We start from the raw sequence: 55,901 nt of genomic DNA on the forward strand, positions 1-55,901 counted from the left end.
GATCGGGATGATCCCGGGGACGATCCTGTTCGCGTTTCTGGGCGACGCACTGTGGCATCCGCTGTCGGCGAAGTTCGTGCTGGCGGTGCTGCTGATCGGAACGTCGGTGGGATGCGGCGAACTTTATCGGCGCTGGTCGAACCTCCGGTTCGACGACTAGCGGCTAACCCGCCGGTGCCCAGAGACCGCAGATTATTGTTCGATCCGTCGCCGCGTATTACATTTAAGGCATGAAACGCGACGTCGTAACTGTTCGTCTCGACAGCGACCTGAAGCCGTTGCTTGAAAAAGCGGTTCGACGATCGGGCAGAACGCGCAGCGAGATCGTCCGCGAAGCGCTCCGGCGTCATCTGCTGATTCTTCAGTTCGAACAAATCCGGAATCGTGTGATGCCGTTGGCTGAGGCGCGCGGCTACCTGATCGACGAGGACATCTTCAAAGACGTTTCGTGAGAGTCTTCTTCGACACGAACGTGCTGGTCAGCGCGTTCGCAACGCGAGGGCTTTGTCGCGATTTGGTCGCACGCGTCATCCGAGAACACGAGTTGCTGACGTCGGAGGTAGTGATCAAGGAAGTTCGGCGCCTACTCAAACGAAAGCTGAAGGTCAATGACGTCACAATCGAAGAGACCGAGGCGTTTCTGCGCAACTTTCACGTCGAGACGCGGACTGAGGATCTTCCCGCCATTTCATCAACGACAAAAGCGATCTCGAGGTGTTGGGCTCAGCCGTGGCCGCCCGCGCGGAAGTCTTCATAACAGGAGACCGCGAACTGCTTGAACTTGGCAAGTCAATTCGCGGTCTCGACATTCTCGAACCGCGCGGCTTCTGGGAGCGAAGCCGCGGTCGCAAGCGGTAACTTTCGATTTCCTTAAGTGCCGGATTCCCAGCTCGCGAGATACTTCTTCTGCTCGGCGGTGAGGGTGTCGAGCTTGATGCCCATCGCGGCGAGTTTCACCGCGGCGACGTCCTGCTCGATCTCGACCGGCACTTCATGGACCTTTATTTCCAGATGCTTGGCCTTGGCGGCCCATTCGGAAGCCATCGCCTGCGTGGCGAAGCTCATGTCCATGACCTGCGCGGGATGACCCTCTGCGCACGCGAGGTTAACCAACCTGCCCTCGCCCAAAACGTAAACGACGCGGCCGTTCGACAGATGATACGCATCGACGTTGCGGGTGACGTTCTTCTCGACTTTCTTCGCGGTGTCGGTCAAATAGGCCATGTCGATCTCGACGTCGAAATGGCCCGAGTTGCTGAGGAACGCGCCGTCACGCATCAGGCCGAAATGAACCGACGAGAGCACGTGCTTGTCGCCGGTGGCGGTGATGAAGATGTCGGCGACTTTCGCAGCGTCGATCATTTTCATCACGCGGAAACCGTCCATCGCGGCTTCGAGCGCGCGAATCGGATCGACTTCGGTTACGATCACGTCGGCACCGAGTCCGCGAGCGCGCGATGCGATACCGCGGCCGCAATAGCCGTAGCCTGCGACGACGATGACCGAGCCGGCGATAAGCACGCCGGTCGCGCGGATGATTCCGTCGAGCGTAGATTGGCCGGTGCCGTAGCGATTGTCGAACAGATGCTTGGTTTGCGCGTCGTTCACTGCCACGACGGGGATTTTCAGCGCGCCGTCCTTGGCCATCGCACGCAGCCGGATGACGCCGGTGGTGGTCTCCTCCATGCTCGCTTTGACCTGCTCGGCAAGGCTCGCGTATTCGGTGTGGAGGAGACTTACGAGATCGGCGCCGTCGTCCATCGTGATGGTGGGATGGCGTTCGAGCACTGCGCGCAGATGGCTGTAATAGGTATCGCGATCCTCGCCGTGAATTGCGTAGGTGGGGATGTCGTACTGATCGACCAGTGCGGCGGCGACATCATCCTGGGTCGAGAGCGGATTCGAGGCGCAGGCGAACACCTCGGCGCCGCCCGCTTTCAAAGCGCGCAGCAGGTTGGCGGTTTCACAGGTGATATGCAGACAGGCTCCGAGGCGCTGGCCCTTCAGCGGCAGTTCCTTGGCAAAACGATCGCGGATTCGCCGCAACACGGGCATCTGCTTGTCGGCCCATTCGATTCGCTTGCGGCCCGCTTCCGCGAGTCCGAGATCGTGAACATCGTATTCCGGCAGGGTGGAGTTGGCGCGGGCTTTGGGCATGACTTTACGCTTGGCGGCAGTCGTCGACATCTTGGTAAATCTCCGGGAAATCTTTCGTTGTTGAGGCGTGCGGATCCGGCTAGCGGCCGTTTCGACCGAACGCATTCTTAAGTTGCTCGGCCATGTCGGTGCGCTCCCACGGGAAAAATCCGTCCACGGGAGGACGGCCGAAATGCCCGTACGCGGCGGTCGATTGATAGATTGGGCGCTTTAGATTCAAGGTTTTGATAATGCCCGCGGGGCGAAAATCGAACAGCTCGCGCAGCGTGGCCGAGAGCTTTTCTTCGGACACCGTGCCGGTATCGAACGTATCGATCAGCAGCGAGACTGGTTCAGCGACGCCGATCGCGTAAGCGACCTGGATTTCGCATTTGGTCGCGAGGCCGGCTGCGACGACGGTTTTCGCGACGTGGCGCGCCATGTAGCAAGCCGAGCGATCTACTTTGCTCGGGTCTTTGCCCGAGAACGCGCCGCCACCGTGACGGCCGTAGCCGCCGTAAGTATCGACGATGATCTTGCGGCCGGTGAGTCCGCAATCGCCGTGCGGTCCGCCGATTACGAAGCTGCCGGTCGGGTTGACGTGATACACCGTGTCGCGCGTGAGGTACTGCGCGGGGATGGTCTTTTTGATCACTTCTTCGATCATCGATTCGCGAATCGTTTGGTACTTCACGTTAGGCGAATGCTGAGTCGAGATGACGACCGCGGTGACTTCGACCGGGCGGTTATCGACGTAGCGAACGGTGACCTGGCTTTTGGCGTCGGGGCGCAGGAAATCGACCTTCTTCGACTTGCGCATCCGGGTGAGGTTTTCCATCAGGCGATGAGCCATCGCGATCGGCAGCGGCATCCGCTCGGGCGTCTCGTCGCACGCGAAACCGAACATCAGGCCCTGGTCGCCGGCGCCCTGTTCCTTGTGCAGTCCCTCGCCCTCGGTCACGCCTTGGGAAATATCGGGCGACTGCGGCTCGATCGCGGTGAGGACTGCGCACATATTGCCGTCGAAACCGACGTCGGCGTTGTCGTAGCCGATACCAATCGCGGTCTTGCGGGCGATATCGACGAAATCGGGGTGTCCTTTGCTGGTGATCTCACCGGCGAGCACGATTAGTCCGGTCTTGGTGAGGGTCTCGAGCGCGACGCGTGAGTTGGGATCTTCCTTGAGGAGAGCATCGAGGACGGCATCCGAGATCTGGTCGCACATTTTATCGGGATGACCCTCCGAGACGGACTCGGAGGTGAACAGGAAATTCTTCAACGGCATTCGCGGTAGCTCCTTGGCAAGAGGTTGCGGGCGCGCCACGGCCGACAGTAATTCAACCTGGCAAACTGGGTCGCGGCACTGAGTTCGTTCAAGTCAGTTAGATTCAACGCATCGCAGCAGCGAAGTTCGCTGCTATGCGGGCGGCATTGCGGCTGTGGACGAATGATATAACTGACCGATTGGGCAGGGTCAAGGTCCATTAGCTGCTTCAAGGCGCACAAAAGCCAAAGCAGTTCATTCTTCGCCGAAGCGGTTTTCGAATAAGTCCTGCACCGCTTTTAGCGCTTCGCGAGCGTCGGCACCTTCGGTGCGCAGCTTCAGTTTCGAGCCAATCCCGGCGCCGAGCATGATAATCGAGGTGACGCTCTTGGCGTTGGTCATGGTTTTGCCGCGGCCGATCATCACTTGCGAGGAGAACTTTGAGGCGGTTTGCGCAAGGGTCGATGCTGCGCGCAGATGCAGCCCGAGCCGATTCTTCACCTCCACAGTCGCCTCCGCCACGTTCACGCCTTTACGATAAAGGTATCCGCGTGCGCGGTAAACGGGGCGGGCGGGCGATTCTCGCCGCATTATGCCGCGGGCACGATCGTGAGGCCGGTTACGCTACGAACCATTGCGTCCGTTAGGGGAGCGGCCGTCGTCGCCTTCGGTCGTCTTTATGATTTGCCCGGCGAACAAGTCGCGCAGCCGCGCCTCGATTGCGGGATCGCGCGTGGTCTTTTCGCGGCGCCGCCAACTGGTAAGCGGGATGACTGCCTTGGCCATATTGCGATGCCCGCCGGCGCTGCCGATATCGCCGAACAGAGTCTTTACCAGTTCACCGGCGTTGGCGCGGCCCATCCCATGATTGCGGACGCTGATGACGAGATTTTTGCCGAGCTTGCCGGCCACGGCGACCCACTCGACTCCTTCGAACTGGAGGCAGAAGTCGGCCATCTGCACAATCAGATCATCGCGTTCGACGCGGCCAAGATTAAGCACGATCAACTTGTCCTCGACCACCATCCGCTTCATCGCGCGGCCTAAAATCTGCGCGAAACTCAGCGGCAGTTCGGGCCGATCGATCTGGCGCATCAGATTGTAATTTGCCAGCGGCGTGAGATGCGTGAACGCCTGCAGGTCGTCCTCGGTGACGCGCCGCGAAAGCATCAGGGTGTCGCTGCGGATGCCGTAGAGCAGCGCGGTCGCGAGGCGTTCGCTGATGCGCTCATCGGCGGTCATCAGGTACTCGGTCATGATGGTGGCGGTGGCGCCGTAGCGAACACGGACATCCTCGAACGGCGCGTTGCCGGAGTCGTAACCGGGATGATGATCGATCACGATATCGGCGCGGGGAATTTTTTCGCCGAAGAACGGCGGCTGCACGTCGACCATCGCGATCTTGTCGAAGGTGTCGAGTTCTTCGGTGGTCGCCTGGGCGATCTCGATTTCGAGCAGATGCACCATCGTGCGGTTTTCGGGGCGGGTGACGGGAGTGAAGGAAAAGATCGGCGTGGTCTGCTTATTGCGCCCGAGCAGCGTGCGCAGCGCCATCGCGCTCGACATCGCGTCGGGGTCGGGATCGTCCTGGAGCAGAATCGCGACGCGATCACCCTCGCAGACCATCGCACGCAGTTCCTTGATTTTCTGTTTGGTAAAAGCTGGGTCCATTTAGGATTGGGATGAAGTTCTGCGCGGCCGAGGTCGAACTATCGGCGGATCAGATGCGGGTTGTCGGCGAAGCAGGCGGCGGTCGGAAATGACCGGCAACTATAGGGTTCGTCGGAATCGGCGAGAATCATCGGATTTCGGGGATTATCACAGCGCAAAGATCTGACGCAATGATGTATGATAGCAGGTTATATGGATCCGTCCGAATCTCATCCGACTAAATTCAACTGCGCGATTTGCCGGCGGCCGACGGCGGAATGGCTGATGCGCATCTTGGTCGAGGATATTGCCGGCTTTCGGCAGGAAGCGCTGATTTGCGCTAATTGCGCGGTCAAACTGCGCCTCGCGTCCGAAAAAATGCGCGACCTGCAAATCGATCCGTGGGTGCACGAGGCGGTGGCGGCCGTTTTGCGCGGCGATCAATCGGAACAGGAAAACGGCTAGCGATGGCGGGTGCGGGCAAAAACGAATCACAGGCGCCGGCGGTCTCAGGCGCGACGCTATGGCCGCGCGAGGAAGCGGAGCGGCTCCGCGAGCGGGTGTCGTCGTACGAGGCATCGCGGCCGGTGATTTTTCAAAGCGGCTTCGGACCGTCGGGATTGCCGCATCTCGGCACGATGTGCGAAATCCTGCGGCCGTCGTACGTGCGCCACGCATTCGGGAAGATCGAACCGTCGCGGCCGACGCGGCTGATCGTTTTCATCGACGACATGGACGGGCTCCGCAAAGTGCCGGAGAACGTGCCGCGCCGCGAAGAAATCGCGCAGCATCTCGGCCAGCCGGTGTCGAAGATTTCCGATCCGTTCGGATGCTGCGCCAGTTTTTCGGAGCACATGGTCGGCCTGCTGACAAAATTTCTGGAGCCGGTCGAAGTCGAGTACGAACTGATCCGGTCGTCGGAGATGTATTCGGCGGGACGCTTCGATGAGGCGCTCAAGCTGATCCTCGAAAAGCATCAGGCGATCACCGCGATCATCACGCCGACGCTGCGCGAGGAAAATCGCGCGGGATGGTCGCCGTTCATGCCGCTTTGTCCGCGCTGCGGGCAGGTAATCGAGCGCAGGGTGACGGCGTATCACGTCGAGCGCGCGGCGATCGAGTTCGTCTGCGAGAAGAGCGCGGGCGGCGTTGCCGGATGCGGCTTCAGCGGCGAGCAATCGGTGCTGGGCGGCAAAGCGAAGGTGCAGTGGAAAGTCGATTGGGCGCTCAGATGGTACGCGCTCGCAGTCGATTACGAACTTTACGGCAAGGACCTCACCGATTCGGCGCGCCTGTCGGGACAAATCCTGCGCGTGCTCGGCGGCAATCCGCCGCTGGGGTTTCCGTTCGAGATGTTTCTCGACGAAGAGGGGCGCAAGGTATCGAAGTCGATTGGGCGCGGCGTGACGGTCGAGCAATGGACGCGCTACGCGCCGATCGAAGTGCTGAAGATGTTCCTGCTGCAGAATCCGCGGCGCGCACGGAAATTGTTTCTCGGCTCGATTCCGCAATACGTCGATGAATTCCTCGGCGCGCTGCGCGAGCACGCCAACGCGGATGAAGCCGCGCAGAAAAGCTCGGCGCTCGAGTTCGTGCTACAGAAAAATACGCCGCGAAGATTCAACAGCGATCTCAGTTTCGGGATGATGATGAACCTGGTCGCGACGCTGGGAAGTTCGGATCGCGATTTCATCTGGAAATATCTGACCAGCTACGACACGGCGATCGCGGGCGACGCGGAGACCGAAGCGATGGCGCGCACTTTGATCGAGTGCACGCTGAATTTCTACGCGGATTTTATCGAGCCGACGAAGCAGGCATACGCGCCGACCGGCGTTGAGCGGGAGCAGTTGCAGAGCCTCGTCGAGTTTCTCGGAGAGCATCGGGACGCGAGCGCCGAGGAGATCGAGAAGAAGATTTATGATCTCGGGCGCGAGAATTACGACAAGCCGGGCAAGATTTTTCCGCTGATGTATCGATCGATCCTGGGGCAGGAGAGGGGCCCGCGCCTGGGCGCGTTTATCAGGCTCGCGACGCCGGCGCGCGTGCTCGAGTTGCTCGACGCCACGCTCGCCCGTTCCGCCTAGACGAATTCGGCGAAGACGGAGTCGGCCATTTCGAGGCCGCGATCGGTAAGCTTGATACGGCCGCGATCGAGCGTGAGCAATCCGTCGTTGAAGAGCGGAGTGGCGGTCGCGCCGAAGATACATTCGAAGTTGCGGCCGAAGCGATCATGGAAATCGCGGAGCGCAAAGCCGTCGCGGAGCCGCAGATTCAGGAACACGAACTCGCCCTGCGAACTGGTCTCATCGACGTTTTCGGAGCCAGCCTCGGCGAGGCCGCGCTCTTCGATCGCCGCGATGTAGCGCGCCGGGAATTTTTCATTCCACCATCGCCGTCCGCCTTGACCGTCGCGAGCATAGCTATGCGCGCCGGCGCCGATTCCGATGTAACTTTCGCCGCGCCAGTAAGCGAGATTGTGGCGCGCTTCGTGGCCGGGCGGCGCGTAATTCGAGATTTCGTACATCGGGTAGCCGCGGCGCGGAATTTCCTCGCGCACGGTCGCATACATCGCGGCCTGCTCGTCGGTCGGCAACTGCTTGATTCGTCCACGCTTCAAGTCGGTGAAAAAAGCGGTGCCTTCCTCGAAGGTCAGGTTGTAGGCGGAAATGTGATCGGGCTCGAGCCCGACGGCTGACTCGATATCGAACAAAATGTCGGCGACGGTCTGGCCGGGGACGGCGAAGATCAAGTCGAGGTTGAGGCGATCGAAGCCGGCGCGATGCGCCAGTTTGGCGGCCTCGCGCGTTTCGTCGGCGGTGTGGATGCGGCCGAGGAATTTCAGCGTGGCATCGTTGAACGATTGCGCGCCGAAGCTGATGCGATTGACGCCCGCCGCGCGCATCCCGCGCAATTTTTCAGCGTTGACGGTGCCGGGATTTGCTTCGAGCGTGATCTCTGCGCCGGAATCGATTCCGAAAATTCGCGCGGCTGCGTCGATAATCGCGCCGATTGATTTTGGATCGAACAGCGACGGAGTGCCGCCGCCAAAAAAGATCGTCTTGATGCGTTCGCCGGCAAACGGCGCCATCGCGGCGCGACGCTCGAGTTCAGCAATCAGCGTGGCGGTGTATTGATGCTCGGGCCACGACGCGGCGGCGTGCGAATTGAAATCGCAATACGGGCACTTGGACTGGCACCACGGAATATGGACGTAGAGTGAGAAGCTCACGCGAACATTGTAGCCGTCCGCGCGCGCTGCGGCATCAGCAGAAGAGGGGGTGCTACAACATGGTGGAGGCGGTCGTTATACTGCCGATCGCGAGAGCGGGACTTGTCTGAAATAGCCTCAAAACACACAAAAAACGCGGTTGCGTTATCCGATGGTTCGGAGATGGAAGCGTCGGCGATCGCGGACGCGCAAGCGCAAAACGAATCGGGCAACGCGAGCGGCGAGGCTGGCGGATCGACGGCAAATCGCGCGGGCACGATCGCGGGCGGCGTGCTGCTCAGCCGCATCGCAGGGCTGATTCGCGACAGCATTTTCGCGCACTACCTCGGCAACTCCGCGACCGCCGACGCGTTTAAGGCCGGCTTCCGCATCCCGAATATTTTGCAGAATCTGTTTGGCGAGGGCGTGCTGTCGGCGTCGTTCATCCCCGTGTACGGAAAATTGCTTGGCGAGGGCGATACCGAAACTGCCGACATGGTGGCATGGGGCGTCGGCGCGATTCTGACGCTTGGAGTTTCGGTGCTGGTCGCGCTCGGGGTGATGGTGACGCCGTATCTGATCGACGTGATCGCGCCGGGCTTCGAGGGCGACAAACGCGAGTTGACGATCCAGATCGTGCGCATCCTGTTTCCGGGCGCGGGCTTGCTGGTGATCTCGGCGTGGTTCCTCGGCGTGCTGAACAGTCATCACAAATTTTTTATTTCATACACGGCGCCGGTTGCGTGGAACGTCGCGATGATCGCGGCGCTCTTGTGGTACGGACCGCGGCGGTCGCAGGATGGGCTCGCGATCGCGATCTCGTGGGCGTCAGTGGTTGGCTCGGCGCTGCAAATCGCGGTGCAGGCGCCGGCGACGATGGCGCTGCTGAGCAAGCATCGGATCGATTTCGCGCGCGTCGCGGCGCCGCTGCGCGCGGTGTTTCGTAATCTGACGCCGGTCGTCGCGAGCCGCGGAGTCGTCAACCTGACGACCTACGTCGATAACGTGCTCTCGAGCTTGCTGCCGACCGGCGCGGTCGCAGCGCTCAACTACGGGCAGTTGCTCTACATGATGCCGATCAGTCTGTTCGGCTACTCGGTCGCGGCGTCGGAGTTGCCGGCGATGTCCCGCGCGGCGGGCGCGATGCCCGAGCAGATGAACGCGATTTTGCGCACGCGGCTGAACCACGGGCTGCGCCAGATTGCGTTCATGGTGATTCCGTCGTCGGCGGCGTTCCTGATTCTTGGCGACGTGATCGTCGCGCTGATTTACCAATCCGGCGCGTTCACGCACAGCGATTCAATTTACGTGTGGGGCGTGGTCGCGGGCTCGGGAATCGGACTGCTCGCCGCGACGATGGGGCGACTTTACAACTCCGCGTTCTACGCATTGTTCGATACGCGGACGCCGCTCAGGTTCGCGATGATTCGCGTCGCGCTGACGCTGGTGCTCGGTTACCTGTGCGCGATTCCGCTGCCGCACCTGATCGGCATCGCGCAAAAATGGGGAGTCGCGGGACTGACGGCGTCGGCGGGCGTCGCGGGATGGGTCGAGTTCGCGCTGCTGCGGGCCTCGTTGAACAAGCGGATCGGATGGACCGGGCTCGAGCAATCGTATCTCGCCAGGCTGTGGACGTTGTCGATCGGCGCCGCGATTCTCGCGTTCGGGTTGAAACTCCGAATCGCGGGACTCGGTCCGCGGATCGGCGGCCTCGCGATTCTTTCAGTGTACGGCGGAATCTATCTGCTGGGCGCGTGGATGATGAAAATGCCGGAACTGCGACTGATAGTCGCGCAGATCACGCGCCGGTTCGGGGCGCGCGCAAACGATCGATCACTGCGGTAGTGCTGCGCCCGTCGAGCATCGGCGCCAGCGCGACTCGTCCGCCGCGCGATTCGACGAACGCCTGGCCATCGACGGTTTTGCCGCGCCAATCATCGCCCTTGATCAAAACGTCGGGCTTGACGGCGCGAATGATCTTCTCCGCGCGGGCGTCGTCGAAAATCACGACGTAATCGACCGCCTCCATCGCCGCGAGGATGCGCGCGCGCTCACTCGACGGATAGATCGGTCGCGCGTCGCCTTTGATCGCGCGCACGCTGCGATCGCTGTTGAGGCCAACCACCAGCAAGTCGGCCTGCGCGCGCGCGAATGCGAGACTCTGCACGTGACCCGCATGCAGCAAATCGAAGCATCCGTTGGTAAACGCGATTCGGCGGCCAGCGCGACGCTCGCGCTCGAGCACGCTCTTGAGTTCGTCGAGCGACAGGATCTTATGCTCGTAGCTGCTGTGAACGGGGCTCAGCGCGCGGGCGAGATCGTCGCGCGTGATCACTTCGGTGCCGAGGCGCGTGACCTCGATGCTGGCGGCGAGATTCGCGATGCGCGCGGCGGATGAATAGCCGAGTCCGGCGATCGAGAACATCCCGAACACGCTCAGCACCACATCGCCGGCGCCGGTCACGTCGTACACGTCGCGCGGCGCGGTCGGCACGTAAGTGTCATGGCCGCCGCGTTCGGCGAGATACATGCCGTCGCGATCGAGCGTGATGAGACACGCTTCGAGGCCGAGTTTGCGGACCAGGGTCTCGGCGGCTTTGCGCCATTCGTCGCGATCGGTCAGATGCATCCCGGTTGCCAGTTCGGTTTCGAAGCGATTGGGCGTGAGCGCGGTGGCGCCGCGATAAATGGAAAAATCAGACGTGCGGCGCGGATCGACGATCACCGGGATGCCGCGTTTGCGACCGCCGTCGATCAGCGCGCGCAGCACGGCCGGCGTGAGCATCCCCTTGTCGATGTCGGAAATCAGCACGCCGTCGACGCGTTGCAATTCCGCCGCGATGCGCTTGATCAGTTCTCGTTCACGTACGGCGCTCAGCGGGCGCGGATCTTCTTCATCGACGCGCAGCAGTTGTTGCGTCCCGCGATGCGCTGCCTGCACGGAACCGAGCATCCGATCCTTGACAGTGGTGGGACGATCGGGATCGGTGAGCATCGCGCGCGTCGCGATTCCGAGAGCGGCAAAGATTTCGCGCAGCAGGCGGCCATTGCGATCGCTGCCGACGACGCTGAGCGCGGAAACGTCGGCGCCGAGCGCGCGCAAATTCGCCATCACGAAACCCGCGTTGCCCGGGCGCTCCTCGCGGCGCTGCACGCGCAAAATTGGAATCGGCGCCTCGGGCGAGATGCGCGAAACGTCGCCCCAGATGTACCGGTCGAGGATCACTTCGCCCGCGACCATCACGCGGAGCGGCTTGAGCGCGGGCAGAGTCGGGCGATCGGAATTGACATTCGCAGGTGAAGGCGGTTTGTGTCGGGCCATGATGCGAGATGATACAGCGCGGTCGGGGCAGCGTTAAATGCGCCCGCGGCCGTTCGCGAGCACGACACCAACTTTTGTCATTCTGAGCGAAGCGAAGAATCCCGGATCTTTTTTTTCCGTTGGGCACGATCCTGCACCCTCACCGCCTCGACGCTTCGCGCCTCGGCCGCCTCTCCCGCAAAAAAGCGGGCGAGGCAAAGAGGGGGCGAATCAGCGGATCGCGAAGCCGCCGTCAACGCAGATGGTCGCGCCGGTCACGAAGTCGGATGCGTGCGAGGCGAGAAAAATCGCGGCGCCGGCCATCTCCTCGGGCTTGCCGAAGCGCCCGGCGGGCGTGCGCGTGATGATTTCCTCGAAAAATTTGCCGGACTGCGCAGGCACTGTGAGGTCTGTATCGATCCATCCGGGGATGAGCGCGTTGACCTGGATATTGTGCGGCGCGAGTTCGATCGCGAGCGTTTTCGTCGCTTGCACGAGTCCGCCCTTGGCCGCGGCGTACGCGATTCCGCTTTGCGCGCCGAAAATCGAGTATTCGCTTGCGATGTTGATGATCTTGCCGCGCTGGTGTTGCGCCATCGATTGCGCCGCTATCTGCGAGAGGAAAAAGCACGAACTCAGATTGGTCTCGACGACGCGGTCCCAATCCTCGGCGCGGAACTTCATCGCGCCGCGCATCACGGCGATACCGGCGTTGTTCACGAGGATCGATACGGGGCCGAGTTTGCGCTCGACGTTTTCCATCGCGGGGCGGAGCTGATCGCGCTGGGTGACATCGAGCTTGAGTGCGATCGCCGGGACGCCGAGACGCTCGAGTTCGGCGAGCACGCCGCGATTCTTGTCTTCGTTGCGCGCGAGGATCGCCACCGCGGCGCCGGCTTCCGCGAATCCGAGCGCGATTCCGCGGCCGATTCCACCGTTGCCACCGGTGACGACAGCGACGTTTCCGCTCAAGTCGAACATTTTTGGCGCAGCCATGATTTCACCACCAACTCCGCGATAGAATCGAAAATCGAAATCGAAAACATATCAGCGAATGAAAAATCCGCCATCGACGAGAATATCGGCGCCGGTGACGAAGTTCGACGCCTGCGACGCGAGGAATATCGCCGCGCCCGCCATCTCGGACGGCTCGGCGAAACGGCCGGCGGGCGTGCGCGTGATCATCTCTTCCTTGATCGCGGCGTAGCGCGGATCGTTGCGAATCCAGTCGGTCATGTCGGTGGTGGTCCAGCCGGGCGCGAGCGAATTGACCTGGATATTGTGCGGCGCAAGCTCGATCGCGAGGCATCGCGTGAGCTGCAACAGGCCGCCCTTGCTCACGCCGTACGACGGATAAATCGGCGTGCCCTTGAAACCGCCGATGCTCGCGACGTTGATGATCTTGCCGGCGTGGCGCGGAATCATCGACTGGGCTGCGTATTTCGACAGCAGAAAGCACGACGTGAGATCGGTTTCGATCACCGAATCCCAGTCTTCTTCGGTGTGATCGAGCAGGCCCTTCAGCACGGCGAACGCGGCGTTGTTTACCAGGATGTCGAGCGGGCCAAGCTTGCGTTCGATATCGTCGAGGGCGGGCTTCAGGAGCTTGCGATTCGAAACGTCGAGCCGCGTCGCCATCGCGGACACGCCGATTTTCTGCAACTCCGCGAGCGTCGAGTCGTTGCGTTCCTGGTTGCGGCCGATGATCGCGACCGACGCGCCAGCCTCGGCCAGTCCGAGCGCGATCCCGCGCCCGATGCCGCCGTTGCCGCCCGTAACCAGGGCAACCTTACCGCTCAGATCGAACATTTTCGGATTGGGCATTCGAGATTCCTCCAAGGGGAAATCAGGCAAGCGTGCGCTGACGGCGGGCTCAGCAGATAGACAGTGCGTGCTGATGGCTTCTATATTGGGCTTTCGCGCCCGCCGCAACTTAAGCTCGCGAGCGGCGGCGACAATTCAAACACAGGAAAAAGAACAAATGGGATTACGGACGGCTGAGCAATACAAGAATTCGCTGCGCGATGGGCGCGCAGTGTTTTTTCGGGGCGAGAAAGTCGCCGATGTCACCGCGCATCCGGTGATCGGAATCGCGGTCGAGCACGCGGCGCTCGATTACCGCATGGCCGACGACCCGAAGTATCGCGAGCTGGCAGTGGTGAAAGAAGGCGGCGACGAATACAGCCGCTATTTTCATATCCCCAGAAACAGCGACGATTTGCTCAAGCGCAGCGCGCTGATCGCGGCCTCGACGCGCGAGGGCGCAACGCTGGTGGTTCTGATCAAGGAGATCGGAACCGACGCGCTGCTGGCGCTGAATATCATCGGCGAGCGGATGGCCGCGGCGGGCAAGCCTGAATACAAGGAACGAATTCACAACTACTATCGCAACTGCCGCGACAATGACTTGGCGATCGCGGTGGCGCAGACCGACGCGAAGGGCGATCGCGCGCTCGGGCCCACCCAGCAGGATCATCCGGATTATTACGTGCGCATCGTCGAGGAGCGGCCGGACGGGATCGTCGTGCGCGGCGCGAAGGTGCATACCAGCGTATCGACCAATACCAATGAAGTGATCGTGCTGCCGACGCGGGCGATGCGCGCGGAAGACAAGGCCTATGCGGTCGCGTTTGCGCTGCCGATCAACACGCCGGGCCTGAAACTGATCGCGTCACCGCACGGCTCGAGTCACAAAAACGAATTCGAGCATCCGCTGAGCGCGCGCCACAAGATGATGGAGACGCTGACGGTGTTCGACGACGTGTTCGTGCCGAAGGAGCGCGTGTTCCTGCAGGGCGAGATCGAGTTCGCAGGATTGCTCGCGCTGACGTTCGTGCGGTTCCATCGCTTCACCGCGGTATCGTACAAGCTGCCGTTGCTCGAACTGATGTGCGGTGCGGGCTTCGCAGTCGCGGAGGCCAACGGAATTTCGCGCGCGGGTCACGTGCGCGACAAGCTGACGCATCTGGCGGCGTATCACACCACGGTGCGCGGATTGATCGAGCATGCGGCGCGCACCTGCACCATCGAAGACGGCGTCGCGGTGCCGAATACGTTGCTGACCAACGTCGCGAAATATCACTTCGCGCACAACTATCATCAGGCGGTGCAAATCGTGCAGGACCTCGCGGGCGGCCTGCTCGTGACGGCGCCGGCGGCCGAAGATCTCACCAGCGAAGCGACCCGCGAGTATGTGCTGAAATACATGGGCGGCGCGAAGGGCTTCGATGCGGAGAAGCGGCTCCGATTGCTCAACCTGGTGAGCGATCTGACCTCGTCGGAATTTGGCGGATATCAGGAAGTGCTCGCGGTCCATGCCGAGGGCGGTTTCGAAGCGGAGAAATTACAGGCGTATCGCGAGTACGATTTCAAAACCGTCGCGGCCTACGCGCGCAAACTGGCGGGAGTTTAGGCGGCGCGGGCAACCGCACGATTGCGGGATTCTGGCGGTTTGAAAAAAGCCGCGATGCGCGATGCGTCGCGGCTCTCGTGCGTCTGCGCTATTGCAGCGGTGGTTCGTCGTCGGGCGGCGCGATCACCGGCGATCCGTGATGCATCACCATGTACCATTTGAGCCCGACACGCTCGAAGACGTTGGTGCTCAGCACGGTCGAGCGTTGTGCGCCGTCGTAGCCGCGCTGGGTCAGGTTTTCCTCGACGATCATGATTGCGAGGTCGCCGCTGATCAGCACTTCCATCTCGCCGAGTTCGAACTTCATTTCGAAAACGTTGTCGAAGATGCGCTCCCAACTCGCCATGATCGGGCCCCATCCGGAGAGCTTTCGCCATCCCGGATGGATGCAAATGATGCGCGGGTCACGCAGCCAGATCGCTTCCATCTTCTCGGTGTCGAGGCTTTCGAACGCTTCGTAAAAAGCGCGATTGGCGGCGAGCACTGCTTCTCGATCTGACATAAGTTCCTGTCTGACTTTTACACTATTTTTTTCGTGAACCCTGCGCCAGCAGCGCAAAGTATCAGGCGGGCGGCGAAGTCTTTGCGGCGAGCGAAGCGCCGGTCGCGGCGAAGCGGATCGCGTCGTCGATCAAAGCGGCGAGTTTGCGCGCGGCTTCGGCAATCGGAATTCCGCCGCGATGGATATTCGATATCACCGTGCGATCCGGCTCGGCCGATTCGAGCGTGGGGCGGTAGATGACGTACGCGCTCAGGCTTTCGGCGGTGGCGAGTCCGGGCCGCTCGCCGACGATCATGCAAACGACATCGGGATGCAGAATTTCGCCGAGATGATCCTCGATTCGGACGCGCGCATTGCGGATGAAGAGCGGTTTCAGGAGGCGATAACGCGATGCGAGCGCGCGATTCAGCGACTTCAACAGCGGCGCCGCATTTTTTTCGACGGCTGCCGACGAGAGCCCGTCGCCGACGCAGATCAGCACCGAGCATTTCGACGCGCGCTTCGATGGCGCCGACGCGAGCCGCTTCAATTGCGCGATGCTCTCACGGTCGAGGCGGCGGCCCCGTTCCGGATAGCGCAGATATTCGTCGCGGGTGCGCGCCTCGGAATGAACTTCGAGCAAACCGTTGCGCCGCGCCCAGTCGCGGGGCACTTCGGTGAGGACCGCATCGACGGCGCGCGCGTGATCGGCGCGCAGCGCGAGCATCGCGGCAGTCGTGTAGCGCGGACCCGCGCGTCCGACGCCAAGGCGGGCCGGAGTCGCGCGCTTCATCGCATCGAATTCTGCGGCTGATGCGGATTCGAATTTTGACCCTGATGACATCTCAAAGATTTCAGGCATGCGCCGACATCAGCAGGGCGCCGTCGCCGGCGCGAGCGGTGAGGCGGCCGTCGCGCAGAAGTCCGCGATCCTCGCACCAATGCTCGAATTCCGGCGCGGGGCGAAGATTCAGCACCGCGCGCAGCGCGGCGGCGTCGTGATAGCTGGTGCTTTGATACGAGAGCATCACGTCGTCGCCCATCGGCACCGCCATGAAGTAGTTGCATCCGGCGCTCGCGAGCAGCACCGCGAGATTCTCGCAATCGTTCTGATCGGCGCGCGCGTGATTGGTGTAGCAGGCGTCGGCGCCGTGCGGCACTCCGAGCAATTTGCCCATCAGGTGATCTTCGAGACCGGCGCGCGTGATTTGCTTGGCGTCGTACAAATATTCCGGACCGATAAAACCGACGACGGTGTTGACCAGCAGCGGCGAGTAGCGGCGTGCGAGTCCGTAGCATCGCGCCTCGAGCGTCACCTGATCGCTGTTCTCATGCGCGCCCGCGGAAAGCTCGCTGCCCTGTCCCGTTTCGAAGTACATCAGGTTGGGCGAGCGCAGTCGGCCGCTCTCGCGAATCATCGCGTAGCCTTCGTCGAGCATCGCGACCGTGATGCCGAAACCCGCGTTGCCCTTCTCGGTGCCGGCGAGGCTCTGGAACATGATGTCCATCGGGGCGCCCGCTTCGAGCGCGCGCATCTGGGTGGTGATATGCGCGAGCACGCAGTTCTGCGTCGGCGCGCCGGTGCGATCGATAATGCCGGCGGTGAGTTCGAGCAGGCGGCGCACGTTGTCGGGCTCGTCGATGCAGGGATTGATTCCGATCAGCGCGTCACCGGTTGCGTAGCTGAGGCCTTCGTACGCGGCGCCTGCGATACCGGCGAGATCGTCGCGCGGATGATTGGGCTGGAGACGCGTCGAGAGGCGGCCGGGCAATCCGATCGTGGTGCGAGCCTTTGTCACAACGCGAATCTTCGATGCGATCGTGATCAAATCCAGATTCGAGCAGAGCTTGGCGATGGCGGCGGCGATCTCGGCGGTCAGGCCGGGGCTGGTCGCGAGAATGATCTCGCCGGTCGTCGCGTCGTCGAGCAGCCATTCGCGAAACTCGCCGACGGTCGAGTTGCGCACTCGCGCAAAGGCGTCGCGGTCGAGGGCGTCATCGATCACGCGCGTCACTTCGTCGCGTTCATAAGGCACGACCGGATTTTCGCGGAGGTCGTTCAGCGTCAAATCGGCGAGCACGGTCTTCGCGGCGATTCGTTCCTTTTCGGAGCGGGCGGCGATGCCGGCCAGTTCGTCGCCACTGCGGGCTTCGTTGGCGCGCGCGAGCAATTCGCGAACCGAGCGAAAGCGGTATCCGGTGCCGAACAGCCGCGTCGATAGTTTCATCGAAGGATCCGGTTGCGCTAGTCGGCGCGGGTTGCTTCACGGAGCGCGGCCCGCGCGAGGATTCGCGTTGAATCGAGCACGGGCAACGGCGAATCGCCGGGGCTTATCAGCAGTGGAATCTCGGTGCACGAGAGCGCGACCGCGTCGCATCCGCGAGCCTTGAGATCGGCGATCACGCTGCGAAAGTAGGCGCGGGCGGATTCCTCGAAGCATCCATGGACGAGGTCTTCGAAGATGATCCGATTGATTCGGGCGCGCTGCTCGCGGCTGGGAATTTCGTGCGCGATTCCGCGCTCCGCCAGCTTCGGCGGGTACACCGGACCTTCCATCAGGTAGCGCGTGCCCAGCACGCCGACCCGCCCGAATCCGCACTCCGCCGCGACGCGCGCGACTTCATCCGCGATATGGAGCCATCGAAGCGGCGAGCGGTCTTCGAGCAGATCGAACGCCTGATGCGCAGTATTATCGGGGCAGATCAAAAAGTCGGCGCCGCAAGCAGCCAACTTCCGCGCCGATTCGAGCATCAGAGCGGCGACGTCGTGCCATCGGCCGGCGTCGATATGCCGCATGTATTCGCCGAGCGGAAAGGTATGCATCGAGATTTCAGGATGCATATGACGGCCCAGCATCGCGGCGGCTTCCGCGCAGATCGTGCGATAGCAAAGCGCCGCGCCCTCCGCGCTGACTGCGACGATTCCGAGGTGGCGCGGATTGCTCACGCCTCGATGCCGTCGGTGCCTGAGCCGCAGACGACCGCGCAGACGCGCTCGCCCTCTGCCGGGCGATAGTGGCTGCCGAGGATCGTCGCGACCGCCGCCGCGCCGGCCAGTTCGGCGGCGATTCCGAGCTCGAACCAGAGCCATCGCGCGGCGTTTCGCATCTCGTCGTCGGTGACGAGAAAAATTTCGGAAACGTGCTCTTGCACCAGGTCGAGATTCAATTGCTCGCTCGCGCGCGCGCCGAGCGGCCCCGCTGCGGTTTCGATCTTCTCGAGTTCGATCCGGTGGCCGGCCTTGATGCTCTTATAAACCGTTGCCGCGCCGACCGGCTCGACGCCGATGATCCTGATGCCCGGCCGTATCGCGTGCGCCGCAATCGCGACCCCCGAAATCATTCCGCCGCCGCCGATCGCGACGACGATCGTATCGATGTCCGGCGCGTCTTCGAGAATTTCGAGCCCGATGGTGCCCTGGCCGGCGATAATCACCGGGTCGGCGAACGGGTGGAAGTACGCCATCCCGTCGCGCTCCGCGACCGCGAGCGCCGCGCGATTGCTGTCGTCCCAGCTCGCTCCTTCGATCACCAGCCGCGCGTCCCAACGGTTAAGCTTGTGAATTTTTTCCTCGCTCACCGTGACCGGCAGGTAGATCGTGGCGGGCACGCGCGCGAGCCGTCCGGCGTACGCGACCGCGAGTCCGTGATTGCCGCCCGAGGCGGTGATGATCCCGCGCGCGGTCGCATCGGGCGTGAGCGACTTGAGTTTGTTGACCGCGCCTCGCGCCTTGAACGATCCCGTCACTTGCAGGCATTCGAGTTTCAGTTGCAATGACTCGGCGCGATTAACCGCGTCGCGCACCGGGCTGCACGACATCAGGGGCGTGCGGCGAACATAACCCTTGATCCGAGTTGCTGCTTCGCGAATCTCGCGAATGGTGATTTCCGATGCCTTGTGTTTTTCGTAATTTGTCGAGAGTCCCATGGCTGGCTCAAACCTAGCGGCCCTGAGCTTCCCAGCCAAGCCTTTTCAGTCGATGCGCCGGGGCAGACCGACATCCGGGTCTCATCAATGCTGAGAGGCCGTGACGGTTGCTGCAAGCGCGCGAAGATCCCGATTCTGCGTCAGTCCATCCGACCGCGCTGCCCCCGGAGCCAGAAAGTTTGCGGTGTTGCGGCGGCAGTGCGCCGTCCTCTTTGTGTCATCCTGAACGGGATGCTATCGCCGACGACGAACTCGCGGCGAGAAGTCGCCGCGACTATGAAGCCGCTTTTCGGCGCGTCACCAGGTCTCGCCGAACGGCCTCACCTCGACGTTGAACGACCACGCGCTGCGATCCTGATGCGCGACGTGCCAGATCTCGTCGGCGATCGCCGCGGGCTTGATGAAGTAATCGTCCGGCGCGTCGGGCCGCATCTTGCGCGTCCACGCCAGATCGATCACCGCGTCGATCACCACATACGCAACGTGAATGCCTTTAGGGCCAAGCTCGCGCGCGATCGCTTCGGCGAGAACGCGCTGGGCCGCCTTGGTCGGCGCGAAGCCCGCGAAATTGGCCTTGCCGCGCAGCGCCGAGGTATTGCCGCTGGCGACGATCACGCCCTTGCCAGCCTCAATCATCGCGGGCGCGAGGCGCCGCGCGAGGTAAAGCAGCGCCATCGCGTTCACCTGGAAGTTGCGGTTCAGCACCTGCGGATCGATCTCCAGGAAATTGCCGAAGGCGCCGCCGACCGCGTTGTGGATCACGACTGACGGCGCGCCCAGTTCGGCGCGGACCGCTGCGATCGTGGCGTCGAGTTGCGCTTCGTCGGTGACGTCGCACGGATATGCGCGCGAGTTCGCAATCTCCGCTTGCAGCGCGGACAGGCGTTCGCGATTGCGCGCGAGCATCGCGACGCCGTAGCCGCCCTTCGAGAAGCGGCGCGCCAACGCTGCGCCGGTGCCCGGTCCAACTCCAGTGATAAGCGCGACTTGCTTCGTCATCTGATGACTCCTCGAATGGCGCAGATTTCTGCTCAGTTGCAAATTGCAACCGACGCTACCCGCGCGCTTTCGATGAGTCAAATCGCGGCCGGAAACCTTGTAAATCCCGCTTCACTGCATTAACCCTGAAAGTCCAACGACCCTTGTCGAACGCCGCACGGGAACGCGAAGTCCTCGCGGCGACAACCCTGACGCGCAAGCGCCATGCGGAGGACAATCGAATGAAAGTAGGAGCATCGTTCTTTTTTCAAAACTATTTCCGTGCTGAGAAGCCTGACTGGGAGATCTATCGCGAGGACCTCGAGCTGGCTGAGATGGTCGAGCCGCTCGGTTTCGATTCCATCTGGGGCGTCGAGCATCACTTCTCGCCCTACACGATGATCCCCGACGTCCTGCAGTTCCTGACCTTCATGGCGGGGCGCACGCGCCGAGTCGGCTTTGGCTCGATGGTGGTGGTGCTGCCGTGGCACGATCCGGTGCGCGTCGCCGAGCAGATCGCGATGCTGGATAATTACTGCGGCGACCGCGATCTCGTCTTGGGCTTCGGCCGCGGCGCAGGCCGTATCGAGTACAACGGCTTTCGCGTGCCGATGAGCGAATCGCGCGAGCGCTTCACCGAAGGCGCGGAAATCGTGCGGCTGGCGCTCAGCCAGGAGCGGTTCTCTTACGACGGCAAGTATCATCACATCCCGGAGATGAGTATCCGGCCGCAGCCGCGCCACAAAAATCTAACCGATCGTTTCTACGGCGCGATCATCTCACCGGAAACCGGCGATATCATGGCGAAGCAGGGGATGGGGATGCTGGTGATCCCGCAGAAGTCGTGGGCCGAGCACAAGAAGGACTACGATCACTTCAAGGAGTCATGCGCGAAGTTCGGGCATAAGGCGAAGAAGCCGATAGTGTCCACCTTCATCTACTGCGGCGAGACTGAGAAGGAAGCAGTTGAAGGCGCCGAGAAATGGATCGGCAACTATGCCGACACCGCGATCAGTCACTACGAGTACGACGAGCCCGAGCATTTCCGCAACGCGAAGGGTTATGAGTTCCACGCGAAGATGGCGGATGCGACCAAGGGCAATGCTAGCTCGTTCCGCCAGATGTTCACCAAGACGCAGGTCTTTGGCACGCCGGCGCAATGCGTCGAGACGCTGCGCACGATCGCGAGCACGATGGATGCGGCGGAGTTCGTCGGCACCTTCAAGTTCGGCGGGATGCCGCTGGAAGTCGCGCAGCGCAGCATGAAGCTGTTCGCGACCGAAGTGCTGCCGCATGTCCAGAGTAAGGAATCGCGGGTACAGCAAAGCGCGGCTGCCGGCGGAGGACATTAGTCAGCAGCGCCGAAGCGGTAAGTGGTGAGTAAGCTTGGCGGGATCGATCGAAGGATCGGTCCCGTTTCTTTCTCGGAGGTCGCTTACTACAGCTAACTGCAATGTAGGCATCGATTCTAACCCAGGGTAAGCAGCTACAAGGAGAAGCTCCTATGGCAACCGATCTGGAAGCTAGAGTGCGTGAGCTCGAGGCCAAGGTGCTCGAAATAGTCGAGCGTGAAGCGATTCGCGATCTGCGCTTTCGCTACCACGAGTGCATCAACGAAGCGAAGATGGCGGAAATTCCCGACTTATTCACCGATGACGGCGTGCTGGAGTTCGGGCACTTAGGCAACGCCAAAGGACGCGAGCAGATCAACAGCTTCTTCTCGGGTCTCGCCGGCACTCCTTCGAAGACTGGCGAACCGCCGCGGCGACGACTCTATCGCGTCAAGCAATTCATCCACAATCATGTGATAAGGCTTCACGGCGACACCGCCGACGGCTACGCGTACCTGGAGGCCAAGCCCGTTTACAACGGCGAAAGCTACGTCGTCGCCGCGCGCTATGATGACGAGTACATAAAGCAGAACGGCCAGTGGAAGTTCAGCAAGATGAAGCTGACTCCTTACTTCATGGTACCGTTGAAGGAAGGATGGGCCGGCGACGACCTGCTTAAGATGGGCCGCTAGCTGGGTGTTGAAAAACCAAGGCCGACTGCCTGTATTGATCTCCGGTGCTTCAACACCCTGCGTAACAACTGACTTCTTACCTAGAACCTCTCCCCCGTTGGAGGAGACCGGTGAAAAACCTCTTTGGGGGAGAGAAGAGAGAGGGAGCAGGCGTTGAAAATTACTTTTTCAACACCCTGCTAGGCGACATAGCACTCATACTGGCTTGTCGCCGACGATCCTTCGCGGGCGGCACCTAGGACGGCTTCTTCATCTGGAATGACGGCCCCGACCATTCGTCATCGAGAATCGAGGTGTTGTCCCCGGCAGCTCGCGGCAGGTTGCCGCCGACCATGCCCGACGTCACGGCGCCATCGACGACCATCGCTTGTCCGCTGACGAATTCCGAATCATCGCTAGCGAGAAACAGCGCCATCGCGGCGATATCCTCGGGCCGTCCCGCGCGCGGCCACGGCTGGAACGCCGCGAACAGTTGCGTCGCAGTCTGCTCACCGCCCGGGATTCGATTGTAGGTCAGCGGCGTCGCGATCAGTCCGGGGCAGATGCAATTGACGCGAATCTTGTCCTTTGCCAGTTCGATCGCGGCCGAGCGGCTGAGACTGATCACGCCGGCCTTGGCCGCGCAATACGCGTGCAATCCGGCGGCGCCGCGGATTCCGGCGATCGAGGCGGTCGAGATGATCGAGCCGCCGCCCTGTTTGCGCATCTCGGGCACCGCATGTTTGATTCCGAGAAACACCGCGCGGAGCAGAATCGCGAAGCTGCGGTCCCAGTTTTCGGCGCTGGTCTTTTCGAGCGGGCCGACCGCGCCGCCAAGGCCTGCGTTGTTGTAGATCACGTCGAGGCGACCGAATTCTTTGACCGCGCGATCGACGGCGCCTTTGATGTCCTCTTCGCTCGACACGTCGGCGAGTTGGAAAACCGCGCGGCCGCCGTTCTCCTTGCAATCGCGCACCGTGGCGTCGCCGCCTTCGCGGTTGAGATCGGCGATCACGATTGCGGCGCCTTCGCCGGCGAACCTGATCGCGGTGGCGCGGCCGATGCCGCTCGCTGCGCCGGTGATTACTGCAACTTTCTGGTCGAGTTTACCCATGATTTTTCTCCGCGATGAGTTTGAGGCCCGCTCGCGCGACGCGGCGATCGAGCCTTGATTTACTGGCAAGCCTCGATTACTGATCAGTCTCTTTCAATAGCCGCGTCCCGCCCCAATTGCCAACCGCTCGCGCCACGGCGCTCACCAGTTCTCGCTGCCGACCGGTGCGCTCCAATCAGTTTCGCGATGACGGTTCTTAGGTGTGATCCCTGAGACCAGCTCCTGCAGGCTGTACTCGCGATGAACGGGAGCAAGGACGAGGTTGCGTCCGAAGACTCTCACTTCGACATTAGACCCCTCGCGGAGCCCGACTTTCCTAGCCACGGCTTTCGGGATCCGAACACCTAGGCAGTTACACCATTTTGCAATCCGTGCCCTCAATGCCTACCCCTCTTTCTAGATTCTCAAGATATGCAACGGATATACACCGACGCCGGCCGATTCGTGGCGCAGCGATCCACCGAGACTCCGCCTTGGCGATTGCGATCGGCGATCACGACTGCGGCGCCGCAATGCACCTCGACATGCGATTGGCAACTGATTTGTTAGGCGACTGCCGCCTCAATCGCTGACGAAATAGTCTTCGTCGATTTTCTTGATGTGAAGAGTTTCCTCAATCCGGACCCCTACGTTGTACTTCACCATCAGACGGGCGAGGTGATGTCCGTCAATGAGCACGATGCGGCGAGCAATTTTCTCGACGAAGGCGCTTGCCGGAGCCGTGAAATAGGATGTAGTAACAAACACTCCTTTCGTGGCCTTCACACTTTCAAGACTTCCCGCAAAACCTCGGATTTCAGGCTCGCTTACGGCTAGGTCTCGCTTGTAGCGTTTCGCTTGCACGTAGACTCGATCCAATCCAAGGGGATCCTGGTCGATCACACCGTCTAAACCACCATCACCCGTTTTGCCGATTGCCCGACCCGCCTCATCGCGGAATCCTCCGTATCCCATAGCCATCAAGACGGAAACAATAAGCGTCTCAAAAAATGAGGGAGGCGCGGCAATGACACGATCTAGCAAGTCAGTCTGAAGGCTCTTTTCAATTTCTTGGTGTGTCGCTCTCAACAGTTCGTCCGGAGTCTGGCTTGATTGTTCAAGTACCGCGACAGCCTGTTCAATCTTCTCTCCGTCGACATTCCGTTCTCCCGATCGGAACTCCTCAAACTTTGGATACTGTCGCAAGAACGAAATATCGATTCGCGAAGGAGGCGCGGATAGCACGCCGCTGCCTAAATTTGTGATTCGGAAATATCCGCGCTTGGTCGCTTCAAGGAGCCCGGCCTTCGCAAGATAGGGTTTTGCCCAGCCGATTCGATTCGCGAGGGTGGTTTGATGACCGCTGGGCAACATTTGGTTCCGCTCGTCTTCGCTGAGCTTGAAGTCGTCAGCGAGCTTCGTGATGACATCACCGATGCTAACCTCGTCACTGCCGGCGGTCTTCAAGACCGGCAACATCAAGGTCTGAAAGTCTGGAATTGCCATGGCCCGTCAGTCCTAGCGAGCACAGTCGGAGTGAGTGGTGAAAGCGACAGCTCCTACCGCTCAGCAGCACGGAATCGAATTTGCCCGAGCGGTTGGTCATCACAGATTCTAGTTCAGCGTTGATGGTGCCGAGGGGGGGACTTGAACCCCCATGTGCTTGCGCACGGAGGATTTTGAGTCCTCTGCGTCTGCCATTTCGCCACCTCGGCACATCGAGATGGAGGAGACCGTCATCTTAGGCAATGATGGCAATCACGGCAACGGATCGTTCACCGAATATGAAGCAGGAAAAGAAAAAGTCACTTTCCCGTGAGTGACAAGACTGCCTACTACGCGCTGGCTGGGGCAGACTCGCGGGCGTGGCGCGTCCCGAGCAGGTAGATGCCGGCGGCGAGCGCCGTCGATAGCAGCATCGCGAATGCCAGCCCCCCGATCACCGCGATCGCCAGCGGCTGCTGAACCTTCGCACCCGCGCCAAATCCCAACGCGAGCGGAAACAGGCCGGCGGCCGTCGCCAGCGTAGTCATCAGAATCGGACGCAGCCGCATCCGGGCCGCCTCGAGGATCGCCTCGCGCGGCGGCGCGCCCGAATCAACTTCGCGCTCCGCGTGATCGAGCAACAGGATGCCATTCTTCGCCGTGATGCCCGCCACCATGATGATTCCCATGAACGACGAGATGTTGAGCGTGACGCCGGTCAAATTGAGCGCGATGAAACTCCCCGCGAGACACGAGATCGCCGCAAGCAGGCAGGCGAGCGCAGGCGTCATCCGCGCGAACTCCCACACCAGCACCAGGAACATCATGACGGTGCCCGCGACTAGTACCAGCGCCAGTTCGCGAAACGATTGCTGCTGCTGCGCGTAGAGGCCGCCATACTCGATCGACGTCCCGGCCGGCAGCGGCATCGTGGCGAGGCGCCGCTTGACCTCGGCCATCGCGGTGCCGAGATCGACGCCTTCGAGCCGCGCCGTCACGTGCACCACCGCGCGTTGCCGCTCGCGCGCACTCTGGCTCTTCTCGCCGACGAAATTCAGCTTGGTCACCGACGCCAACGGCACGCGCGCGTTGGTCGCCGACTTCAGCAGCACTTCGGACATCGTCGCGTTATTGCTCTGAAAAGCCTCGGGATAACGCACGCGCACGCCGATCAATCGATCGCCCGCCAGCACGTTGGTGGCGACGGTGCCGCGCACGACGGTCTCGAGCGCCGCGCGGATGTCTTCCGCCGTGAGTCCGTAGCGCGCCGCCGAAGTGTTATCGACGACGACCTCCTGCTCCGGGATGCTCATGACGATTCCGTCGAAGGCGTCGACCACGCCGGGAATCGTGCGGATACGCTCGGCCACCTCCCGCGCGGTCGCTTCGATCGTTTTTTTGTCGATGCCGAAGACCTTGACTTCGATTGGTTCTGGGAAGCCAGACAGGTCGCCGATGAGATCCTGCAGCATCTGCGAGAACTCGATCCTGACGCCGGGGAGCGAACTCAGGATGCGGCTCCGCACCGAGCTCATCACTTCGTCGATGTTGCGTTTGCGATCCTGCTTGAGGCGCACCGAGATGTCGCCGCGATTCGACTCGGTTAGAAAGAACCCGAGCTGTGCGCCGGTGCGGCGGCTGAACGCGGCGACCTCGGGAGTGGTCTTCAGCACCGACTGAAGTGAATCGAGCAGCGCGCTGGTGTCGGTCATCGTGCTCGGCGGCGGGGTGGTGTAGTCAAGGATGAATGCGCCTTCATCGAGCGGCGGCAGATAGTCGGAACCGAGGTTGCGATAGGCCACGATCGCGATTCCGATCGAGATGGTCGTGGCGATCAGCGAGAGCGCGGGCAATCGCACGAACGGCTTGAGACTCGCAACGTAGGCCGATTGCACGAATTTATAGATGCGGCCGGCTGCGCGCGCATTTCCGCGAAAGCGGCTGAGGGCGAGTTCGAGTGCGGGCGTGAAGTAAATCGCGAGCAATAGCGAGATCGCGAGCCCGCCGCCGAGCGTCGCTGCGAGTGATCGAAAAAACACTCCGGTCACGCCGGAAAGAAAAATCAGCGGCGCGAATACGACGATCACGGTCATCGTCGAGGCGAGCAGCGGACGGCCGAGGTTGGCGAGCGCGCTCGACACCGCCGCTTGGGTCGATTGCCCGGCCGATAGCTCGCGATGAATCGCTTCGATCATCACGATCGCGTCGTCGATGAAAAGTCCGATGCCGGCGGCGAGACCGCCGAGCGTCATCATGTTGAACGAGAGGCCAGCGGCTTTCATCACGACGAACGTGATCGCGACGGTGCAGGGCACCACGATCGCCGCGACGATCGCGCTGAGCGGACTCATCGTGAATGCCAGCACGACCAGCACCGCGAGCACGAGCCCGAGCGCAATCGCGTCGCGCACGCTGTTGTACGATTCGGTGATGAGCGCAGATTGATCGTACGAAATCGAGAACTGCACGTCGGTGTATCGGCGGCGAAAATCGGCGAGGATTTTGCGCGCTTCGTCGGCGATCTGCACCGTATTGCCGCCGGGCCGCCGCGAAATTCCGACCAGCACCGCGGCGCCATTCTCGGACGCGGTGCGAACGTAATCCTCCTTGATACCCTGCTCGACGCTCGCGACGTCGCTCACGCGGACCGGCTGGCCGCCCTTGCTGGTCAGCGGCAGCGCGGCGATTTGATCACTGCTGTGCAGGTCGCTGGTGACGACGGTGAGCAGCATCCGATGCGATTCGTTCATGCGGCCCGCGCCGGCGATCACGTTGCTTCGGGTCAGGCCGGCGACGACGTCTTGCGGCGCCAGATCGTGCTCGAGCATCTTTTCCGGATCGAGACGCGCGACGAACTCGCGCGTCTTGCCGCCGACCAGCACGACGCGATAGGTGCCCTCAATTCGATGCAGGCTCGGCACCAAATCGTAGTTCGCGATATCGGTCAGCTCGGCCAGGCTGCGGATTCGCGAGCTCAAACTCACGTCCACGATTGGAAACGTGCCGGTAGTGAGCAGCAGCGAATCGATCGACGTTTCGGGCGGCAATCGTCCGAGAGTTTCATCGACGGCGGTAACCAGCAACTCGAAGCTGCTCTGCGGATTCGCGTCCTCGCCAAAGGTGACGTCCACCTCGGCCGCGCCGCGGGTCGTGGTCGAGCGGACCATCGTGACGCCGGTGACGCCGTAGGCGACTTCCTCGATCGGGCGCGTCACGGAGGCGAGCACTTGTTCGGCCGGCAAGTCGCCGCTCTCAGCAATAATTGTTGCGCGGCGAAACGTGATCTCGGGAAACACGGCGCTCGGAATCGTCGTCGCGAGGATCAGTCCGAGCAAGCTTGCCGCGGTGACCGCGACCAGCGCGAGCGCCGAGGTGCGGCGCGTCATTGCCGCGCCTCGGCGACGCGCACCTGCAATCCGTCGGAGAGCGCATAGCCGCCCGACGTTACGACCTGATCGCCAGGCTTCACGCCTGCGGTCACCTGCGCGCGAGCGGCGTCGCGAAGCCCAAGTTTGACCGGCGTGCGACGCAACTTTCCGTCCTGGCCGATCACAAACACGTGGTACTGATCGGCGCCCGGATCCTGGAACAGCGCGGCGATGGGAATCACAGTCGCGTCGGATGAATGCGAAGTCTCGACTCGCACTTCGACTGGCTCGCCCGCCGCGTCGATCCGTTCGCTGCCGGCAAAATCCAGCCGCACGGACGAGGTCGAGCTGTTCGCGTCGAAAGTCGGCATCACCGCCACGATGCGCGCGGGAATCTGCGCCCCGGGACGAATCGGCGTCGTCAACAATGCGGGCATCCCGGGTCGGAGCAGCGACAGTTCGCTCAGCGGCACTGAGGCTTCGATATAAAGGTTCGCTGGATCGATCAAATCGATCAGCGGATCCATGTCCGCGACCATCTGCCCCGCGGTGACGGGCGGTTGCGACACGACGCCCGACTCCGGCGCGACTACCGGGATACCGGCGCTGTGATTATAGCGGCCGACCGACGCGGTGAGTTGATCGGCGTCATGCGGATCGATTTTGCGCGCGACGGCGAGTCCCGCCTGCGCCGCCTCGATTTCGCGATTGACGATATGCGCGACGACCTGGCCTTTGTGCACCTTGTCGCCACTGCGCAGATTGACTCCCAGCACTCGCCCCGGCGTGGGCGCGCGAATTATCACGTGGCGCGCCGCGACCGTCTTGCCGAGCAATCGCAGGTCGTTCGCCATCGACTGAGTTTGCGCCTTCGCCGCCGTCACCAGCATCACGGGGTTGGGCGTGGGTGCTTCGGCGCTTTCGTCAGCGCTTTTCGTATGACCGCATCCCGCGAGCATCGCAATCGCGAGCATCGCCGCCAGCATCAGCGGCGAGCCCCTCGTCGCGACAATTCGTGAATGGCGATCGCGCATCACTGGATACGGCCGTAGAGCAGGTTCGCTTCGGCGGCGGCCTCGCGCGCGTTGAACTCCTGATCGTGGCGCTGGAGGCGGAGCTGCTGCGCGACCTGGTAGGCGTCCAGCACTTCGAGCATCGTGACGGCGCCGCCGCCGAGGAATCGCGTCCAGGTCAGCGCGAACGCGTCGTCGGCGGTCGGCTGGACGCGATAGAGAATTTCGAGCTGGCGCGTGGCGATATCGTAGCGCTGGAGCGCGTCGGCGATTCGCCGCGTGAGCAGGTACTCGGCCTGGCGCGCCTGCGCGAGCGCCGAATGCTCCTTCGCGCGCGCGAGATCAATGTGCGACGAGATGAGGCCGCCGTCGAATAGCGGCATCGATACCACGGTGTCGTACGAGCCGCCGAAGTTGTGCCCGATCGTCGGACGCGGATCGACGCCGAGAAAGCCGGTGGTGAATGCCGCCTGCAATGTCGGCAGCCGTTCGGCCTTGGCGGCCTTGATTTGCTGGGTGGCGGATTGGATCGCGCGCTGCGCTGCCTGCATCACGGGGCTCTGCTTCAAATCGCCCGACGGTTTCGCCGGCACGCCGCTTATCATCGCGATGTCGAGATCGCCGTGATTGGGCTCGCCCATCAGCGCGCCCAGCGCCTCCGACGCTCGCTGCGCGTTGCCGCGTGCGACGTCGAGCGCAAGTTCATCGGCGTCGCGCGCGGTCTCGACCTTGAGCACGTCGTTGGTGATCATGCGCCCGCTCTTATTCAGCTCGATGATCGTCGCGACATAGCGATTCAGCCGATCGAGACTGGTCTGCAGATCGCGCTGAGTGCCGCGCGAACGCACCAGGTCGAAGTACGCGACCGTCGTATCGAATACGATTTGCGCGCGTGCCGCCGCGACACCCAGCCGCGAGGCCTGCGCGACGTACTCCGCCGCGCGCACTCGCGCCTGGCGCCGTCCCCAATCCCAGACGGTGTAGTCGAGCGTCACCAGCGCCGTGGAAAGTCCGCGGTTGGTGACGACCTGGTCGTAGCCGGGCGCCTGGTAATATTCGCCGCCGCTCGCGACATTCGGATACAGCGGAGCGCGCTGCTCGCGCACGTGCGCGGCGCTGATATCGCTGGCAGCCGCCGCGATACCAACAGCCGGCGCCGCGTGCAACGCGCGATCGATCGCGTCGGGCAGAGTCAGGGGTAGGGCCGCAGCTACCGAAGCGCAGGCGAGCACTCCGGAAACGATAAACGCGGCCATGAGATGCGGGCGTCGGCGCTCCATCGTTCAAACATAACAGCGCGGTAGCAAGCTAACCAATTAACGATTGTTTAGATGACTGACGGTTTGTAGAGAATGAAATCAGACAGCCGCGCGAGCGGCGGGAGCCTCTTTGCCGACCGCCGGCAGTGTCACAACGAACTCGCATCCACCGCCCGCGCGATTCGCCGCGACGATCTCGCCGCCGTGAATTCGCGCGATTTCCTTGCACAGGCTTAAGCCCAGTCCGCTGCCTTCGCCCGGCGACGCCGCGCCCCGAAAGAATCGATCGAAGATGAACGGCAACTCGATGTCCGGTATCGGCGGCCCGCTGTCCGCAACGCTCAAGCTCGCGTGGGCGCCGTTTCCCGCGACCGCAACTTCGATCCAGCCGCGCGCCGGCGTGAGCTTGAGCGCGTTGTCGAGCAGGTTCACCAGCAGGCGCCGCAGATGCGCGCGGTTGCCCTCGACCGGCACCGGCTCCGGCGCGTTAAGGCGCAGTTCGACCTCGTGCGCGTCGGCCAGCGGTTCGACCGTCGACGCCACCTCCGCGGCGAGTTCGCTGAGATCGAGGCGTTCGCGATTCACCGCGACTTCGCCGTTGAGCCGCGCCAGCATCAGTAGTTCGTCGGCGATCTTGCAGAGCGCGAGCACCTCGCGATGCGCCGCGTTCAACGCTTCGAGGTTCTCGCGCTCCGATCGCTCTTTCGCGAGCGTAACTTCGAGCCCGGTGCGCAAAACCGCAAGCGGCGTGCGCAGTTCATGCGCCGCATCGGAGGCAAATCTACGCTCGGTCGCCGACGCGCGCTCGAGCCGCTCCAGCAGCGCGTTGATCACCGAAGATAGGCGCGCGATCTCGTCGGCTACAGGAGCCACCGTGAGCCGCGAGTCGAGATTGTTCGGATGAATCGCCGCGAGCGCCGCCGTTACCGATTCCATCGGCCTGAGCGCGCGCCCCGCGAGCCAGTAGCCGCCGGCGACGCACAAAATCAACACCACCGGCAGAATCAGAATCAGGCTGGCGCGCAGACTATCCACCGAATCGTGCACCAGGCGGGCATTCACACCGCTCTCGACGTAGGCCGGCTGGCCGTCAAGTTCGAGCGGAGCGACCGCGAATCGAGACGATCCGTTCGCCACGATTTGCGGGCGCGTCGGCAAGTTAGCGGCGAGCGACGGCGGAATCGTATGGATGTTGCCGTAATCGATCGCGACGCCGCGCGAATCGATCAGGCGCACGCGGCGGCCCGGCCCGATATCGGTCTCGCGGCTGAGCGCCTCCAGGATTGCGCTTGCGCCTTTTCGGCCCGCGCGCTCGATTTCCTTCGCGGTGGTGTCTGCTTCTTCGAGCAATCCGGCATCGACGGTGCTCAGTTGCTGGTGCTCGAAGAGTTGCAGCACGATGATGCCGACCGCGCACAAAATCGTTGCGAGAATTATCGCCCAGTAAAGCGTCAGCCTGGCTCTGATTGTCATGCTGATAAGCCACCGCGGAGCATCGGCGATGCAGCGCGGCTATTCCGCGCGAATCGTGTAGCCGACGCCGCGCACCGTGACGATCAACGAGCGATCGATGCGCGGATCGATCTTTTGCCGCAGGCGATTCACGAAAACTTCGATCAGGTTGGTGAGCGCCTTGTAGTCCGAATCCCAGACTGTTTCCGCGATCATGTCGCGCGTGACGACCTGCCCCGCGTTGCGCATCAGCAGTTCGAGCAGCATCTTCTCTTTCGGCGACAGGTTCACCACGTGCTCGCCTATCCGCGCGCGGCGCTTGATGGTATCGAATTCGAGGTCGCCAACTCTGAGAATTGGCGAGGACGTTTGCGAGCGCCGCCGTCCGAGCGCCTTGATTCGCGCCACCAACTCGGCGAACGCGAATGGCTTGGCGAGATAATCGTCGCCGCCGCTGTCGAGCCCCGCAACTCGATCGTCGAGCGAGCCGCGCGCCGTCAGAATCAGCACCGGCGTCTGATTGCCCGCCGCGCGCATCTCGCGCAGCAAGTCGAGTCCGCTTTTGCCCGGCAGTTGGAGATCGAGCACGATCAGGTCGAGCGATCCGCTCGCGATTATCTTCTCGGCCGCGTCCGCGCTCGCCGCGCCTTCGACGGCGAAACCCTCCTCGACCAAACCCCGCTTGATCGCTTCGAGCAGCCGGACTTCATCCTCGACCAACAGGATGCGCAGCGAATTCATGTCCCGATGCTTACACGGCGGCGGCGGCAAAAAAAGCCGTCGAAGCGCGCGTCAGAAGACCAGCGAGATGATGCCGGCGGCGACCAGCGCGCCCGCCCAAATCATGTCGAGATTGATCCACGCGCTGCGCAGAATCGCGAGCCCGACGTAATCATAAACCACGATCGCGATCGCGCCCATTGTGAGCATCATCGCGCCCGTATGCAGCAGCATCACCGCGACTGCCTGCGTCATCGTGTGCGCCGCTTGCGCCATCGCCATCGCATGGCCCGCGTGCTCGCCCTCGGGCGCCATCCGGAGCAGGATCGGAAACAGCATCAGGCCGGCGCCGTGCGCCGACGCCATCAGAAACGACCAGAGCGTCAGCTCGAAGGCGTTCACGCGCATCGCAACCCAGCGCGGATGCGCCCGCGGCCAGATGAAGCGAAACAGCCCGAACAGGATTAGTGCGCCCGCGCCGATCGGGCGTAGCCATTCGATCGCTACGAAGAGCCGCAACCCGCCGATGAGCGCGACCACCACGCCAATCGATAGCAGGTGCCCGACCGCGATTGGCGCCAGCGACCACAAGACTTTCGCGCGCCGCCGCTCCTGCAATCCCAGCGCGACCGCGAACAGCCAGCCCATCGACGGATCGACGCCGTGATAGGCGCCGAGCGCCGCGACTGCGATCCACGGCCACGCCGCGGTCACGGATAGCAGAACGAATCGGACGAAGAATCGCCGCCTTCGAGCCGAATCTGATGCGCGCGCACGCCTTCAAAGGTCGTGAAGAATTTCGGATCGACCGCCATCCCGCCCGCCGGGTCGCAATCGATCTTGGCGATCCATCCGCGAATCCCCTCGGGATAAAATTGCGCGTCCCACGCGTTGTAGAGCGAGTTCGATACGAAGATCCGCCGCCCGTCGCGGCTGAGTTCGAGCATCTGGGGCGCGCCATTCAGTGGACCCGCGCCGCTCGGATGCGATGCGTGCGCGACGATTCCGCCGAGCCGAATCGAGCCGGTCTGCTTCGGATGAAACGGATCGCTCACGTCGAACTGTTTCAAATCTCCCGTGCCGAAACACGCGACGTACAGAAACTTGTCGTCGAGGCTGAGATTGAGATCCGTGATCAGCGGCGGCACCGCCTTGAACGGCTTGAGCGCCGGCGGCAGCACGCTTTCGTCCGCGGGTTCGGGCGGAATCTCGATCACTTTCTGAACCTTCCAATCATCTCCTTCGCGATGCCACAGCCAGATCGACGCCGTCAGATCCTTGGTCGATACGACGACGCCGACAAAGCCGAAGGTCTTGGTCGGGTCGTGCGACGGCCGCAACTCGAGCGCCATCTGCTGCTCCGCCCCCAGATCGAGCGTTTGCAGATGCCGCCGTTTCTTAAGATCCCAGATATGGATCGAATGCCCGTACTTGTTGCTCAGCAGCAACTCCGGAACGACGCCGTTCTCGATCATGTTCGGCGTGCCCCATTCGCTGGTGACCGCGACGTCGTAGCCGAGATGCCACCAGAAATCGTAGCCGAGGTATTGCGGCCCGCGATCCACTTCCCAGCGGCCGAGCACGTCGAAGCTCTCATGATCGAGCAGGAAAATTCCGCCAGGGCCGTCGCCGTTCGGCGCACCCAGCGCGCTCACGTAAATCGCGTCCGGGCCGCAATGAATCGTATGCGGCCGGCTGTATCCGGTGCGCGACGCGATTTCCTCCGGCTCGATGATCTTCACGATTTTCGGATTTCGCGCATCGGGCTTGGTGTCGAAAATGTAGATGCGCGAAGAGCGCAGGCCGGGCACCAGCAGATAGCGGCGCTCGATATGCGGATGCGGTGCGTACGGGCACAGCGCCGCGCTGCAGGCGTTCCATCCGAAATGATGCAACTCGTCGCCGACCCCTGGAACCTCAACGCGCCCAACGACTTGCGCGTAAGTCTTCGATTCGGGATCGAGGTCGAGCACGCACAAAGCGTCGTGGCGTCCGTTGGCGGGCGTCGGGTTGAAAGTCACCACATAGCCGAGTTTCTCGCGCGGCGCCTGCATCGCCATCCGCGCCGACGGGTAAAAGGTCTGATCGGGTTTCCACAGCGCCATAGTTGATTCACCACCCTCAAGATGTGGAAGAAAAGTATCCCGCGCGGCAAATCCCAATCAAGCGCGATTTTTATACACGTGAAGGTGCAATGCTCTGGCTTGCTGAAGCGTGATTCTCGGGATTTGCTTTGATTGAAACGATTATCGGGAGCGACCCATACTGTACACGCTGGAGATCTAAGAGGGAGTGACGGAAACTAAACATCGATCGAGCGAGTCTGGTCGGCCCACCGACTACGCCGATGTCGTTGGCGCGGGCGCCGTCGCAAGGAAAACGGCGATGGAACGAAAGGAAGGCGGAATCTACCTCACCCCCGTGTCGGTCGCTGACTTCATTGCCGCACAAATCAGCTTCAGTGGAGGCGTCGTCCGCATCCTTGATCCGGCAGCCGGATCAGGGACATTGCTGTGTGCCGCGGTCGAACGATTGGTCTCAACTTGTAAGTCGTTTCGCGAAGCCGAAATAACAGCTTACGAAACCGATCCGAACCTGCAAGTTGCGCTCACAGACGCCCTCGATAATCTCAGACGCTGGGCGAGTGAACGACACGTTCAAATCCGGGTACTCATTGAAAAGAATGATTTCGTTCTCGCCCATTCCGAACTTCTCGGGACCAATCGCCGGTTGTTCCAAACTCCTGCGATAAACCCATTCGATTTAGTCATTGCAAATCCGCCGTACTTCAAGCTCTCAAAAGTTCCTGGCCGCCAACAAAATCAGAGCACAGTGATTCGAGATCAACCGAACATCTACACGCTTTTTATGGCGGCGGGCGCGGAACTCTTGAAAGACGGCGGCGAGTTGCTGTTTATCGTGCCCAGGAGTTTCGCTTCCGGCCCGTACTTCCGGTCTTTCAGAGAGAGTTTCTTCGGGAAAGTTCGGCCCGTTCGAGTTCACATATTTGGGTCCCGGCGCGACGCTTTCGGCCGCGATGCAGTTTTGCAAGAAAATATCATATTCAAGGGCGTTCGAGATCGGCGATGGCCGCAGAGTAACGAGAGATTCATGCTGTGTGTATCCAGTACCGGAGGTATCTCGGACCTCGATAAGGTGAGAGAACGCAACTTGCCCCTCGATAGAGCCTTGTCCATGGCTACCAGCAGCAAGGTTCTTAGGCTTCCTCTCCAGCGGAAAGAAGATGAAGCGGTCGAGTTGGTTGACTCGTGGACGGGCTCTCTTCACGAGTACGGAATGGAAATTTCAACGGGCCCGGTGGTTCCGTTTCGAGCCGCAGAGCTGCTAGATGACACAGGTTGTCCAGCCAATAGGTACGCTCCACTCATATGGATGCATCATGTGCATGCGATGCGCATTTCTTTTCCAAACGGAACCCGGAAACCTCAGTTCATAGAGAAAAGGGCTTCTGAGCGGTCGCTGCTGATTCCCAATCGAAACTACGTCTTTTTGCGTCGATTCAGCGCGAAGGAGGAAGCACGCCGACTCGTGGCGGCCCCATGGCTCAAAGGTTTCGCGGCGTCGCCGCTACTGGGTATCGAAAATCACCTGAACTACATATATCGATTGAGCGGAGAATTGGATGAACGCGAAGCCTATGGCCTGGCAGCCCTCTTATGCAGCGAATTGCTCGACACTTACTTCCGCGTTTCAAGTGGCAACACCCAGGTTAGCGCAACTGAGCTACGGGCTATGCCTTTACCCCCGCACGAAACCATACTAGCCATCGGCCATCGAGCCAAAGAGTTGAACCGGGTGGGCGACGAACTGGAAGAGATAGTAAGAGACGCGATCAATGCCGCCATCGAAAAAGGCCATTAGGATTGCTCAGGCTGGAGCCATCCTTAAAGACTTCGGCCTTCCTGCGGCTCAGCAAAATCAGATTTCTTCTCTTACCCTTCTTGCGCTGTGCGGTTTAAGAGTAAACGACCCTTGGTCGAGCGCAAGCCGCGAGGCTCGCACAGTTACAAAGGGAATTATGGATTTCATTTCGCGGAATTACCGCGTCAGCTATGCTCCGAATACTCGTGAGACTGTGCGGCGTCAGGTTCTCCATCAATTCGTGCTTGCCGGGCTAGCGAACTACAATCCGTTCGAGCCCGAGCTTCCAACTAACAGCCCGCGTGCTCACTATGCCGTCTCTGAAATCGCTCTTGAAGCAATCAGGTCCTACGGAGCGGCAGGGCACGAGGGATGGATCGCAAGATTTCTTTCCACCCGAACGACTCTTATCGAATTATTCGAACGCCGACGCTCAAAGCGCTTGATTCCAATCACGTTTCCAGACGGGATATCAGTTCGACTCTCACCAGGTGCACATAACAAATTGCAGAAAGCGATTGTGGAGCAGTTCGCGCCGCAGTTCGTACAGTCCGCCAAGCTGCTCTATCTGGGTGATACAGCGCAAAAGAATCTCTATCACCATGCGGAGACCCTCAACGCCTTGCGCATTCCGGTGACCGAGCATGACAAACTGCCCGACGTGATTATTTTTGACGAAGCGCGAAATTGGATATTTCTGGTCGAAGCCGTGACCTCCCATGGACCAATGTCCAACAAACGAGTGCTTGAGCTAGAGGAACTATTCCGAGCATGCCCGGCAGGTCTAATCTACGTTTCTGCGTTTCCGGATTTGGCCAGCTTCCGCAGACACGTACGAGAGATCGCTTGGGATACCGAAGTATGGATTGCCGATCTCCCTGAGCACTTGATCCACTACAACGGCGATCGGTTCTTGGGACCTCGATAACGACGATCCAGAAACAGAGGCTAAGCTAGCTTATCTCTACAGGGAGCCTCCTTTTTCGGGCGAGATCTCCCGTTGCCGGATCGAGGTGGGACTGAGGTAGATTAGACGGCGCAGCGAAGAACGCATCGCATACAACAGCGGGGAGCGCCATGGACTTAAAGACGGTTCTCTACGAAAAGCACGATCGCATCGCGAAGGTCACGCTCAATCGTCCGCGCTACAAAAACGCGCAATCGCGCCTGATGCTCGAGGAAATGGATCAGGCGTTCCTCGACGCCAACGCCGACGACGATGTCCGCGTGATCATCCTCGCCGGCGCGGGCGAAAGTTTCTGCTCGGGCCACGATCTCGGCACGCCCGAGGACAAGGAGGACAATGCGCGCCGGCCGTTCCCCAAGGGCGTGCGCGGCGAGTACGCGCGCTCGCGCCAGTTGTTCCTCGACAACACGCTCCGGTGGCGCGATCTCGACAAGCCGACGATCGCGCAGGTGCAGGGCCTCTGCATCTTCGGCGGATGGATGTTTGCCGCCGCGATGGATCTGGTCGTCGCCTCCGACGACGCCAAGTTCCTGCCGTCGCTGCTGCAATACTTCTCGATCCCGTGGGACATGCCGCCGCGCAAGGCCAAGGAAATTCTTTTTCAGAGCCGCTTCGTCGCGGCCGAAGAGGCGGCGCGCCTGGGCTTCGTGAATATCGTGGTGCCGCGCGCCGAGCTCGAGGCCGAGACGATGGCGCTCGCCAATCGAATCGCCGAGAGCGACCGTTTCACGCTCCGCATGCTCAAATGGGCGATCAATTCCGCGCAGGACGAGATGGGCTACAGCAACGCGATTCGCAACGCCCACTCGCATCACATGGTGCTCGGCCTCGGCGGCTTCATGAAGGCGCAGATGCAGGGAAAAGGGCTGCCCAAGCGGATGCCGGGGGTCGAGCAGGCACTCAAGAAATTGCAAAAATAGGCAGACGGCGTAGCCAGGACTGATCTTCGTGACGATTGTGGCAGCCGGCGGAAACCGAGCGGGCGTGCATTTCATTACCTTTGGTCCTGTAAATTGACTGCATCGGCAATTCTATTTCGACTCAATTCGCACGAAGCGCCATAATCCAGCTTGTGGACCAATCGCTGAAGGCATCCTGATTGGCGCGCGCGCTTTACCGAACGATCGCGGCTTCCCTCTTGATCGCGTTGATCGCGAAGAGCGCCGACGCCTTTCTTTGGTTCGGCTCGGGTCCGACCGCGACCGTCACCGCGACGCCGACCTCGTCGCCGACCCCAACCACTTCCAGCTCGCCGACACCGTCGCGCACGCCGACCAAAACTCCGATCCCCAAGGCGACGCCCGCGCCGCTTGCACACAACGTCGTCGGCGGCGAGTTCGATTTCATCGCCGGCAATCATACTTCGTTTTCCAGGATTGGCTCGCGCTTCGGCATCGGCCCGAAACTCCTCGCGCGCGAAAACGGCCGGCTGATGACAGACAAGGTCAACGAAGGCGACACCATTCATATCGACAATCGCCACGTGGCGCCGGTCGAGATCACCAACGGGATCATCATCAATCTGCCGCAGCGGATGGTGTTTCACTTCGAGGACGGCCGGGTCGATGGGACCTTTCCGGCGGCGGTCGGACGACCCGAGAAGAAGTGGCAGACGCTGACCGGGAAATTCAAAATCGTGCAACTGCGCGAGGATCCGACCTGGCGCGTGCCCGCGTCGATTCAGGATGAAATGGAAGCCGAGGGCAAGGAAGTCGTCGATGAGGTCGAGCCCGGCCCCGACAATCCGCTCGGCAAATTCTGGATCGGGCTGAGCCTGCCGGTGCTCGGGATTCACGGCACCAATCGCCCGCTCAGCATCTACAGCTATCGCACCCACGGTTGCATCCGGCTGCATCCCGACGATATCGAGGCGCTGTATGATGAAGTCGATCTCGGCGAATCGGGCGAGGTCGTTTACCTGCCGCTGATGCTCGCGAGACTTGACGACGGTCGAGTTTTCCTTGAGAGTCAACGCGATATCTACCGGCGCGGGACCGGCGGTATCGACGCGGTGCGGGCACTTGCAGGCGCCAATCATATCAGCGAGTCGATCGATTGGGTTAAGGCGGAGGCGGTGGTGAACGACATGGATGGAATCGCGCGCGACATCTCGACAGCGCCGGTAAGCTCGGCCTCGATCGCAACCGGCGCGGCTAAATGAAAACTCCAGTCGGGCGGCCCGTCGTGGAAAGGACGGCGATCACGCGCCGGCGCTTTTTTGCCTTAGGCGCGCTCGCAACCGCGCAACTGATCGTACCGGGTATCGCGATGGCGCGGACCCGCGTGCGCCTCCGTCAGCGAAGTCTGAAATTCTACAATCTGCACACTGGCGAGAGTCTCAAGACCACCTACTGGGTCAACGGCGAGTATCGGCCCGAGCAACTCGAGCGGGTGAACTATATCCTGCGCGATTTCCGCGCCAACGAGATCAAGCCGATCGATCCTTCGCTGCTCGATCTGCTGGCCAACATCCACCGGCGAATCGGCTCTTCGCATCCGTTCCAGATTATTTCCGGTTATCGCTCGCCGATCACCAACGCGATGCTGCACGCGAACAGCGAAGGCGTTGCGGTGCATAGCCTCCACCTCGACGGCAAGGCGATCGATATCTGCGTAGAGGGCCGCAGCCTTTCACAGATACGGCGCGCAGCTTGGAGCTTGCAAGGCGGAGGCGTCGGCTACTATCCACGCTCGGGCTTCGTGCACGTCGATACCGGCCGCGTCCGCTGGTGGTAGCGCGCTGATTCCGCGCAGCCGGCTTTCACGGCGATCGCTAATCTGATTTGTCGCGGGAGCGTTTTGGCGCCGCGACGTCCCGCAACGCCTCGCCTTCGGACGAGCTGCTCGCCATGTGCTGGGTCATCGCGTCGAGCTCGATGCCCAGCGCGTCCGCGACTCGATCGATAAAATTGAACAGGCTCGCGATCGTGACGATCACTTACGCGGCACGCGGACACCGCGAAGTATCGCGTTCATCGTCGCGCGGAAAAACATCTCGCCGGGCCACAAGCCATGCTGCCGCGGTTGCGAGGCGGATTCAGCGCTCCCCTTGCCGAGGCCGCGCACCAGTTCGAGCAATTGATTTATATCGGTGCGCCTCGCGACCGTTTCCAGCGCGCGAAAGCGAATGACGCGATCGCGATCGCGATCGATCACGAATACCGCTGGATACGCGATTCCACCCATCTCCTTGGTGTTCAACACTCCATAGGATTTGACGACGGTGCGATCCGGATCGCAGAGCAGCGGAAACTTGAGCGCGAGTTGTTCGCGCAGCGGCGCGGATCGAGCCGCATCGTCCACGGAGATCGCCGCTACCTCGGCCCCGGCGCTGCGAAATCGATCTGCCTCAGCCGAATAATCCGCCAACTGGCGGAGGCAAAACGGTCACCAATGGCCGCGGTAAAATATCAGCACGCACGGACCGCCCGACACCAGTTCGGAAAGGGTCCGCGTGGCGCCAGCCGAGTCGGCAATCGAAAAGTCGGGAGCTGCCTGCCCGACCGCCAGAACTTCTTGCTCGTTCATCGGATTTGGTTTGCCTCGAATAGAGGATGCACACCATCATGTCCATGCGTGCTGTTCAGCGGCAAGTGTTATTTCAGGTGGGCGCTCGCAACTTCAAAAGGAAATCAATTGTGAAGATGAAAATAATCGCATCGGCGGTGACGGCGGGATTTCTCGGATTCGCGGCGCTCGGCGCCGGAGTGGCTCACGCGCAGGATCCCACGGCCACCGATCCGAAGCACTACAAGCTAGAGCTGGAGAACGATCACGCGCGCGTGCTGCACGTCACGGTCGAGCCCAACGGCAGGGTCGAACTGCACGAAATGAATGGAGCGGTGGTTGTGCCGCTGATCGACTACGAATCGACGCTCAAGACCGCCGACGGCAAGTCGGTGATAGTCGAGCGCAAAATAGGCAAGGCGGCGTGGTTGCCCGCCGGCGGACGCGAGATCGAAGCGGGGGCGAAAGGCGTGGACGCGCTCCTGATCGAACTCAAGAACGCCGCTCCTGCGAAGTAACCATCCGGTTAATTAATCGGGCGGGGCCCGATTAGATATACATCGTGCCTTCGCCGGAGATCGCGCATCGTCCGCCGATTCGAACGCCGATCGTATCGCCGGTGCGCGTCACTTCGACTTCGATCCGGCTGGGGCGGCCCATCTCGATTCCCTGATCGATCGCGAATCGGCATCGCGGCGCCGCAGGAATCAATCGATGCATCGCGGCCTAGGCGCCGAATGGACCCGCCGCGCCGCCGGTCGCCGGATCCTCGGCGATTCCGACTGTATGCGGCGCGAACATCCGCGCGCGCACACCAAACTCGCGCGAATCCCCGATTGCGAACATATGCAGCGCGAGTTTCTCTTCGTGCGCATCGAACAACGCCGCCAGCGCCGGCCCGTTGGGAGCGCATCGCCCGAGCGCCTCGACCGATTTGATCGGCACGAAGAGAAACGGCACGCCGGTCGATACGATCTGGATCGGTAGATCGCCGCGGATGTCGGCCGGATCGATACCGAGCGCACTCGCGATGCGCGCGCGATCGTCGCGAATCGCGCCGTATGTGGGCTCGCGATGCGTCATCCAGACGAATTCAGGCTGGCGATGAACGCCTTCCACCGCGACGCTGATCGGCCCGATTTCGAGCTGCAGTATCGCCACGGTGCTGGGACCTTCGAGCACGATCTCGCCGCGGCTCGCGAGCACCCACGCCGTGCCGACCGTCGGATGCCCCGCCATCGGCAGCTCGACTCTCGGCGTGAAAATTCTCACTCGGCGAACCGCGGCTGCGATTTCGGGCGCGGACACAAAAGTCGATTCGCTGAAATTGAGTTCGTGCGCCAGCGATTGCATCTCGGTTGCGCTCAGCCCGGCGGCGTCGGTGAAAATTGCGAGCTGGTTTCCGCCGAATCGCTTCGCGGTGAAAACGTCACCAGTATGAATGAGTATCTGCGCGGCATCACGCGATTCTGCCCTGATGATAAACGCGAGCCAATCCGTATTTTCTGGTTGGATTGAACGTAGCCAGGTCGTAAAATCGCGGCGATGAGTTCCGCTCGTTCATCAGAACCTGTCTCGCCGCCCGCGGTGCGGGTGCGCGAGGGTTACGACCGCTGGGCCGAGGTGTATGACATCGATGGCAATCCGCTGATCGCGCTTGAAGCGCCCGAAGTGCAGCGGATGCTCGGCGAAGTGCGCGGCCTCGATGTCGCGGACGTCGGAGCGGGCACGGGGCGGCATTCAATTCGCCTCGTGGCGGCAGGCGCAAACGTCGTTGCGCTCGATCTCTCGGAGGGAATGATCAGCGCGGCGCGCGCCAAGCCGGGGATCGAGCGCGTGCGCTACGTGATCGCCGATTGCGGCGCGACGCTGCCGCTCCGCGACCGCAGTTTCGATCGCGTGCTCACGTGCCTGCTCGCCGATCACGTCGCGTCGCTCGACTTGTTTTTCGCGGAGCTTAGGCGCATATGCCGCCGCGGCGGATTTATCGTGCTGAGCACGGTGCATCCCGCGATGCATCTGCGAGGCGTGCGCGCGCGCTTCACCGATCCGGCGAGCGGGCAGAAAATTTATCCGGTGAGTTACGAGTTCGCGATTTCTGATTACGTGATGGCCGCGAGACGCGCGGGTCTCACCTTCGACGAAATCTGCGAGCGCGCGTTCGATGAAGCACAGGCGGCGAAGCTGCCGCGCGCCGCACAATATGCCGGATGGCCGATGCTGCTCGCGATGCGCCTGTCTCCCAAATAGAGAACGGCGGCCTCAAGCCGAGCGCATCCGCGATGCGCGCGCGCCGCGCTCAACAAATCAGCCGAACGCAAATGCTCGGTCGAAGATTGATCAACTATGCAGCGGTGGCTCCATCTCGCCCAAAGACAGCGCCAGCGTTTCTCTTGTCGCCCAAGGCTCAAGGAAGATCGCATCCCACCCCGGTAGGATTTTGCGGCTCAGCATTTCTGCGAACAGATCATAAGGTTGGTCGTATAAGAGAAGTATGAACTTCTCAGTGATCGTACGGATTGCATCGATCGCTTGATCCAAATCGCGAAACTTGGTGCGGACGTCAGCTGACAGATTGCTGTGAGCGGCTCGTTTGTTCGCGAACTCGATCGCTTTCTTACACTGGCGAAAAAGCAGAGCGCGGTCATCGCCTAGCAGACGTCGGCAGGCATCAGCCTCGAAGGGCGCGCTCCCTCTCTGGCGCGCTTCCAGCATCGCGCTCTCCGCTTCGTTTGGAAAGTGTTTCTCGAAACCCGTCCACAAGTCGCTAGGATCGCGGATCGCGTCATCGAGGATTTTTATGAGGCTAATATCACGCCGTTGGTAGTGCTCGCTCGTGAGGCGTCGAATGCCGACACTGGTTGCTACACCGTATATGACTTGGCTCCAATCGGAGAATTTTCTGCGCGACTGACCTTGGAGTCTCTTGTTCCGACGGACGATCTCCTGCAACGTTCGGAAAACGTATCGATTGAAAAGAAGCCCGACGACCTCGTTTCGGACCGGTATCAGTAAGTCAGCCAGATCTATGGTACGCTGCGGCGCTCTGCTCATAAATTTTCACTCCGGCACCGATACAAGCATCGGCGTTTCGCTGTTCAACTCTTTATTCTCACAACCTCGCGAACATTACGCTCACTCCTGACATTCGTCGTTCTCAGAGAGCGGCTGACGGAAACGGCGGCGCAACGTATAACAAATCGGCCATCACTGAGAGACCACGCCTGAGTGTATCGCGGGTCCTCCTTCGTCGCGTTCAGAGGGCCACACCTGCCAGCGTTTCCTCAACTTATCGCTGTCCTAGTTTTCGGGTTTTGGGTCACTTTTGATGGCGTGCGCCAGTACTCGGGAGCGGCGCCAACCATCTGGAAGATATGCGAGCGATTGAAAGTCTGCTAACCGTTAGCTAATCCACAGAACGCCAACACGAGAGGCGTATGCGATATTTTCTCAACCTTTTCTCACCTGAAACGTATGAGGCCTGGAAGCGGTCGGCACGAGATGTCTCGGGATTTCGGGTTCGTCAAAAGAACGCTGCCGACCGGATTTCACCCGGCGACAAGTTGGTCTGCTACGTAACTAGGCTCTCACGCTGGTTCGGGCTGTCTGAGGTGGTAAGCGGTCCCTACCTGGATGAGTCGCCCACCTCCTATCCAGAAGCCGATCCCTTCATGCTTCGATTCAAGGTGCGCCCGCTCGTCCTCTTAGAAATCGAAAAGGCTGTGCCGATTTACGAGGATTCAGTCTGGCAGGTTCTGTCATTCACAAAGAACCACGACAAGGGAGTCTCTACATGGACCGGTAAAATACGGTCGAGCCTAGTGCAACTGGACGACGCAGACGGCAAGTTCATTGAGGAGATGCTCATCCGCCAGCAGAATGACGGCAACTTGTACCCGGTTGATCGGGACGAATACCAAAAGCTGTTTGCCAACACTGTACGGAGAGCCGATAAGATCGTTTCGGTTTCGGTACCGAGCGATTCGGAGTTAGAGGAGCCGCGATCGACCAATGTTGAAGTCCGCGAATCGATCAAAGTTCAAGCGCTCATCGCTGAAATTGCTTCTCGAATGGGCTTGAAAGTCTGGATACCTAAATCGGATCGAAGTGCGGTCGAGCGAGAAGCGCCCATCGTGATGAACTCGATCATCGAGCGGTTACCCTTTAGCTACGACGAAGTCACTCTCCGCACAATTGAGAATATTGACGTGCTTTGGCTGCGGGGCCGATCGATAGTTCGGGCATTCGAGGTTGAGCATACAACTTCGGTTTATTCTGGAATCCTACGAATGGCCGATCTTCTCGCCTTGCAGCCAAACATGGATATCAAGCTGCACATAGTCGCTCCGGCTTCCAAGCGCGAGAAGGTGTTTCAGGAAATCCGCAGGCCGGTATTTTCCCTTCTAGAACATGGCCCACTCGCGGAAACCTGCACCTATTTGTCTTATGAAAGCCTGCGCGAGCTTGCCGAGCAAAAACATCTGGCTCATCTTTCCGATACCGTGCTCGACGAATACGCTGAAGAAGCCGAATGAAAGAAATTGCTCGAAGTTGTGCTAACGGGTACCGAACTGGGACCAGTCGGCGTCTCCTCGCACAACTCACGGCAATTCGTAGTCTCTGAAACCTGGACAGACAGACTGATTCAAATTGGCCGGCCCAGAAAGCCTGGACGCCAAGGAGCGCAGAGCCAAAATGAAAATGACAAGAATGAAGGTTTCAGACTTGGAAATTGACCCGTCACTTCAGCCGAAGCCTGATCCAGAGTGGACACGCCTTGCCAAAGCCGCACTTCAAGGCGAGTTGCCCGTCTACTTTGCCGCCATTCCTCTAATCCTTTGCGTGCCGTTCGATCTCGACTACCGACCCGATCTGCATCCGGTTGGCAGGCAAGCAATTCACCAATTCGTCGAAGCGGCGAAACTGCGGGAGTCGAACAGCTTGATCGTTTATCCGCGCGGTAAGTGGTTCGTGATTTCGGACCACTACATCGATCTCTTTGCGGCCCTTGAGGGGCGACCGGACTTCCTTACCTGCTTTATTCTGGGGAAGCCTGACAACGACGTGATCCACGACCTTCAGGGACCAGTTGCCCTTCAAGACGTGCCCAGGTTTTTCGGTCTCGCGTAGAAGGCGAAACGCACGTCACCTCAGTCTGACGCCCCACCTATCTCCCTTCTAAACAGCGCGTAGCGCGCATCCTCATCCCAACGGGAAGTCCGAAACCTGCGTGAGGTTTCGGACTTCCCCGAATGTTTCGTGTGAAACGTTACCGAAAAAATGACTGTTAAATAACGGCGAATCCGCTAATCGACAGCCGAGACCGCCGTTCACAGTTTCTGAAAAAAATTTGCGATCAGTTGCCGACGACAAAGACGCAACTCGTGGTGCCGCTGCCGCCGATATTGAGCATCGCGAATTTCTTCGCGCCTTCGACCTGATACTCGCCGGCCGTATGCGTGATCTGGCGATGACAATCGAGCATCTGGCGCACGCCGGTCGCACCCACCGGATGGCCCGCGCCGATTAGCCCGCCGCTCGGATTGATCGGCAGCTTGCCGCCCAGCTCGATCACGCCTTCCTCGATTGCTTTCCACGATTCGCCGGGCTTCGTGATTCCGAAATGATCGATCGCCATGTACTCGGAGGTGGTGAAGCAGTCGTGCGTCTCGATCCCCGACAGTTCCAGCGGCGAGCTGATCTCGGCGCGCTTGAACGCGTCGAGAATTGCCTGCCGTGTATGCGGCAAGACGTAAGCATTGTCCTTGCTCTCGGCGACCTTGGTGGCGAATTCGAGCGGCGCAGTGTGATGGCCCCATCCGAGGATGCGCGGAATCTCCTCGAGCTTAAGCCCGTTGCGCTTTGCCCACGCGCTCGCGAATTTTTCCGACGCGAGGAACACTGCGACCGAGCCGTCGGTGACCTGCGAACAATCGCTAATCTTGATTCGTCCGCCGATGACGGTGTTGAACTTGCTCTCGCGCTGCGCGTGGCTCTCGCTCATGAACCAATTGCGGGTCTGCGCGTTGGGGTTGCGCTTGGCATTCGAATAATTGACCGCCGAGATGTGCGCGAGATACTCGTCCTTCAGGCCGTAGCGCTTGTCGTATTCGTCGCCCAGCCGGCCAAAGAGTTTCGGAAATGGAAACTCGATTCCCTTCGCCTCGCGCTCGTACCATGCCGCGGTGCCGAGATAATCGCCGCCGGTGGTCGAATCGACGGTCTTCATTTGCTCGACGCCAACCACGCACGACAAGTCATAGCGGCCCGCTTCGATTTCGGCGGATGCAGCGATCAGCGCGATCGATCCGGACGCGCAGGCGGCCTCATGACGGCTGGTCGGCAGTCCGGAAAACGCGGGATCGATCTCGATGAAGAACGCTCCGACATGCCCCTGCTTGGCGTACAACTCGGCCGCGAAATTGCCGACGTGCGAGGTCTCGATTTCGCGCGGCTCGATCTTCGTAGCTTCGAGCGCGGCCAATGTCGCCTCGCGCATCATGGCGACGAAGTGCTTGCCTTCCTTGGACCAATTGCGGGCGAAGTCGGTTTGCGCTCCACCCAATACATAAACAGGCGCTGGCTTTGTCATCGCGCGCTCCTTTCGATCATTCAATTTTTATCCGACAAACGTGCGGCCATATTGCAGCACACCGCCCACGAAAAGTTTAGCGTCGCTCGATGCCGCCTGCCCGAGTGCTGGCGGCACCGGCAGGCCGAGCCGCTCGAGCATCGCGACGGTATTCTTCGCGCCGAGCAAATCGACGATCGCCGTCGGCGGCGCCCAATTGAAGCCGTACGACATGATCGTATCCACGTCGGCGGGAGTCGCCGCCACTTCGCCCACGCGATTCAGCGCGTAACTTACATAGCCCAGCACGACGCGGCGGCAAAGGTCGGCGTCGGCAGTTTTCGCGTCGGCGAACACTTTGAGCGCGTCTGAATAGCGCCCCACGCGATGAAACTGCTTCATCTGCTCGACGAACTCGATCGGCGCCGGCTTCACCATCGGGACGTGATTGCCGGTCTTTGGATCGAGCACGAAAACTTCGGCGCCACTGCGTCGATAGAAGCCGCCGCGCTGGGGAGTCTTGTCGCCGAGGCATCCCTGCTCGAGCGCGCGATGCATATACGCGGGCATCTTGAAACAATCGCGCGCTTCGTCGTTGGTGTTGGCGAACACGTTATCGACGATCGCCTGATGCACATCCCAGCCGACCAGATCGACCGTCGCGAGCGGCGCCATCGCGCGCCCGGTATGCGGCCCGATCAGGTAATCCATGAATGCGACGCCATGCTCGGTCGCCAATTGCGCGACTTCGTTGAGAACCTTGAAGCCGACCCGATTGCCCACGAACGCGGGCCGGTCCTTCGTCACGATCACCTTGCGGCCGAGCCGCTTGGTGAGTATCGCGACGCAGTTCTTCACCACCTCGGCGTCGGTTTCTGGACTTGGAATCACTTCGGTGCCGACGATCACGTGCGGCGGATTGAACAGATGGATACCGAGAAAATGGTGGCGGAACGATTCGCTGCGGCCGGCCGCCATCGCGCCGATCGAGAGTCCCGAGGAACCCGTCGCGACGATCGCGTCCGGGCGGCGATACTTGTCGACCAGTTCGAAGAATTGCTTCTTGAGCGGCAGATCTTCAGCGAGCGATTCGAAGATCAAGCCGGCCTCACCGACTGCGCGAGCGAGATCGCGGTCGTAGGTGCCGAGCGAAATCCGTTCGGCGATCGCGTCGGCGCGGGCTAAATTTTGCACATCGGCCAGCGCATCGGCGCACTTGTCGTTAGAGCGCGCCAGCAACGTGACGCTGAATCCGGCGCCAGCGAATACGCATCCTGCGCCGGCGCCCATCGTGCCGTTAGCGCCGATAATCACGACCTTATTGTTGTCGGCCAAGCAGTTCTCCGGTCCTTGATGGAATCGGGATTTCGAGGCGACTGGCCGTGCAGTTCAATCCAGTTGGTCGCGCTCACGAGGCGTAAAAATCTCCGATCAGCCGCGAACGGATGTTATCCGAGCAGCGTCAGCCATGCCACAGCCGCGACAGCAAGGATTGTCTGCCATCTAGAAAATTCTCCTAAGGCTCGTGCCATGCGCGGCCGTCGGCACGAATCAGATCCTCGGCCGCCTGCGGTCCCCAGCTACCGGCCGGATACTCGACGAGCGGCACTCGCGACGCATCCGTCCACGAATCCAGGATGCCTTGCACGAACTCCCACGATTTCTCGACGAAGTGCCCGCTCGGAAAGAGCGTATGGTCGCCGTCCATCACGTCGAGCAGCAGCCGCTCGTATGCGTCGGGCGATACGCCGCCGCCAAAAGTGCTTTCGTAGCTGAGATTCATCCGCACGGGGCGCAGCGTGATATCGAGCCCCGGCTGCTTCGCCATCACGTCGAACGAAAATCCTTCGTCGGGCTGGATGCGAATCGTCAGCAGGTTGGCGGGCACCGCGGCTTCGCGATTGAAGAGAATCTGCGGCACGTCCTTGAACTGCACGAAAATCGAACTGGCCCGCTTCGGCATCCGCTTGCCGGTCCTGATGTAGATCGGCACGCCGGACCATCGCCAGTTGTCGATATAAGTTTTGAGCGCGACGAAAGTCTCAGTGTCCGAATTGTCGGGGATGTTCTGCTCGTCCATGTAGCCGACGACCGGCTTGCCGTTCTCGACGCCGGCGCTGTAACGCGCGCGCACCGTATGCGACCGCGCAGTGTCGGCGTGAATCGGGCGCAGCGCCTGCAGCACGTTGAGCTTGGCCTCGCGGATCGCGCTCGCGTTGAGCGAGACCGGCGGCTCCATCGCCAGCAGCGACAGCGTCTGCAGGATGTGATTCTGCACCATGTCGCGCAGCGCGCCCGCGCCGTCGTAGTACATCGCGCGCGTGCCGAGGCCTTCTGCCTCCGCCACAGTGATTTGCACATGATCGACGTTGCGCGCACCCCACAGGCGCTCAAAAATATTGTTCGCGAAGCGCAGCACCATCAGGTTCTGCACGGTCTCCTTGCCGAGGTAATGATCGATGCGGAAAATCTGCGACTCGTCGAGATTCTCAAGCAGCGCGCGATTGATTGCGAGCGCGCTTTCGAGGTCGTGGCCGATCGGCTTTTCGACCACCACGCGGGTGAAATTCTTCGCCTTGGGATCCGCGATCAAGCCGGCCTGCTTGAGCCGCGCGACCGAATCGCGGATCGCGTCGGGCGGGATCGACAAATAGTAAACGCGATTTGCCAGTATCCCGCGGGCCTTTTCGATCGATTCGAGCTTCGCCTTCAGCTTGTCGAAGCCGTCGGGCTGATCGAGACCCGCAAGATAGTCGAGGCCATCGACAAAACTTTGCCAGCATCCTTCTTCAACCTTCAGCCGTGAGAATCGATTCGTCCAGTCGCGCGCGCTCGCGTGGAACTGGTCGAGACTGAGTTCACGGCGCGCGAAACCGAGCACCGCGCTCTTGGCCGGCATCGCACCCTGCCCGCAATGAACGAGATTGTAGAGCGCCGGGATCAGTTTGCGCTTGGCGAGGTCGCCCGACGCGCCGAAAATCACGACGGTGCACGTCGGCGCGGGTTGCGTTCGATGAATCGTCAGACTTTCCATGCGGCGTTCATCCTTCGACGGCAAGCTGACTCCGAAGCCCGCTGGCGCGAAGCAGCCCTGACTGATAAATCTGACATGTTTTCGACCCTCATGATAAAGTCAATTTTCCCTGCCGAGAAACTCATGCGCGATTTCGGAAATCCGCGACTCCCGTGAGCTCGACCAGCTTCGGCACCGCGGCCGATCCGCCGCAGCGCGGATGGCTCGCGACCTGGTTCCCGGTGCTGGCGTGGGGAATCGTCATCTCGATGCTGTCCACCTCGGCGTTTTCGTCCGATAAAACCGCCGCCATCATCGATCCGATCCTGCAATGGCTGATGCCCGATATCAGCGGTCCTGCGATGTCGGTTTGTCATCTGCTCGTGCGTAAATCCGCGCACTTCACCGAATACGGAGTGCTCTTTTTTCTGCTGGTGCGCGGTCCGATGGCGCGGCGGCCGTATGTCGCGCTGGCGCTCTGCCTCTTCTACGCGATGGCCGACGAGGGGCATCAATTGCTCGTGCCCGGCCGCGGCGCGTCGCTCTACGACGTCGCGCTCGATTCGAGCGGTGCGCTGTTCGGCAACTTCCTGACGCTGGCGATAGCGGAATTCGCGTAATCTGCATCACGCGGCCGCGTTCGATCGTTACGCGGCGGGGTCGAGGCGCGAGCTGATCCGCTCGACGCGGCCGAAGAACCCGATCAGATTCTTCAGCTCGGCGGGAATCTTGAGCTCGCCGGTAAACGCAAAATAATAAAGCTGGCCGTATAGCGAGAAGTCGGCGAGCCCGATTCTGCCGGTCAGGAACGGCCGCGACGCGAGTTGCTCCTCGAACGGCGCCAGCGCCGCGCACGCGCGATTCCAGTTCGCGGTTTCATCCGCGATCGTGCGCTCGACAAAGCCCGCGCCGTACTTGCGCTCGCGAATCAGGCGCCAAAGTGCGGCGCGATCGGCGCCCTGGCTGCCGTAGTATTTAAGTTCGTCGGCGAGGGCCGCCGGATACACCGACTCTTCGAGGCGATTATCGATATAATCCGCGAGCGCGAGATGCAGTCCGCGCCATCCGGGCGGAAAAATCGTCGGCTCCGGATGCATCTCCTCGAGCCGCATCGCGATCCGCGCCGAATCGACTATCGTTTCGCCGCTCGCGAACGTCACCGCCGGCACCGTCATCTGTCCCGACGCGATCAGCAGTTCCTTGCGCTCGAGATAATCAACTTCCACCACCTCGAAATCGACGCCCTTGAACTCGAGCAGCTTGCGAACCTTGGCGCAGAACGGACTGCCGAGAAATTGATACAGCTTCGCCGCCATCTATGATGCTCCGAGGAGTGCTCTGAGGATGTCGTCGAGATCGAGCCCGCGAATCGACGGACGCACCACGTCGGCGTTCGCGAGGTCCGCCGCCGTCGCGGTATGGCAGATCGCGAGCACCTTCATGCCCGCGCGATGCGCCGCCTCGATTCCGGCGGGTGTGTCCTCGATCACCAGGCATTCGTAGGGCATCACCGGGTCGCGCTGGCGGAGCATGAATCCGATCCGGCCGAGCGCCAGCAGCATCCCGTCGGGCGCCGGCTTGCCGTGCTCGACGTCGTCCGCCGCGATGATATCGAGAAAAAATTCGCGCAGCTTCGCGCGGCGCAAGATCGCTTCCGCCTCAACGCGCAGCGTGCCGGTCGCGATAATCAACGGGAACCGCGCGGCGCTGGCGCGCACGAACTGTTCCGCACCGTCGTAGAGAACGTCGCGCTCGGCGATGATCGCCTGGTAGATCGCGGTCTTGCGCGCGATCAGCGCGGCGATGCGATCCTCGCTCGGTGCGATGCCATGTTCGCGCAGCACGGTCGTGAAGCAATCGCGATCGTCGTAGCCGATCAGCCGCTTGAAATAGTCGTCGCTCACTATTTCGATTCCGTCGGGACGCAGCGCGTCGTTGAACGCCACCAAATGAAGCGGTTCGGTTTCGACGAGAGTTCCGTCGAGGTCGAATATCACGGCGCGAATCATGTCGGGGCTATCGTTTATCTGGCCGGCTCACGCTTTGGAAGTAGGCCTCGGCAATAGCGCCACGATCTCACGCTGGCGCGGTTCGCCGCTGACCAGCGCGCGGCCGTTTTCGATCGTCATGTCGAGTTCGCTGCGCACGCCGAATTTGCCCGGCAGGTAAATTCCCGGCTCGACCGAAAAGCAGGTGTGCTCGATCAGCGCGCGATCGTCGAGCGTTTCGAGCGAATCGAGATTGGCGCCGGTGCCGTGCACTTCGCGTCCGATCGAGTGCCCGGTGCGATGCACAAAATTGTCGCCGTAGCCCGCCGCTTCGATCACGCCGCGCGCGGCGCGATCCGCCTCGCGTCCCGAGATCGTTCGACCCGCGTTGACGCGATTCGCGACCGCCTCGACCGCCGCGTCCCGCGCCCGCGCGACAATCTCAAACACGTGCGCATGCTCGGCCGGAATCGCGTCGCCGGCGAACGCGACCCACGTGAAATCGGCGTAAATACTCTCCGGCGCCGGCTCCTTCGCCCACAAGTCGAGCAGGACGAAGTCGCCAAGCTTCAGCGCCGCGCTCGACGCTCGCGACACCGCGTAATGCGGATCGGCGCTGTGCGCGTTGATCGCGACGATCGGCGGCTCGTCGGCGACCAGTCCGTGCGCCCCGATTCGTTCCATCACGAAATCCTGGATCGATGCCTCGTCGCATGCGATTCGATCGCTAAGGCGCCGCGCGAGTTCTTCAAAAGTTTCATCGACCACGCGCCGCAGTCCGACTGCCGCCCGATGATGACTCGCCATCTGCACGTCACTCAGCGTCGCCTCGAAGCGCTGGATCAAGTCCGCCGCGCTGACCACTTCGACGCCCATCGATCGGATCAGTTCAACCGTGCCCGCATCGACGCGCGAGACATACGGAATCGCGCATCCGGGCGAGTAGTCCATCGCGATTTTGCGGCATCCGCCGAGCGCGTTGCGCAGCGCCGCGACCATCTCGGCGTGCGATCGATAAACGATCTTCTCCGCTGCCAGCGCGTCCAGGCGATGCGCCTCGACCGCCGATACGATCGCGCGCGGCCTGCCGTCGGCCGGCACGAAGCAGAACCATCGGCGCGTCGCGATACCGCCGCTCGCCAGTCCGAGGATCCGATACGCCAACGGATCGCTCAGCCGAAAATCGTAGAAGAGCCAGCCGTCGAGCGACGCGGCGCGGAGCGCGTGCGCTATTTCGCCGAGCCGCGTCATCCCTCCTGTCCGAGCTTGAAGCGATTGCCCCAGGCGTGCACGTGCTCCGGCTCGATTTTCACGATTGGATTCTTCTCCGGCTCGAGCGCCATCCCGCGGTACTGGCCGTACTTGTCGCGCAGGTTGCGCAGCGCGAGCATGTATTCCTTCTGATCGTCCACCACCCGCGCTTGCCCCTGGATCAGCACGTAGCCGAGCTGCGTCCAGTCCTCTTCATAGCAATCGATAACAACGGCGACGCGCGGATTCTCCGCGATATTGCGCATCCGCTTGATTTTGCGGCCGGGCTGGCGCTTCGGCTTTTCGTCGATCACGAAATAAATCCGCGCGCCGTCGAACCAATAGCAGAGCGGCACGTTGTGCGGGGCGCCGGATTGATCGGCCGTCGCGAGCCGCGCCACGCGCGCGCCCATGATGAAGTTGCGGACCGTCGAGTTCATCAGCAACGCCAGCGATTGGTCTGACATCAGCGCTTCTCCAACCGGTTGAGCGCGCCCTGCGCGGCGCGCGCGAGCGCGGGATCGGTCTCGCTCGCGGCGGCAATTCTGAGCGCCGGCAAAGTGCGCGAAGTTGAACTGCGAACATGTCCGATCGCGACCGCCGCCGCGCGCCGCACGCCCGCGTCGGGATCCGATTCGAGGCTCTTGAGCGCGATTCCCGCCGCGTCGCCGCTGCTATCGTCGATTTTCGCGAGCACCGAAAGCGCGGCCAGCCGGATATGCACGTTCGCGTCGCGCGCCGCCCGTTCCAGCAGCGCCAGCACGTCGGCGCCCGCGATTCCGAGATCGCGGATGCAATAAAGCGCCATCTTGCGCGCATTCGGATTGCCATCGGCGGCGAGCGAAATCATCCGCGCGCGGACTTCATCACGATACGCCCGGCCAAGCTGCACGACGAGCACCGATGCGGCCCATCGGATGTCGCCGTCGTCGTCGCCGAGCGCCTCGCAAAGCGCGGCGGCGCATTCGATTGCCAAATTGTCGCCGCCGAGTTGCGCGAGCGCATACGCCGCACCAAATCGCGCGCGCCGATTGCCGCGCACCATCGTGCGCTCCAGCGCCTCTCGCACGCGACAATCGCCCGCATTCGCGGTCGCCGCCAGGGCGTCGATCGCCCGGCGCTGCAGGAGCTTGCGCTCCGCGCCGATGCAAGCGATCAGCAATCCCTGCACTTCGCTGCTGATGTCCTCTGGCGCCGCGAGGATCGAGTCGATCGCGGCGAGTTGCCGCGCGATATCGTTCGACCGAAGCTCCGCCGCGATTCGATCATCGCGATCGATTGGCGCGTCACTTGATTTGATTTCGTCCGTCATTTCGCCGCCGCAATCAGCCGCACGATATTCGACATCTCGCCGGCGCCCAAAATGAAATTTCCGTTGCGCGAAAACGTCCGCGTCACCGCGCGCGCGACCGACGCAAGGTCGTGCGGATGCCCGCGAAGTTCTGCTTCCAGTTCCGCGATCGCCGCGGTATTCGCGATGAAGTCCCCGCTTAGCATCGCCGCTTCGATTGCGCCCTCGGCGTCCAGCGCGACGCGCGCCTCGATCGATCCGAGCTGCCCCGCGATCCGATTCGTGCGCGTCATCGACGACGACCCCGTCCGATTCAGCCATCCCGAATCCGCGAGTGCGTGCCCGCGATACGTCCCGTGTGCGGATTCCTCCGGACTGAGTTCCCGCCTCTTCGCTGCGCCAAGTAGCGTTTCATATCCCGCCGCGATCGCGCCGGCGAGTTCATCGAACCCGATATCGCGATCAAGCTCGCGAGTAAGCTTGGTCGCCGAGTCGGGACCGTACATCCGGCACGCCACGACGCCGTCCGGGTCGAACCGTTCCAGATCATGCACGACTTCTTCCATCCCGCGATTCACCGCGAGCGTCGCCTCGAAGAGCATCGCGCCGGACTCATTGACGTTATACGTGCACATCGCGATTTCGCACTGTTCAAAGGTTATCGCGTCGCGCCCGGGGT

The 55,901-nt window shown here is 61.4% G+C and carries 56 protein-coding genes, 1 tRNA gene and 1 pseudogene (1 of these 58 running past the window's edge); 18 read left to right on the forward strand and 40 right to left on the reverse strand.

Annotation, left to right across the window (positions count from 1 at the left end; genetic code table 11):
- Positions 1 to 230: 230 nt before the first annotated feature.
- On the forward strand, positions 231 to 452 hold the full coding sequence (locus Q7S58_RS18350; RefSeq protein ID WP_304829354.1) for a CopG family transcriptional regulator: 222 nt from the start codon (positions 231 to 233) through the stop codon (positions 450 to 452).
- Positions 449 to 757: a PIN domain-containing protein gene (locus tag Q7S58_RS22315; protein WP_370655542.1), complete on the forward strand. Its 309-nt coding sequence runs from the start codon at positions 449 to 451 to the stop codon at positions 755 to 757. The genes Q7S58_RS18350 and Q7S58_RS22315 overlap by 4 nt, the downstream gene beginning before the upstream one ends.
- 113 nt (positions 758 to 870) lie before the next feature.
- On the opposite strand, the gene ahcY is transcribed toward Q7S58_RS22315, so the two are convergent.
- The 4 genes from ahcY to Q7S58_RS18370 all read right to left on the reverse strand — a co-directional run bounded on the left by ahcY (position 871) and on the right by Q7S58_RS18370 (position 5,071).
- Positions 871 to 2,157, reverse strand: a complete 1,287-nt coding sequence (gene ahcY, locus Q7S58_RS18355; RefSeq protein ID WP_370655549.1) for an adenosylhomocysteinase — start codon at positions 2,155 to 2,157, stop codon at positions 871 to 873.
- A 79-nt stretch (positions 2,158 to 2,236) separates the two neighbouring features.
- Complete coding sequence (metK, locus tag Q7S58_RS18360) at positions 2,237 to 3,421, reverse strand: methionine adenosyltransferase (RefSeq protein WP_304829360.1); 1,185 nt, start codon at positions 3,419 to 3,421, stop codon at positions 2,237 to 2,239.
- 234 nt (positions 3,422 to 3,655) lie between these two features.
- Entirely contained in the window at positions 3,656 to 3,922 is a 267-nt protein-coding gene (locus tag Q7S58_RS18365; RefSeq protein WP_304829363.1) for an HPr family phosphocarrier protein, read from the reverse strand.
- 102 nt (positions 3,923 to 4,024) lie between these two features.
- Complete coding sequence (locus tag Q7S58_RS18370; protein ID WP_304829365.1) at positions 4,025 to 5,071, reverse strand: bifunctional oligoribonuclease/PAP phosphatase NrnA; 1,047 nt, start codon at positions 5,069 to 5,071, stop codon at positions 4,025 to 4,027.
- A gap of 264 nt (positions 5,072 to 5,335) precedes the next feature.
- Between Q7S58_RS18370 and Q7S58_RS18375 the strand changes: the two genes are divergently transcribed.
- Both Q7S58_RS18375 and lysS read left to right on the forward strand, forming a co-directional pair.
- Complete coding sequence (locus Q7S58_RS18375; RefSeq protein WP_304829368.1) at positions 5,336 to 5,515, forward strand: hypothetical protein; 180 nt, start codon at positions 5,336 to 5,338, stop codon at positions 5,513 to 5,515.
- A gap of 2 nt (positions 5,516 to 5,517) precedes the next feature.
- Positions 5,518 to 7,137 carry a lysine--tRNA ligase gene (gene lysS / locus Q7S58_RS18380; RefSeq protein ID WP_304829371.1) on the forward strand — a complete coding sequence of 540 codons (1,620 nt, stop codon included), beginning with the start codon at positions 5,518 to 5,520 and terminating at the stop codon, positions 7,135 to 7,137.
- On the opposite strand, the gene hemW is transcribed toward lysS, so the two are convergent.
- Positions 7,134 to 8,282: a radical SAM family heme chaperone HemW gene (gene hemW / locus Q7S58_RS18385; RefSeq protein ID WP_304829373.1), complete on the reverse strand. Its 1,149-nt coding sequence runs from the start codon at positions 8,280 to 8,282 to the stop codon at positions 7,134 to 7,136. The two genes, lysS and hemW, sit on opposite strands and share 4 nt — an antisense overlap.
- A 162-nt stretch (positions 8,283 to 8,444) precedes the next feature.
- Between hemW and murJ the strand changes: the two genes are divergently transcribed.
- The gene (gene murJ, locus Q7S58_RS18390) at positions 8,445 to 10,106 is read left to right on the forward strand and encodes a murein biosynthesis integral membrane protein MurJ (RefSeq protein WP_304829375.1); all 1,662 of its coding nucleotides are present in this window, start codon (positions 8,445 to 8,447) and stop codon (positions 10,104 to 10,106) included.
- On the opposite strand, the gene Q7S58_RS18395 is transcribed toward murJ, so the two are convergent.
- The 3 genes from Q7S58_RS18395 to Q7S58_RS18405 form a co-directional block, all read right to left on the reverse strand.
- Positions 10,060 to 11,583, reverse strand: a complete 1,524-nt coding sequence (locus Q7S58_RS18395; protein WP_304829378.1) for a bifunctional heptose 7-phosphate kinase/heptose 1-phosphate adenyltransferase — start codon at positions 11,581 to 11,583, stop codon at positions 10,060 to 10,062. The genes murJ and Q7S58_RS18395 overlap by 47 nt on opposite strands.
- Before the next feature lie 210 nt (positions 11,584 to 11,793).
- The gene (locus Q7S58_RS18400) at positions 11,794 to 12,558 is read right to left on the reverse strand and encodes an SDR family NAD(P)-dependent oxidoreductase (protein ID WP_304829381.1); all 765 of its coding nucleotides are present in this window, start codon (positions 12,556 to 12,558) and stop codon (positions 11,794 to 11,796) included.
- 51 nt (positions 12,559 to 12,609) lie between these two features.
- Positions 12,610 to 13,386, reverse strand: coding sequence for an SDR family NAD(P)-dependent oxidoreductase (locus Q7S58_RS18405; protein WP_304829384.1), 777 nt, complete (start codon positions 13,384 to 13,386; stop codon positions 12,610 to 12,612).
- 157 nt (positions 13,387 to 13,543) lie between these two features.
- On the opposite strand from Q7S58_RS18405, the gene Q7S58_RS18410 reads away from it, so the two are divergent.
- Positions 13,544 to 14,974, forward strand: a complete 1,431-nt coding sequence (locus Q7S58_RS18410) for a 4-hydroxyphenylacetate 3-hydroxylase N-terminal domain-containing protein (RefSeq protein WP_304829387.1) — start codon at positions 13,544 to 13,546, stop codon at positions 14,972 to 14,974.
- A gap of 88 nt (positions 14,975 to 15,062) precedes the next feature.
- Here the strand turns inward: Q7S58_RS18410 and Q7S58_RS18415 are convergent, their stop codons facing one another.
- The 6 genes from Q7S58_RS18415 to Q7S58_RS18440 all read right to left on the reverse strand — a co-directional run bounded on the left by Q7S58_RS18415 (position 15,063) and on the right by Q7S58_RS18440 (position 20,381).
- On the reverse strand, positions 15,063 to 15,476 hold the full coding sequence (locus Q7S58_RS18415) for a nuclear transport factor 2 family protein (RefSeq protein ID WP_304829390.1): 414 nt from the start codon (positions 15,474 to 15,476) through the stop codon (positions 15,063 to 15,065).
- Positions 15,477 to 15,537: 61 nt separating this feature from the next.
- On the reverse strand, positions 15,538 to 16,317 hold the full coding sequence (eutC, locus tag Q7S58_RS18420; RefSeq protein WP_370655543.1) for an ethanolamine ammonia-lyase subunit EutC: 780 nt from the start codon (positions 16,315 to 16,317) through the stop codon (positions 15,538 to 15,540).
- Positions 16,310 to 17,683: an ethanolamine ammonia-lyase subunit EutB gene (locus tag Q7S58_RS18425; RefSeq protein WP_304829393.1), complete on the reverse strand. Its 1,374-nt coding sequence runs from the start codon at positions 17,681 to 17,683 to the stop codon at positions 16,310 to 16,312. Before Q7S58_RS18425 ends, eutC begins: the two co-directional genes overlap by 8 nt.
- Before the next feature lie 17 nt (positions 17,684 to 17,700).
- Entirely contained in the window at positions 17,701 to 18,402 is a 702-nt protein-coding gene (locus tag Q7S58_RS18430) for an aspartate/glutamate racemase family protein (RefSeq protein WP_304829396.1), read from the reverse strand.
- Entirely contained in the window at positions 18,399 to 19,382 is a 984-nt protein-coding gene (locus Q7S58_RS18435; protein ID WP_304829399.1) for a threonine/serine dehydratase, read from the reverse strand. The genes Q7S58_RS18430 and Q7S58_RS18435 overlap by 4 nt, the downstream gene beginning before the upstream one ends.
- Positions 19,383 to 19,679: 297 nt before the next feature.
- Positions 19,680 to 20,381 (reverse strand): SDR family NAD(P)-dependent oxidoreductase, encoded by a 702-nt coding sequence (locus Q7S58_RS18440; RefSeq protein WP_304829402.1) that lies wholly within the window; start codon positions 20,379 to 20,381, stop codon positions 19,680 to 19,682.
- A gap of 221 nt (positions 20,382 to 20,602) precedes the next feature.
- Here Q7S58_RS18440 and Q7S58_RS18445 point away from each other — a divergent pair, with 221 nt between their 5' ends.
- Positions 20,603 to 21,712, forward strand: a complete 1,110-nt coding sequence (locus tag Q7S58_RS18445) for an LLM class flavin-dependent oxidoreductase (RefSeq protein ID WP_304829405.1) — start codon at positions 20,603 to 20,605, stop codon at positions 21,710 to 21,712.
- A 152-nt stretch (positions 21,713 to 21,864) separates the two neighbouring features.
- Positions 21,865 to 22,383 (forward strand): nuclear transport factor 2 family protein, encoded by a 519-nt coding sequence (locus tag Q7S58_RS18450; RefSeq protein ID WP_304829408.1) that lies wholly within the window; start codon positions 21,865 to 21,867, stop codon positions 22,381 to 22,383.
- A 235-nt stretch (positions 22,384 to 22,618) separates the two neighbouring features.
- On the opposite strand, the gene Q7S58_RS18455 is transcribed toward Q7S58_RS18450, so the two are convergent.
- The 11 genes from Q7S58_RS18455 to Q7S58_RS18500 form a co-directional block, all read right to left on the reverse strand.
- Entirely contained in the window at positions 22,619 to 23,476 is an 858-nt protein-coding gene (locus Q7S58_RS18455; RefSeq protein ID WP_304829411.1) for an SDR family NAD(P)-dependent oxidoreductase, read from the reverse strand.
- A gap of 141 nt (positions 23,477 to 23,617) precedes the next feature.
- Positions 23,618 to 23,857, reverse strand: coding sequence for an AbrB/MazE/SpoVT family DNA-binding domain-containing protein (locus Q7S58_RS22320; protein WP_370655544.1), 240 nt, complete (start codon positions 23,855 to 23,857; stop codon positions 23,618 to 23,620).
- Positions 23,858 to 24,037: 180 nt separating this feature from the next.
- Entirely contained in the window at positions 24,038 to 24,961 is a 924-nt protein-coding gene (locus Q7S58_RS18460) for a restriction endonuclease (RefSeq protein ID WP_304829414.1), read from the reverse strand.
- Positions 24,962 to 25,084: 123 nt separating this feature from the next.
- Positions 25,085 to 25,170, reverse strand: a tRNA-Leu gene (locus Q7S58_RS18465).
- Between the two features lie 120 nt (positions 25,171 to 25,290).
- Positions 25,291 to 28,326: an efflux RND transporter permease subunit gene (locus Q7S58_RS18470; protein WP_304829417.1), complete on the reverse strand. Its 3,036-nt coding sequence runs from the start codon at positions 28,324 to 28,326 to the stop codon at positions 25,291 to 25,293.
- Entirely contained in the window at positions 28,323 to 29,342 is a 1,020-nt protein-coding gene (locus Q7S58_RS18475) for an efflux RND transporter periplasmic adaptor subunit (RefSeq protein WP_304829420.1), read from the reverse strand. Before Q7S58_RS18475 ends, Q7S58_RS18470 begins: the two co-directional genes overlap by 4 nt.
- A complete protein-coding gene (locus Q7S58_RS18480) occupies positions 29,342 to 30,601 on the reverse strand; it encodes a TolC family protein (protein ID WP_304829423.1) in 1,260 nt (419 codons plus the stop codon). Before Q7S58_RS18480 ends, Q7S58_RS18475 begins: the two co-directional genes overlap by 1 nt.
- Positions 30,602 to 30,679: 78 nt before the next feature.
- Positions 30,680 to 32,053 (reverse strand): cell wall metabolism sensor histidine kinase WalK, encoded by a 1,374-nt coding sequence (locus tag Q7S58_RS18485; RefSeq protein WP_304829425.1) that lies wholly within the window; start codon positions 32,051 to 32,053, stop codon positions 30,680 to 30,682.
- Between the two features lie 39 nt (positions 32,054 to 32,092).
- Complete coding sequence (locus tag Q7S58_RS18490) at positions 32,093 to 32,773, reverse strand: response regulator transcription factor (protein WP_304829428.1); 681 nt, start codon at positions 32,771 to 32,773, stop codon at positions 32,093 to 32,095.
- A gap of 51 nt (positions 32,774 to 32,824) precedes the next feature.
- Positions 32,825 to 33,466 carry a hypothetical protein gene (locus Q7S58_RS18495; RefSeq protein ID WP_304829431.1) on the reverse strand — a complete coding sequence of 214 codons (642 nt, stop codon included), beginning with the start codon at positions 33,464 to 33,466 and terminating at the stop codon, positions 32,825 to 32,827.
- The gene (locus tag Q7S58_RS18500) at positions 33,463 to 34,857 is read right to left on the reverse strand and encodes a selenium-binding family protein (protein WP_304829434.1); all 1,395 of its coding nucleotides are present in this window, start codon (positions 34,855 to 34,857) and stop codon (positions 33,463 to 33,465) included. The genes Q7S58_RS18495 and Q7S58_RS18500 overlap by 4 nt, the downstream gene beginning before the upstream one ends.
- Before the next feature lie 280 nt (positions 34,858 to 35,137).
- Between Q7S58_RS18500 and Q7S58_RS18505 the strand changes: the two genes are divergently transcribed.
- From Q7S58_RS18505 to Q7S58_RS18525, 5 genes are all read left to right on the forward strand, one after another.
- Positions 35,138 to 36,634, forward strand: a complete 1,497-nt coding sequence (locus tag Q7S58_RS18505) for an Eco57I restriction-modification methylase domain-containing protein (protein ID WP_304829437.1) — start codon at positions 35,138 to 35,140, stop codon at positions 36,632 to 36,634.
- The gene (locus Q7S58_RS18510) at positions 36,609 to 37,562 is read left to right on the forward strand and encodes a BsuBI/PstI family type II restriction endonuclease (RefSeq protein ID WP_304829440.1); all 954 of its coding nucleotides are present in this window, start codon (positions 36,609 to 36,611) and stop codon (positions 37,560 to 37,562) included. The genes Q7S58_RS18505 and Q7S58_RS18510 overlap by 26 nt, the downstream gene beginning before the upstream one ends.
- 149 nt (positions 37,563 to 37,711) lie before the next feature.
- Positions 37,712 to 38,521 carry an enoyl-CoA hydratase-related protein gene (locus Q7S58_RS18515; RefSeq protein WP_304829443.1) on the forward strand — a complete coding sequence of 270 codons (810 nt, stop codon included), beginning with the start codon at positions 37,712 to 37,714 and terminating at the stop codon, positions 38,519 to 38,521.
- A gap of 179 nt (positions 38,522 to 38,700) precedes the next feature.
- Positions 38,701 to 39,762 carry a L,D-transpeptidase gene (locus tag Q7S58_RS18520; protein ID WP_304829446.1) on the forward strand — a complete coding sequence of 354 codons (1,062 nt, stop codon included), beginning with the start codon at positions 38,701 to 38,703 and terminating at the stop codon, positions 39,760 to 39,762.
- Positions 39,759 to 40,337 (forward strand): DUF882 domain-containing protein, encoded by a 579-nt coding sequence (locus Q7S58_RS18525; RefSeq protein ID WP_304829449.1) that lies wholly within the window; start codon positions 39,759 to 39,761, stop codon positions 40,335 to 40,337. Before Q7S58_RS18520 ends, Q7S58_RS18525 begins: the two co-directional genes overlap by 4 nt.
- Positions 40,338 to 40,374: 37 nt before the next feature.
- On the opposite strand, the gene Q7S58_RS18530 is transcribed toward Q7S58_RS18525, so the two are convergent.
- The 3 genes and pseudogenes from Q7S58_RS18530 to Q7S58_RS22325 all read right to left on the reverse strand — a co-directional run bounded on the left by Q7S58_RS18530 (position 40,375) and on the right by Q7S58_RS22325 (position 41,129).
- Entirely contained in the window at positions 40,375 to 40,539 is a 165-nt protein-coding gene (locus tag Q7S58_RS18530; RefSeq protein WP_304829453.1) for a hypothetical protein, read from the reverse strand.
- Positions 40,536 to 40,976: pseudogene (locus tag Q7S58_RS18535) on the reverse strand (peroxiredoxin family protein); the annotation flags it as partial. The gene Q7S58_RS18530 and the pseudogene Q7S58_RS18535, both read right to left, overlap by 4 nt.
- Before the next feature lie 12 nt (positions 40,977 to 40,988).
- On the reverse strand, positions 40,989 to 41,129 hold the full coding sequence (locus Q7S58_RS22325) for a redoxin domain-containing protein (RefSeq protein ID WP_370655545.1): 141 nt from the start codon (positions 41,127 to 41,129) through the stop codon (positions 40,989 to 40,991).
- Positions 41,130 to 41,239: 110 nt separating this feature from the next.
- On the opposite strand from Q7S58_RS22325, the gene Q7S58_RS18540 reads away from it, so the two are divergent.
- Positions 41,240 to 41,626 carry a hypothetical protein gene (locus Q7S58_RS18540; RefSeq protein WP_304829459.1) on the forward strand — a complete coding sequence of 129 codons (387 nt, stop codon included), beginning with the start codon at positions 41,240 to 41,242 and terminating at the stop codon, positions 41,624 to 41,626.
- A 31-nt stretch (positions 41,627 to 41,657) separates the two neighbouring features.
- On the opposite strand, the gene Q7S58_RS18545 is transcribed toward Q7S58_RS18540, so the two are convergent.
- Both Q7S58_RS18545 and Q7S58_RS18550 read right to left on the reverse strand, forming a co-directional pair.
- Positions 41,658 to 41,828, reverse strand: coding sequence for a hypothetical protein (locus tag Q7S58_RS18545; protein ID WP_304829462.1), 171 nt, complete (start codon positions 41,826 to 41,828; stop codon positions 41,658 to 41,660).
- Positions 41,829 to 41,834: 6 nt separating this feature from the next.
- Entirely contained in the window at positions 41,835 to 42,623 is a 789-nt protein-coding gene (locus tag Q7S58_RS18550; RefSeq protein ID WP_370655550.1) for a PhzF family phenazine biosynthesis protein, read from the reverse strand.
- A gap of 30 nt (positions 42,624 to 42,653) precedes the next feature.
- Between Q7S58_RS18550 and Q7S58_RS18555 the strand changes: the two genes are divergently transcribed.
- On the forward strand, positions 42,654 to 43,358 hold the full coding sequence (locus Q7S58_RS18555) for a class I SAM-dependent methyltransferase (protein ID WP_304829465.1): 705 nt from the start codon (positions 42,654 to 42,656) through the stop codon (positions 43,356 to 43,358).
- Positions 43,359 to 43,448: 90 nt separating this feature from the next.
- On the opposite strand, the gene Q7S58_RS18560 is transcribed toward Q7S58_RS18555, so the two are convergent.
- Positions 43,449 to 44,162 (reverse strand): hypothetical protein, encoded by a 714-nt coding sequence (locus tag Q7S58_RS18560; RefSeq protein ID WP_304829468.1) that lies wholly within the window; start codon positions 44,160 to 44,162, stop codon positions 43,449 to 43,451.
- A gap of 383 nt (positions 44,163 to 44,545) precedes the next feature.
- Between Q7S58_RS18560 and Q7S58_RS18565 the strand changes: the two genes are divergently transcribed.
- Together Q7S58_RS18565 and Q7S58_RS18570 are read left to right on the forward strand one after the other, a co-directional pair.
- Entirely contained in the window at positions 44,546 to 45,643 is a 1,098-nt protein-coding gene (locus Q7S58_RS18565; RefSeq protein ID WP_304829471.1) for an EVE domain-containing protein, read from the forward strand.
- A 115-nt stretch (positions 45,644 to 45,758) separates the two neighbouring features.
- A complete protein-coding gene (locus tag Q7S58_RS18570) occupies positions 45,759 to 46,238 on the forward strand; it encodes a hypothetical protein (RefSeq protein WP_304829474.1) in 480 nt (159 codons plus the stop codon).
- A gap of 226 nt (positions 46,239 to 46,464) precedes the next feature.
- On the opposite strand, the gene Q7S58_RS18575 is transcribed toward Q7S58_RS18570, so the two are convergent.
- The 3 genes from Q7S58_RS18575 to zwf form a co-directional block, all read right to left on the reverse strand.
- The gene (locus Q7S58_RS18575) at positions 46,465 to 47,700 is read right to left on the reverse strand and encodes an acetyl-CoA acetyltransferase (RefSeq protein WP_304829477.1); all 1,236 of its coding nucleotides are present in this window, start codon (positions 47,698 to 47,700) and stop codon (positions 46,465 to 46,467) included.
- A gap of 27 nt (positions 47,701 to 47,727) precedes the next feature.
- A complete protein-coding gene (locus Q7S58_RS18580) occupies positions 47,728 to 49,014 on the reverse strand; it encodes a 3-hydroxyacyl-CoA dehydrogenase (RefSeq protein ID WP_304829479.1) in 1,287 nt (428 codons plus the stop codon).
- A gap of 181 nt (positions 49,015 to 49,195) precedes the next feature.
- Entirely contained in the window at positions 49,196 to 50,713 is a 1,518-nt protein-coding gene (gene zwf / locus Q7S58_RS18585; protein ID WP_304829482.1) for a glucose-6-phosphate dehydrogenase, read from the reverse strand.
- 152 nt (positions 50,714 to 50,865) lie between these two features.
- Between zwf and Q7S58_RS18590 the strand changes: the two genes are divergently transcribed.
- On the forward strand, positions 50,866 to 51,312 hold the full coding sequence (locus Q7S58_RS18590) for a VanZ family protein (RefSeq protein ID WP_304829485.1): 447 nt from the start codon (positions 50,866 to 50,868) through the stop codon (positions 51,310 to 51,312).
- Positions 51,313 to 51,339: 27 nt separating this feature from the next.
- Here the strand turns inward: Q7S58_RS18590 and Q7S58_RS18595 are convergent, their stop codons facing one another.
- The 6 genes in view from Q7S58_RS18595 to Q7S58_RS18620 are tightly spaced (at most 27 nt apart) and all read right to left on the reverse strand, a layout consistent with a single transcriptional unit that may run on beyond the window.
- Positions 51,340 to 52,008: a glutathione S-transferase family protein gene (locus tag Q7S58_RS18595; protein WP_304829488.1), complete on the reverse strand. Its 669-nt coding sequence runs from the start codon at positions 52,006 to 52,008 to the stop codon at positions 51,340 to 51,342.
- Entirely contained in the window at positions 52,009 to 52,701 is a 693-nt protein-coding gene (locus Q7S58_RS18600) for an HAD family phosphatase (protein ID WP_304829491.1), read from the reverse strand.
- Between the two features lie 27 nt (positions 52,702 to 52,728).
- A complete protein-coding gene (locus Q7S58_RS18605) occupies positions 52,729 to 53,931 on the reverse strand; it encodes a Xaa-Pro peptidase family protein (protein ID WP_304829494.1) in 1,203 nt (400 codons plus the stop codon).
- The gene (locus tag Q7S58_RS18610; RefSeq protein ID WP_304829497.1) at positions 53,928 to 54,398 is read right to left on the reverse strand and encodes a TIGR03668 family PPOX class F420-dependent oxidoreductase; all 471 of its coding nucleotides are present in this window, start codon (positions 54,396 to 54,398) and stop codon (positions 53,928 to 53,930) included. The genes Q7S58_RS18605 and Q7S58_RS18610 overlap by 4 nt, the downstream gene beginning before the upstream one ends.
- Entirely contained in the window at positions 54,398 to 55,243 is an 846-nt protein-coding gene (locus Q7S58_RS18615; protein WP_304829499.1) for a HEAT repeat domain-containing protein, read from the reverse strand. Before Q7S58_RS18615 ends, Q7S58_RS18610 begins: the two co-directional genes overlap by 1 nt.
- Positions 55,240 to 55,901: the 3' portion of a hypothetical protein gene (locus Q7S58_RS18620; RefSeq protein WP_304829502.1), read on the reverse strand. Its footprint extends 385 nt past the window's final position; 662 of the gene's 1,047 nt are visible here — the last part of the coding sequence; its start codon lies beyond the right edge, outside the window; its stop codon occupies positions 55,240 to 55,242. Before Q7S58_RS18620 ends, Q7S58_RS18615 begins: the two co-directional genes overlap by 4 nt.

Origin of the sequence: Candidatus Binatus sp. (assembly GCF_030646925.1) — a bacterium.
GTDB lineage: Bacteria > Desulfobacterota > Binatia > Binatales > Binataceae > Binatus.

Excerpts from the sequence above, each read along its gene's own strand:
- Q7S58_RS18545 (WP_304829462.1), bottom strand. The coding sequence starts at position 41,828 with ATGCATCGATTGATTCCTGCGGCGCCGCGATGCCGATTCGCGATCGAT.
- Q7S58_RS18575 (WP_304829477.1), bottom strand. The coding sequence starts at position 47,700 with ATGACAAAGCCAGCGCCTGTTTATGTATTGGGTGGAGCGCAAACCGAC.
- zwf (WP_304829482.1), bottom strand. The coding sequence starts at position 50,713 with ATGGAAAGTCTGACGATTCATCGAACGCAACCCGCGCCGACGTGCACC.
- Q7S58_RS18480 (WP_304829423.1), bottom strand. The coding sequence starts at position 30,601 with ATGGAGCGCCGACGCCCGCATCTCATGGCCGCGTTTATCGTTTCCGGA.
- Q7S58_RS18410 (WP_304829387.1), top strand. The coding sequence starts at position 13,544 with ATGGGATTACGGACGGCTGAGCAATACAAGAATTCGCTGCGCGATGGG.
- Q7S58_RS18600 (WP_304829491.1), bottom strand. The coding sequence starts at position 52,701 with ATGATTCGCGCCGTGATATTCGACCTCGACGGAACTCTCGTCGAAACC.
- murJ (WP_304829375.1), top strand. The coding sequence starts at position 8,445 with ATGGAAGCGTCGGCGATCGCGGACGCGCAAGCGCAAAACGAATCGGGC.
- lysS (WP_304829371.1), top strand. The coding sequence starts at position 5,518 with ATGGCGGGTGCGGGCAAAAACGAATCACAGGCGCCGGCGGTCTCAGGC.
- Q7S58_RS18370 (WP_304829365.1), bottom strand. The coding sequence starts at position 5,071 with ATGGACCCAGCTTTTACCAAACAGAAAATCAAGGAACTGCGTGCGATG.
- Q7S58_RS18510 (WP_304829440.1), top strand. The coding sequence starts at position 36,609 with ATGCCGCCATCGAAAAAGGCCATTAGGATTGCTCAGGCTGGAGCCATC.
- eutC (WP_370655543.1), bottom strand. The coding sequence starts at position 16,317 with ATGCCTGAAATCTTTGAGATGTCATCAGGGTCAAAATTCGAATCCGCA.
- Q7S58_RS18615 (WP_304829499.1), bottom strand. The coding sequence starts at position 55,243 with ATGACGGACGAAATCAAATCAAGTGACGCGCCAATCGATCGCGATGAT.
- Q7S58_RS18605 (WP_304829494.1), bottom strand. The coding sequence starts at position 53,931 with ATGACGCGGCTCGGCGAAATAGCGCACGCGCTCCGCGCCGCGTCGCTC.
- Q7S58_RS18460 (WP_304829414.1), bottom strand. The coding sequence starts at position 24,961 with ATGGCAATTCCAGACTTTCAGACCTTGATGTTGCCGGTCTTGAAGACC.
- Q7S58_RS18560 (WP_304829468.1), bottom strand. The coding sequence starts at position 44,162 with ATGAGCAGAGCGCCGCAGCGTACCATAGATCTGGCTGACTTACTGATA.
- Q7S58_RS18595 (WP_304829488.1), bottom strand. The coding sequence starts at position 52,008 with ATGGCGGCGAAGCTGTATCAATTTCTCGGCAGTCCGTTCTGCGCCAAG.
- Q7S58_RS18400 (WP_304829381.1), bottom strand. The coding sequence starts at position 12,558 with ATGGCTGCGCCAAAAATGTTCGACTTGAGCGGAAACGTCGCTGTCGTC.
- Q7S58_RS18610 (WP_304829497.1), bottom strand. The coding sequence starts at position 54,398 with ATGTCAGACCAATCGCTGGCGTTGCTGATGAACTCGACGGTCCGCAAC.
- Q7S58_RS18475 (WP_304829420.1), bottom strand. The coding sequence starts at position 29,342 with ATGCGCGATCGCCATTCACGAATTGTCGCGACGAGGGGCTCGCCGCTG.
- Q7S58_RS18455 (WP_304829411.1), bottom strand. The coding sequence starts at position 23,476 with ATGGGTAAACTCGACCAGAAAGTTGCAGTAATCACCGGCGCAGCGAGC.
- Q7S58_RS18375 (WP_304829368.1), top strand. The coding sequence starts at position 5,336 with ATGCGCATCTTGGTCGAGGATATTGCCGGCTTTCGGCAGGAAGCGCTG.
- Q7S58_RS18505 (WP_304829437.1), top strand. The coding sequence starts at position 35,138 with ATGGAACGAAAGGAAGGCGGAATCTACCTCACCCCCGTGTCGGTCGCT.
- Q7S58_RS18565 (WP_304829471.1), top strand. The coding sequence starts at position 44,546 with ATGCGATATTTTCTCAACCTTTTCTCACCTGAAACGTATGAGGCCTGG.
- Q7S58_RS18485 (WP_304829425.1), bottom strand. The coding sequence starts at position 32,053 with ATGACAATCAGAGCCAGGCTGACGCTTTACTGGGCGATAATTCTCGCA.
- Q7S58_RS18415 (WP_304829390.1), bottom strand. The coding sequence starts at position 15,476 with ATGTCAGATCGAGAAGCAGTGCTCGCCGCCAATCGCGCTTTTTACGAA.
- Q7S58_RS22325 (WP_370655545.1), bottom strand. The coding sequence starts at position 41,129 with ATGAACGAGCAAGAAGTTCTGGCGGTCGGGCAGGCAGCTCCCGACTTT.
- ahcY (WP_370655549.1), bottom strand. The coding sequence starts at position 2,157 with ATGCCCAAAGCCCGCGCCAACTCCACCCTGCCGGAATACGATGTTCAC.
- Q7S58_RS18450 (WP_304829408.1), top strand. The coding sequence starts at position 21,865 with ATGGCAACCGATCTGGAAGCTAGAGTGCGTGAGCTCGAGGCCAAGGTG.
- Q7S58_RS18525 (WP_304829449.1), top strand. The coding sequence starts at position 39,759 with ATGAAAACTCCAGTCGGGCGGCCCGTCGTGGAAAGGACGGCGATCACG.
- Q7S58_RS18470 (WP_304829417.1), bottom strand. The coding sequence starts at position 28,326 with ATGACGCGCCGCACCTCGGCGCTCGCGCTGGTCGCGGTCACCGCGGCA.
- Q7S58_RS18425 (WP_304829393.1), bottom strand. The coding sequence starts at position 17,683 with ATGAAACTATCGACGCGGCTGTTCGGCACCGGATACCGCTTTCGCTCG.
- Q7S58_RS18405 (WP_304829384.1), bottom strand. The coding sequence starts at position 13,386 with ATGCCCAATCCGAAAATGTTCGATCTGAGCGGTAAGGTTGCCCTGGTT.
- Q7S58_RS18490 (WP_304829428.1), bottom strand. The coding sequence starts at position 32,773 with ATGAATTCGCTGCGCATCCTGTTGGTCGAGGATGAAGTCCGGCTGCTC.
- Q7S58_RS18350 (WP_304829354.1), top strand. The coding sequence starts at position 231 with ATGAAACGCGACGTCGTAACTGTTCGTCTCGACAGCGACCTGAAGCCG.
- Q7S58_RS18515 (WP_304829443.1), top strand. The coding sequence starts at position 37,712 with ATGGACTTAAAGACGGTTCTCTACGAAAAGCACGATCGCATCGCGAAG.
- Q7S58_RS18395 (WP_304829378.1), bottom strand. The coding sequence starts at position 11,583 with ATGGCCCGACACAAACCGCCTTCACCTGCGAATGTCAATTCCGATCGC.
- Q7S58_RS18500 (WP_304829434.1), bottom strand. The coding sequence starts at position 34,857 with ATGGCGCTGTGGAAACCCGATCAGACCTTTTACCCGTCGGCGCGGATG.
- Q7S58_RS18555 (WP_304829465.1), top strand. The coding sequence starts at position 42,654 with ATGAGTTCCGCTCGTTCATCAGAACCTGTCTCGCCGCCCGCGGTGCGG.
- Q7S58_RS18440 (WP_304829402.1), bottom strand. The coding sequence starts at position 20,381 with ATGACGAAGCAAGTCGCGCTTATCACTGGAGTTGGACCGGGCACCGGC.
- Q7S58_RS18435 (WP_304829399.1), bottom strand. The coding sequence starts at position 19,382 with ATGGGACTCTCGACAAATTACGAAAAACACAAGGCATCGGAAATCACC.
- metK (WP_304829360.1), bottom strand. The coding sequence starts at position 3,421 with ATGCCGTTGAAGAATTTCCTGTTCACCTCCGAGTCCGTCTCGGAGGGT.
- Q7S58_RS18445 (WP_304829405.1), top strand. The coding sequence starts at position 20,603 with ATGAAAGTAGGAGCATCGTTCTTTTTTCAAAACTATTTCCGTGCTGAG.